Here is a 57,671-nt window from a genome sequence, read left to right as displayed (position 1 = left end):
ACACAGCTTTTTAATTACAGAAAATTTGCTGTTAGTAAACCAGGATTTATTGATGCCGAAAAATATTATAACTACTTTAAAAAACAGTTTCCTGAAGATAATTTTAGGGCATTAAACAAAAAACTTTTTATAACTGCTACTAATATTTTAAGTGGCGATTCAGAGGTGTTTACAGATGGAGAGTTAATTAAACCAGTACTAGCATCTGCCTCTTTCCCAGGATTGTTTTCGCCAATAAAAATGAAACAAGGATTATATGTAGATGGTGGTGTGTTAAATAACTTTCCTGTAGAGCTATTACAAAAAGACTGCGATCAAGTCATTGGTGTTTATTTAAACTTATACAAAACCAAAACACAAGCGCAATTAAAACATTTTCATAATATTATTGAACGCTCCATTACTATTGGTGCAGTACAAGCTGATATACAAAAGTTTTCCGATTGTGATATTTTAGTGGCACCTCATGCCTTAAGTCAGTTTGCGCTTTTTGATAAAAGAAATATCGATGCTATTTATAAAATTGGTTACGACAGCATGAAAGCAGCCTTAAAAGAGAATCAGACTAATACTTAATTATGTAATTAGTAAACATTCCCCAAGATGCAAGACTCTTATTATGACAAGCAATTACGTATCTTTGTTATATAAAGGCTTTACATGAAACTGAACATAAAAAATACATTTACCTCACAACTTCCCGCAGATCCAATAACAGACAATAGTAGACGTCAAGTCACTAAAGCCTGCTATAGTTTTGTAATACCAAAACCAACTGCTAATCCTAAAATAGTACACGTTTCTCCAGAGATGTTGGACACCTTAGGTTTGTCAGAAAACGATGCTAAAACAAAACAGTTTTTAAACGTGTTTTCAGGTAATACTGTATTGGAAGGCACCACGCCATACGCCATGTGTTATGGTGGTCATCAATTTGGACATTGGGCTGGACAATTAGGTGATGGACGTGCTATTAATTTATTTGAAGCCCAACACAATAATCAAAATTGGAAATTACAATTAAAAGGCGCTGGAGAAACCCCTTATTCTAGAACAGCAGATGGTTTAGCAGTTTTAAGAAGTTCTGTTAGAGAGTATTTATGTAGCGAAGCTATGTATCATTTAGGTGTACCAACCACTCGTGCTTTAAGCTTAGCGTTATCCGGAGACCAAGTCTTACGTGATGTGATGTATAATGGCAATCCGGCTTACGAAAAAGGTGCTATCGTCACCAGAGTATCTCCTAGTTTTTTACGCTTTGGTAGTTATGAGATACATGCCTCTCGTAACGATTTATCAACTTTAAAAACACTTGTAGATTACACTATAAACTCTCATTTTTCTCATCTTGTTACTGCTAACACAAAAGCAGAAATAAACAAACAAACCTACGTTCAGTTTTTTAACGATGTTGCTACACGTAGTTTAGACATGGTTATTCATTGGCAACGTGTTGGTTTTGTGCATGGTGTAATGAATACTGATAATTTATCCATTTTAGGATTAACCATAGATTATGGACCTTATGGCTGGTTAGAAGGTTATGAGCCTGGTTGGACACCAAATACGACAGACAGACAAAACAAGCGTTATCAATTTGGTACACAACCTGACATTGTACTTTGGAATTTGTACCAATTAGCAAACGCATTATACCCATTAATTGAAGAAGCAGAAGGTTTAGAAGCTGTTTTGGCTAATTATGCCGAACAAAAAGACATCAAACACTTAAAAATGATGCGTAGTAAAATTGGATTGTCATCCAAAGAACAACTAGATGCCAACCTTATTCAGGAACTAGAAGATTGTTTACAGTTAGCAGAAACAGATATGACTATCTTTTTCCGTAACCTATCAGATTTCAATAGCACTACTCCTACTAACGGATTACAAATTATTCGTGAGTCTTTTTACGACATAAAATCTGTAACCGAAGCTATAAAAGACAGATGGAACTTATGGTTTAATAGTTATGCAGACCGTTTACAACGCGAGTCAATTTCCGCGAAAGCGAAAAAAGAAAACATGAACAAAGTAAACCCAAAATATGTGTTACGTAATTACATGGCACAATTAGCAATAGACGATGCTAACAAAGGAGATTACAAATTAATTGACGAGCTATATAACCTTTTAAAACAACCTTATGCAGAGCAACCTAAACATCAAAAATGGTTTGCAAAACGACCAGAATGGGCTAGACATAAAGTAGGCTGTTCTATGCTATCTTGTAGCTCTTAAAATTAGGTTAAAAAGAAGACCTACTGGTTTAAATCACAAATAACTATCTAGTATTTTGTATCTTTACATAAAAAGAAAAAGAATGTCAGACACTAAAAAACCTGATAATATTGTCTTTAACCAAGAGACACAAAAATACGATGCATCATTAAAACCGTATGCTACAAATGTTGGTGCTCCTGCTATAAAAGTAACAGAAAACGTCACCTGGAAAAACAAAAACGTACACAAAGCTAACCAACAAATTAAAGCTAAGTATTTAGAGCTAAAAGCTGAATACGAAAAAATGATGGATGAGCTAGAATACAACAATCTAGTCTATAACGCTAAGTTTAGTTTTCAGCCAATAATTGGAGATACCTATCATTTGTACAGAGACAAAAATGGACAACCCTTTTTATCTATTATCTCTCCAGACCAATGCAATTTTGATTTTGTTGGTAGTTTTTATTTAAATTCAGAGCATATCTGGAAAAGGACAGATCAAGAAGACGACAAAACACAACAATTACAATAACAAAAAAATCCCAAGTAAATATCTTGGGATTTTTTTTATAATATATATTAAAAACAGTATTTGTTAATTTACTAATTACTACTGTTACTAATAACTAGTTTCCTTTTTTGTAATCTTCTAAAAACTTAGCTAAACCGCTGTCTGTTAAAGGATGTCTTAATAAACCTTCAATAGAGCTTAAAGGACCAGTCATAACATCTGCACCTAATTTAGCACAATCAATAACGTGCATTGTGTGACGTACAGATGCAGCTAAAATTTCAGTTTCAAAAGCATAGTTATCAAAAATATGTCTGATTTCTGCAATCAGGTTTAAACCATCCGTAGAGATATCATCCAAACGTCCAATAAAAGGTGACACATAAGTTGCACCAGCCTTAGCAGCTAATAATGCTTGACCAGGAGAAAATACTAACGTTACATTAGTTTTAATACCTTTATCACTAAAGTATTTACAAGCCTTAACACCATCTTTAATCATTGGTAATTTAACCACGATTTGATCATGTAATTCAGCAAGCGCCTCACCTTCTCTTACCATGCCTTCAAAGTCAGTAGATATTACTTCTGCACTCACATCACCATCCACAATATTGCAAATGTCAACATAATGTTTCATAATATTATCGTGACCTGTAATACCTTCTTTAGCCATTAAAGATGGATTAGTAGTCACACCATCTAAAATACCCATATCCTGAGCGTCTCTAATTTGGTCTAAATTGGCAGTATCAATAAAAAATTTCATTCTAAAAAAATATTTAAGTTGTGTATATAATTATTTTGGGCGTTACCACAAGGGTCAGGCTGTCCGTTATATCTTTTTTTGCCATTTGTGGCAGCAAAAAAAGGATGCCACTTCCATCCTTAACGCAACGCAAAGTTACAATTTAACTTTTGCAAGTAAAATAATGATATCAAATGATATTAACATTTTAATTAAAGTCAAACGTTTTTACGAGGTTAAAAATAATTCCAATGGATTGTATTAATATAAGAACTTGGAATTTTTAATTTGTTACTTGGAATTTCCTATAACTTATAATGGTTTAAAAGCAACTTTTCGTACATCGTATCAGGTAATAAAAACTTTAATACTATCGAAAATTTTTGCATTGGTGCTCCAACCTTGTAATGTATTCTTGGTTTTTTAGTATTAATAACCTGATGTACTTTTTTAGCCACTGCAATTGGTGAGCTACTATTATCTACATGATCATCAATATCCTTTAAAACATTTGGATATTTAGTGTACGGAGAATCTTTTAAAACTGGAGCATGATAACGTCCAGCTGCTATATTTGTAGCAAAATCACCTGGAGCAATGTTAGTAAATTGTACACCAAAATCTTTGGTCTCCATACGTAATGCTTCTGTTACAATCTCTAAAGCTCCTTTACTAGCACTATAAATGCCTCTATAAGGTAAACCCATATATCCAGCAATAGATGTAATGTTTATAACCAAACCTGACTGTTGTGATCTCATTTGTGGTAACACTGCCTTGATAACATTTATAGGTCCAAAAAAGTTAGTATTAAAATTATGTTGGATTTGCTCTTGCGGAATTTCTTCAATAGCACCATTAATTCCCACACCTGCATTGTTAACTAATACATCCAGCTTACCTTCTGCTTCAATCACTGTACTAACAGCTGCTGCAATAGTTACCGTATCATTTACATCCAAAGCAACCAACTTAAACTTATTATTAGTATAGTTTAAAGGATTACGACTGGTACCATAAACGATAAACCCTTTATCGGTTAAAAACTCTCCAATAGATTTTCCAATTCCAGAAGAACCTCCTGTAATTAATACGACTTTAGACATGTAAATAATTTTAAAAGTTAAAAGTAAAAAAGTTGAAAGCACAAAACGACTGTAACCAAAAAAGATTTGCTAGAATTAACTAACAAATCTTTATTTTATGTTTTTAAATCTCTTTTAAAAAAAGGATTTATAATAATCAAAAAAAGGCAAGCTACCTACATCACACCGCTACGACCATCTACCTTTGCTTCGTTCCCGACCTGGAGGATTCAACAGGAGCTGGTTGTGTAGGACTTGCCAGGTGCAAAGATACACACATTTTATTTTCTTGCAATCATTTTTTATAATGAATTTTAATAAATAACTTGCTCTCAAATAAGTTTACAAAATGAAAGCATTTAAATACCTTACAATCATATTTTTAGCCACTACTCTTTTTTCTTGTGGTGAAGACATTGAAGCTCAAAAAAAGAGCTTTTCAGTAACAACTAACGCTAAAAATGGTACAATTAGCATTGATAAAACGCTAGAATTGTCTTTAAAAAACCCTAAAAACATCCAAGTGTCTTCTGTCAGTTATCAATTAGACGGAAAAACTATTGAGGATAAACAAACACTTTCCGATTTTAAATTAGGAGAGCATACTTTAAAAGCAATTATTAATTTTGATGGCGAAACAACAGAAGTCAATCAAACTATTGCATTATTAAGTGATGTAGCTCCAAAATTTTTAACGGTAGAAATTATTAATACTTTTCCGCATGATAATACTTCTTTTACTCAAGGTTTAGAGTTTAATAATGGTGTGTTATTTGAAAGTACTGGACAACGTGGCGAATCTAAGATCAGGAAAATAGATTACAAAACTGGTGACGTTATCATTGAAACAGCGATTCCTGATGCTTTTTTTGGAGAAGGAATTACAGTTTTAAACAATACCGTTTACCATTTAACTTGGCAAGGTCGTAAAGGATTTACTTATGATGCCACTACCTTAGAAAAGAAAAGCAGCTTTAACTATGGACAAAGTCAAGAAGGTTGGGGTTTTGCAAACGACGGAACTAAACTATATAAAAGTGATGGTACTAGTTTAATTTGGAGTCTAAATCCAGATACGCTAATTGAAGAAGATCACATACAAGTGTGCACTACAAAAGGAAAAATTGGAAGATTAAACGAAATTGAATTTGCTAACAACAAGTTATACGCTAACATTTGGGAGAAAAACGGAATTGCTATAATCAACCCTAAAAATGGTGCTGTAGAAGCGGTTATTGACTGTACAATCTTAACAAAACAAATTCCTAATTTTTCAATTAACGAAAACTGTTTAAATGGTATTGCTTACAACCCAGAAACACAAACGTTTTTCTTAACCGGAAAACGTTGGGATAAATTATTTGAGGTAAAAATTGTAGAAAACTAATACAATAACCTAAAAGTTAAAAGATTATAAATTAGGTGTTAAAGTCTCTTAATTAAATTTTTCATGTCTTTGATAAATCTAAATTTGAAACGAATCAACCAACCAACTCTTGAAAAATCTTACGCTTTTAATTGTATTTTTAACAAGCTGTTTTGTGTCTGCACAAACAGTAAATGGTATTGTTTACGACTCCATTACTACCATTGAAAATATTAAAATAACTAACTTGTCTTCCAATAAAATGGCAGCTTCCGATACTAACGGAACGTTTTCAATAGCAGCAAAAATTGGAGATACGCTTCATGTTAGTTCGGTATTTTATAACGAGCAAAAGTTAGTCTTAAAAGATTATCATTTCCACGAAAGTGTAGTTATTGAGCTTAAACAAGTACTTAATACTTTAGACGAAGTACAACTTATTGAGCCATACAAGGAGACTTTAGCAAATATTAATGTTGTTGAAACTGAGCTTAAAAACCAGATTTTGGCAGATATAAAAAATAATCCTCACCTCTACTCTAAACAACGAACAGCAGGCGGAATTGATATTATACAAGTTATTGGTCTGATTGCTAAATTGTTTGAAAATAAAGATAAATATATCGAACCACCTTTTATTGAAATGACTTTTGAGGATTTAGAATCGCTTTTTGAAAATTCTAGCATATTTAACAGACGATTTTTAACTCAGGATCTAGCAATTGAAGAAGAATATATTCCACTTTTTTTTGAATTTATTATAAAAAACAAACTGGACAGCAAGCTTTTAGAAAAAGATAAAGAAGTCGATTTAATAGAACTTTTTGTACAAAAAGGCAAAGCTTTTAATAAAATTATTGCAGACTTTAAAAACCGACAATAAGTGGTAATTTAGACCTTTACTTTAGTCATGAAAACACATAGTCAAACCTTAATAGTTACTAAAAAAGACCTTGATGATCTTAATCATGTTAACAATGTCAGGTATATAGATTGGGTAAATCAAATAGCCAAATCACATTGGCATACTCAAGCTACATCACACATGCTAAGTAATTATTATTGGGTATTATTATCTCATCATATTGATTACAAACATCAAATAATTCTTAAAGATACAGTAACTTTAAAAACCTATGTAAAAGCGTGTGAGGGTGTAACCTCAATTAGGGTTGTAGAAATTTTAGTTGGCAATAAAATTTGTGCTTATTCCGAAACAAAATGGTGTTTTATTAACGTGACTACAAATAAACCTTCTAGAATTACACTTGAAATCATTGACCTTTTTCAATAATTTTGGAAACACATACTAATTACCCTTTAAAAAAGTTATATTTTAGTCAACCAAAGTTACAATTACATTTTTATGAAGCGTACGCTATATTTTATCTGCTGTATTGGGTTTATCTTATTATGGAGTTCTTGTCGTAAGGATTTCGAATTTCAGGCTAGTTCAGGAAGTTTAGGCTTTTCTAAAGACACAGTATATTTAGATACTATTTTTGCAAACATAGGGTCAAGCACTTATAACTTAAAAGTTTATAATAATAGTGACGACGATATCTACATACCAAATGTCTCTTTACAAAATGGAATTAATTCTGGTTATCGTTTAAATGTAGATGGACAAGCAGGAAAAAGCTTTGAAAACGTACAAATATTAGCAAAAGATAGTCTTTTTGTTTTTATAGAAACTACTTTTAATACGGATAACACACCAATTACAGATAATCAATATTTATATACTGATAAAATAATCTTTGATTCTGGAGACAATCTTCAAGATGTAGATTTAGTGACCTTAGTTAAAGATGCTGTTTTTATTTATCCTGATAAAGACAATACAACAGGTGTTATTGAAACCTTAACTTTAACCATTGATGGTGAGTCTGTTGATACAGATATACAAGGTCGCGAGTTATTACCTGAAGAACTAAACTTTACCAATGATAAACCCTATGTTATTTATGGTTATGCAGCAGTACCAAATAACCAAACGTTAACAATAGATGCTGGAGCACGTGTGCATTTTCATGCTAATTCTGGATTATTAGTATCAGAAGGTGCAACTTTAAATGTTAATGGTGCTTTAAGTACTGATCCTGAAGTATTAGAAAACGAAGTGATTTTTGAAGGTGACCGTTTGGAGCCTATCTATAGTGATGTACCTGGACAATGGGGAACTATTTGGTTATTTGAAGGCAGTCAAAATAATACCATTAATCATGCAACTATAAAAAACGCAACGGTTGGTGTATTATCAGATGGTAATGCAGATGCTGTAATTGATAAATTAACCATTACTAATACTCAAATATATAATATTAGTACGTTTGGTATTTTAGGTAGAAACACCTCGATTCGTGCAGAAAATATAGTATTAAATAATGCTGGACAAGCTAGTTTTGGTGCGACTCTTGGAGGAAAATACAACGTCACACACTCAACAATTGCTAATTATTGGAATAGTAGTTTTAGACAATTTCCTGCCTTATTAATAAATAATTTTGTGGTGGATGCAGACAATACTGCTTTTATTTCGGATTTAACCGAAGCTAATTTTAACAACTGTATTATTTACGGAAATGATAATCCTGAATTATTAATTGACCAAATTGAAGATCCTTCGGTAGTTTTTAATTTTAAATTCACAAATTGCTTATTACGTTTTCAGGATAACAGCAACTTCTTTTCTAGTCCAAATTATGATTTTGATGATACCACACATTACGAAAACATGATTTTTAACGAAGCTCCTGATTTTGAAAATCCTTTGGAAAATAATTTAAAAATTGGAGAAGACTCAGCTGCTAATGGTCAAGGTAATACTACTTTTTCTAGTCAAGTACCAAATGATATTTTAGGAGTTAACAGAACCACTAGTCCAGACTTAGGTGCATTTCAACATATCATTTTCTAGATTGAACGAAAGAATAAAATAGCACTTGCTTTTTCTTTTAGTTTTGAACTAAATAACAACCCTCAATTATTTAGTCATGATAAAATTAAAAAGAAATATGAGCAATTTTGATAGATTAGTCCGTTTTATTGTGGTTTTGCTGCTTATATCAATATTATATGTTGGAGAATTTAAAGGTCTAATAGCTTTTATAATTATAGTAGTTTCAGCCATGTTTTTATTTGCTAGTGTTACAGCTTTTTGTCCATTTTACAAATCAACTAACCTCTCTTCTTATGACTCTGAAGACTATCTATAACCTCCTAATTAACTTCTAATTTTATAATTAAATTAAATTGGTCTGATTATTGAGAATAAACAAAAAGTTTAATCTCTTAAAAATAATCTTATGAAATCAAGTAAAATTACCCAACGTATTGCAGCTTTTGTTTTATTATTATTTATGATTACTGCAAATGGCCAAACTAAACACAAAAGTAACTCCAGCGTAATAGCTTTAGAGACCCTTAATTTAATTACTTTTCTTAGTACATTAAATGATTATCCAAATGACTTTTATCAAGGTGAAATGACTTTGAATGATGGATCAATTATTATTGGATATTTTAGCTTAAACAATTCTATTGCAGACAATTATGTAGTGCTGCATGACGATGGAGAAACTTACAATTATTATTGTAAAGATGAAATTAATGATGTTATGCTATACAATCCAAATTCTGATGCTAACACTATGTTTAATTTTATTAAAGATGATGGAAAGTTATACAGAAAAGTTTTTGATAATAATATAGACGTTATAGTTTATGATACTGCTAATTATCCTTTTGATAATAAATTAGTTAACGAAGTTATTATTGATGTAAATAATCAATTAATTGAAACTTGGAATTTTTGGACTTCTGGACCTAAACATGATTTAATCAAATATTTAAGAGAAAGAGACGATGTTAGATATAAGCGTAGCGATTTTAAAACCTTAAACGATATCTTTAGAAGATTATAAAACAAAAAAAGCCTGCTAAAATATAGCAGGCTTTTTTTCCGCGAAAGCGAAATTATCTATTTAATTAAGCTACAAATAATGGTAATTCACTCATCATTGCATTAACTTTTATTGCTATTTCATCTAATAACTCTTCGTTTTCATGATTCATGATTACTTGATCAATAAGCTCCACAATAGCTTCCATTTCATTTTCTTTTAAACCTCTTGTTGTAATTGCAGCTGTTCCAATTCTAATTCCAGAGGTTACAAATGGAGATTTATCATCAAAAGGAACCATGTTTTTGTTTACAGTAATGTCTGCTTTTACTAATGCTTTTTCAGCATCTTTACCTGTAATGTTTTTGTTACGTAAATCAATTAACATCATGTGGTTATCTGTACCTCCAGATATAATTTTGTAGCCACGTTTTACAAAAGCCTCAGCCATAGCAGATGCATTTTTCTTAACCTGTAACATATAATGCATAAATGGCTCTGTTAGCGCTTCACCAAAAGCTATTGCTTTAGCAGCAATAATATGCTCTAATGGTCCACCTTGATTTCCAGGAAATACACCTGAATCTAAAAGTGAGGACATCATTTTTAAATTTCCGTTTTTAAGTTTTAATCCAAATGGGTTTTCAAAATCTTTACCCATTAATATCATACCTCCTCTTGGTCCACGTAATGTTTTGTGTGTTGTTGTTGTTACAATATGACAGTGTGGTAATGGATCGTTTAAAATCCCTTTTGCAATTAATCCAGCAGGATGTGATATATCTGCTAATAATAAAGCGCCAACACTATCTGCAATTGCTCTAAAACGTTTAAAATCAATATCTCTAGAATACGCAGAAGCTCCAGCAATTATTAATTGTGGCTTTTCACGTGTTGCTATCTCTTGGATGGTATCGTAATTTAAAACGCCTGTAGCTTCCTCTACTCCGTAAAATACTGGATTATATAATTTTCCAGAAAAGTTAACAGGAGAGCCATGCGTTAAATGTCCACCATGCGACAAGTCAAATCCTAATATTTTATCTCCTGGTTTTAATACTGCATGATAAACTGCTGTGTTAGCCTGGCTACCAGAATGTGGTTGCACGTTAGCATATTCTGCTCCAAACAAAGTTTTTGCTCTGTCAATTGCGATTTGCTCGACTTCGTCAACCACTTCACAACCACCATAATAGCGCTTTCCTGGATACCCTTCGGCATATTTGTTAGTTAATACAGATCCAGCTGCTTCCATAACTTGGTCACTGACAAAGTTTTCGGATGCAATTAATTCTATACCATCTAGTTGGCGTTCTTTTTCTGCTTGAATTAGTTCAAAAATTTGTTCGTCGCGTTGCATAATTGTATGTTTTTAAATTTCCGCTTAAAGCGAAAATAGTTTTATCGTTAAATATTTATCAAAAATAAGAAATACTGCTTGTAAATAATTCAAAAAACATATATTTACTTAGAATTTATAAACAACAAATCAACAATTATATATATGCCATTATCCGCAAATAATCCAGACAGAAAATCATGGTTACACGTCGATAAAAACTCGGACTTTCCTGTTCAAAATATTCCATTTGGAGTTTTCTTAACTAGAGACGACATTATTACCATTGGAACACGAATTGGAGACACAGCAATTGATTTAGGCGCTTTACACCAACTAGGCTATTTTGAGGGTATCCCTTTAACAGATGATATTTTTCTTCAAGATACCTTAAACGATTTTATTGCAGATGGACGCAAAACTTGGCGTTTAGTAAGAAATAGAATTGCTGAAATTTTTGATGCAGAGAATGATTTGCTTAAAAACAACGTAAAACATAAAGAAATTGTTTTATTTAGACTAGATGAAATTGAAATGCAATTGCCAGTGCAAATTGGTGATTATACAGATTTTTACTCAAGCATAGAGCATGCAACTAATGTTGGAACGATGTTTAGAGATCCTGATAATGCTTTATTACCAAACTGGCTTCATATTCCTGTGGGTTACCATGGTAGAAGCAGCTCTATCATACCTTCTGGAATACCAGTACATAGACCACAAGGTCAAACCTTACCAGCAGGAGCTACAGAACCTGTTTTTGGACCAAGTAAATTAGTAGACTTTGAGTTAGAAATGGCTTTTATTACTACAGATGCTAACGACTTAGGAGAACCAATTCCGGTTAATGAAGCTGAAGAATATATTTTTGGTTTAGTATTATTTAATGACTGGTCTGCACGTGATATCCAAAAGTGGGAATATGTACCATTAGGACCATTTTTAGCTAAAAACTTTGCATCATCAATATCTCCATGGATTGTTACTTTGGATGCATTACAACCCTTTAAAGCTGAGAGCCCAAAACCACTTAAAAAACTTTTACCTTACTTACAACAAAGTGGTAAAAAAAGCTACGATATTAATTTAGAAGTTGCTATTCAACCTGAAAAAGCTAAAGAAACAGTTGTAAGCAAATCTAACTTTAAACACATGTATTGGAGCATGTCTCAACAATTAGCACATCACACTGTAAATGGTTGTCCTGTTAACTCTGGAGACATGATGGGAAGTGGTACTATTTCTGGACCAACACCTGATAGTTATGGATCGATGTTGGAATTATCTTGGAGAGGTGAAAAGCCTGTTAAACTTAATGATGGTACAGAGCGTAAATTTATTAATGATAATGATACTGTTATCATGAGAGGGTATTGCGAAAAAGAAGGAACTAGAATTGGTTTTGGAGAAGTAAAAACAAAATTACTACCAGTCTTTGAGCCTAAAAAGGCAAAATAACAACTTATTAAATATCAAATAGTTAACCCTTAAATTTTAAAATTTAAGGGTTTCTTTTTTGGGTTTGGCACGTAAATTGAAATTCTAAACATATAGAAACCAATTAAATCCAAAAAAGATGAGAAACTTCACACTTATTTTAGTAGTTCTTCTAGTACTTACATCTTGTGTTGGAAGAAAACAAATCGAGAAGCAATTACACTCTGGTAATTATGATTTGGCAATTAGTAATGCCTTAAAAAAATTAGAAAATAACAAAGATAAAAAGCGCAAGCAAGACTATGTTGCTTTATTACAAGATGCTTATTACAAAGTTGTTGAAGACGACCATAATACTCTTAACCATCTAACTAAAGATGGTAATCCGGAACTGTACGAAACAATATATAATACCTATTTGGATTTAGAAACGCGTCAAAACGCAATAAAACGTGTTTTACCTTTACAACTAAATGGTAAAACTTTAGAGCTAAGTTTTAACGATTATAGTGATGAAATTGTAAATTACAGAGCTAAAGTATCCGAATACAAACACGAACAAGCATTACAATTAATGCAAACGCATAACAAGTATGCTAATCGTGATGCTTATACTTTATTAAATGAAATAGAAAGTATAAATCCAAATTATAAAGATGTAAGACACCTATTACAGGAAGCTCATTTTTATGGTACTGACTTTGTTTTAGTATCTATTATAAATCAAACACATCAAATAATACCACAACGTTTAGAATCAGATTTATTAAACTTTGACACTTATGGTTTAAATCAGTTTTGGACAGTTTATCATGCCAATCAAGATAACACTATAGACTATGATTATAATATGGAGTTACAATTACAACGTATTAACATATCACCAGAACATATTACAGAAAGACAATTATTACGTCAAAAAAATATTATTGATGGTTGGGAATATGCTTTAGATGATAATGGTAATGTTGTAAAAGACAGTTTAGGAAACGATATTAAACAGGATAAAATAGTAAATATTAAAGCTAGATTTTTTGAAGTTAACCAACATAAATCTACACAAGTGATTGCTAAAGTTGTTTATACAGATGTAAAGCAAAACCAAATATTGGATAACTTTTCAATAGATAGTCAGTTTGTATTTGAAAACACTTTTGGAACTGTAAAAGGTGATCGTAGAGCTTTAAATAATGAAGATTTACTATTATTAAAAAACAGACAAGTACGTTTTCCTAGTAACGAACAAATGGTTTATGACACAGGAGAAGATTTAAAATATAAATTAAAAGACATAATAACTAGATATACTTTTAAAAGCTAAGTTTTAATCTCATCATTTAAAAAAACTCCCAAATAAATTTGGGAGTTTTTATATGTTAAGCAAAAAAGTCTTTTAATCCGCTTAAAATACTTTGCACAGCGTAGGATGCTAATATTAATCCCATAATTTTACTAATTACGGTAATACCATATTCTCCAATACGTTCTTGGACCTTATTAGCTGCCAATAATAACAAGCTAGTTAGGACAATAACTATAAGCACTAATATTGTAGTAAATAACTGTTGCTGTATGTTGTAAATATGATTATCCGTTAGCAATACAACAGCCATAATAGCACCTGGAGATGCTATAGACGGAATAGCTACCGGAAAAATAGTAACATGTTTATAATCTTTAATACCATGCTTTTCTGTTTCTGGTTTTCCTTCTCCAAAAATCATAGTTAATGCAAATAAAAACAATATCACTCCTCCAGAAATCTGAAACGCATCTAACGTAACATTCATTCCTTCTAAAATTAATTGTCCAATAACAATAAAAAATAATAGCACTAAAAAAGCAACAAAACTAGCTCTAACAGCAATGCGTTTTTTATATTTTTTATCAAAATTTTTGGTAGCTTCTAAATACACAGGTATGGATCCTAATGGATCAATTACTGCAACTAAAAATAAAAACGTCGTTAATATTTCTTTCATAAACATTAATTAATTTCAACACCTTTTGTTGTAAAAGACAAACCTTGCTGACCAGATGTAGATATCATTACTGCTTCAAAATATGGTGGTTTTACATCTTTAGACGCTAACCAATCAAAAACAAAATTAGCTCCAGTTCCTCCTTCAACATCTCTTTCATTAATCACAATTTCAATAGTTTGCATTGGATTAACATAAATCGTTTCAGTAAAATAAGTTTTAATTAAATCACCTTTTGTATTGTAAAAATCTGCTTCTTTTATAAAAATTGTATCCTTTTTATTAATATTTCTAATACTAATAGTTGCTGTCAAATCGTGACGCTTATGTTCTGTTACACTATAAATTTGTGAATAAACCGATAAATAAGACGATCCAGAAACTAACGAGTCACTAAGTGGTTTATTCCATTGCATTGCTTTCCAATTATTGGAAGCCACATAAACGTCTTCTGTTTTAGTTTCGCAACCAAAAGTTACTAACACAACAATAAAAAGTAATACATATCTCATAATTTAAACAAATTTAGTTAGGTCAATTTCATTAATCGCGCCATGACTAGCATGCGTTACCACTACTCCATTTTTTATTACCAATAGTTGTGGACTTTGGTGCATAACCTGAAACTTATAACCAGTTTCGTTTGATACCTCTCTGTAATTTAATAAATCTAAATAATATAGGTCCAAATTTGAATCTACATCAAAAGCATCTACAAACTGATTCATAACCATACTACTTATACCACAACGTGTAGAGTGTTTAAATATAACTTGTGTCTTTCCTTTAGATAATTTTTCTATTTCATCTAATTGAGCTACTTCAGTTAAGTTTTTCCAAGCAAGTATTTTCTTTGCTTTTGGCTCTTTAGAACCTCCAAATAATTTTCCAAACATAATAATTTCTTTTTAGCAATATAACTGCTATAAGTTAAACAAAAATATCATTTTTATGATACTAATCATAGATTATGTCGAAAGGTTTTAATTAACTTACATAGAAATATCAAACAACTACAAACTGACTAAAAGTCAGCTAAAACTAATGCGATAGCGACATTTTGTCTTGCAAATACAATTGGTAAGGTAATTGAAATATAGCTTTCGTAAAACAATAATAAACATAAGATTTTCGCTTACGCGGAAATAAAAACACACACAATATATGAACCCAGATAATTATACAATTAAATCGCAAGAAGCCATACAACGTGCGCAACAAATTGCGCAAAGTTATGGTCATCAGCAAATAGAAAATGAACACTTTTTTAAAGCCATTTTTGAGGTAGATGAAAACGTACTACCATTCATTTTAAAAAAATTAAATGTAAATCTTAATGTTTTAGAATTAGCATTAGATAAGCAACTAGAAAGTTTTCCTAAAGTTACAGGTGCAGATTTAATGCTGTCTCGTGAAGCTAGTAAAACACTTAACGAAGCGTCTATTATTGCAAAAGCAATGAATGACGACTACGTATCAATAGAGCACTTTATTTTAGCTGTTTTTAAATCAAACAGCAAAATAGCACAAATGCTTAAAGACCAAAGCGTAACAGAAAAAGGTTTAAAAGCTGCTATTGATGAATTAAGAAAAGGGGATCGTGTCACCTCTCAAAGTCAAGAGGAAACTTACAACTCCCTTAATAAATACGCTAAAAATTTAAATCAATTAGCAAGAGATGGAAAATTAGATCCTGTAATTGGTCGTGACGAAGAAATTAGAAGAATCCTTCAAATTTTATCTCGTCGTACTAAAAATAACCCAATCTTAGTAGGTGAGCCAGGAACTGGTAAGACTGCTATTGCAGAAGGTTTAGCGCATAGAATTGTAGATGGTGACGTCCCAGAAAACTTAGTTGACAAGCAAATTTTTGCACTAGACATGGGAGCACTAATTGCAGGTGCTAAATTTAAAGGAGAATTTGAAGAACGTCTTAAAGCAGTTATTAAAGAAGTAACAGAAAGCGAAGGAGATATTGTACTATTTATTGACGAAATCCATACGCTTGTTGGTGCAGGTGGCGGACAAGGTGCAATGGATGCTGCAAACATCTTAAAACCTGCTTTAGCGCGTGGAGAATTACGTGCTATTGGTGCAACGACCTTAGACGAGTACCAAAAGTATTTTGAAAAAGACAAAGCTTTAGAGCGTCGTTTCCAAAAAGTAATGGTGGACGAGCCTGATACAGAAAGTGCTATTTCAATTTTAAGAGGTATTAAAGAAAAATACGAAACACACCATAAAGTACGTATAAAAGATGATGCCATTATTGGTGCTGTAGAGTTGTCTCAACGCTACATTACCAACAGATTTTTGCCAGATAAAGCAATTGACTTAATGGATGAAGCTGCTGCTAAAATGCGTATGGAAATCAATTCTAAACCAGAAGAACTTGATGTTTTAGACAGAAAAGTGATGCAGTTAGAAATTGAAATAGAGGCTATTAAGCGAGAAAAAGATGATAACAAATTAAAAATATTACAATCAGATTTAGCTAACTTAAAAGAAGAACGTAATGAAATTAATGCAAAATGGATTAGCGAAAAAGAAGTAGTAGATAACATACAAAACAGAAAGCAAGACATTGAAAACTTTAAGCTTGAAGCTGAAAAAGCAGAACGTGATGGAGATTACGGTAAGGTTGCAGAGTTACGTTATGGTAAGATTAAAGAAGCTCAAGAGGCATTAGAAAAATTACAGAAAGACTTAGCAGATAACCAATCTGAAAATTCTTTAATCAAAGAAGAAGTTACTTATGAGGATATTGCAGAGGTTGTTGCAAAATGGACAGGTATTCCTGTTACCAAAATGCTACAAGGTGATCGCGAAAAACTATTAAATCTTGAAAAGGAATTACATAAACGTGTGGTTGGTCAAGAAGAAGCTATTGTTGCGGTTAGTGATGCTGTAAGACGTAGTCGTGCAGGTTTACAAAATCCAGAAAAACCAATTGGAACCTTTCTGTTTTTAGGAACAACTGGTGTTGGTAAAACGGAATTAGCAAAAGCATTGGCAGAATACCTTTTTGATGATGAAAGTGCAATGACTAGAATAGATATGAGCGAGTACCAAGAGCGTCATGCGGTAAGCAGATTAGTTGGTGCGCCTCCAGGATATGTTGGTTACGATGAAGGTGGACAATTAACCGAAGCGGTTAGACGTAAACCTTATTCTGTAGTGCTTTTAGACGAAATTGAAAAAGCACATCCAGACACATTTAATATCTTATTACAAGTATTAGACGAAGGACATTTAACAGACAACAAAGGTCGTATTGCAGATTTTAAAAACACTATTATTATCATGACTTCCAACATGGGAAGTCAAATAATACAAGAACGATTTGATGCTGTAAAAGACGTAGAAACTGCTATTGAAGGTGCAAAAGTGGATGTTTTAGCATTACTAAAACAAACGGTTAGACCAGAGTTTATAAACCGTATTGACGACATCATTATGTTTACACCTTTAACACAAGATAATATTACAGAAATTGTAGGATTACAATTAAAAGGTATTTCTAAAATGATAGCAAAACAAGGGATTACTTTTGATGCAACACCTGAAGCTGTAAAATATTTAGCAGACAAAGGATATAATCCAGAATATGGAGCAAGACCTGTAAAACGTGTCATACAAAAAGACGTGCTTAATCAGTTAAGTAAAGAAATTTTATCAGGAAAAGTAACTACAGATAGTATTATTTTACTTGATGCTTTTGATGGTGAATTAGTCTTTAGAAATCAAAGTGAATTAGTAACTAAAGAACTATAATCACAAAGTTCTGTTAACATAAAATAAAGCGTATAAACGTACGTTTTAATAATGGTTGGTTAGTTGAAAAGCAACACAATACTTTACAAAAGTGGCGTGTTGCTTTTTTTTATTATATATTGTATTACTCTAATAAAAAACCACTTAGCTTGATTACATCTCTAATTAAAAAACATCTCGTCGTTCTTTTTATATTAACCTCAACATTTGTTTTATCTCAGACTAAGTTTAAACGTGTATTAACTTCTAAAACCGATTTTAATGCCTTAAAAACATCTCCAAATACTAATAAATATGGAAATATTGATGCTTTAAAAGTCGTTTTTGATATTAAAGAACAACAGCTCTACTTTATCAATAGTAAAAATTACAAATACCATTACCATTTCTGTAAAGGCTTTTTAGAAATTCCTGAAACCTTAAAAGAATTTAATAATTCTAACTACAAAGCACAGCATAAAAACAAACGTTTTTTATTAGGAAACATCAATCATTATTTAGCAAACGACACCTATAACCTAGAGCTTTCTCCTATTGATGATATGCAAATTGCAGATATTAAAACCTTTTATGAAGCCATTAAAAAAGCTACCTTTTTTAAAAGCTTTAATTTCTTTTTAAATACTGCACGTTTAGAGCATTTAAATGCAGTTTTAGATATTCCCACAATATCTGCTTCAGATTTATATGGAGAACAAACGTATCAAGCGGTAAGTACTCAAAAAAGCTATGGATGCTTAAAATTTGTAGCTGTGGATTCGTTAAAACAATACAATATTGGTAAACATGATATAATTGTTATTAATCAACCTATCTTAGAATTACCTATTACTGCTGGTGTTATAACCACTATTTTGCAAACACCATTAAGTCACATTTCGGTATTAGGAAAAAATAGAAAAATCCCTATTGCAGCATACACTAAGGCTATGCAATCTGATATTTTAAAAAGCTTTGACAATCAATATGTTTCTTTTGAAGTAGCTTTAGACACCTTTTACATCAAACCAATCTCTAAAGAACAATTTGAAAGAAAAACTAAAAAACAGAAAAAAGCGACGTTATTTCTAGAAAAAAACACAACTATAAAAACCTTAATTAATGCAGACAATTTAAGTCAAAACTCAATAAACACTGTTGGTGGCAAAGCAGCTAATTTTGGTGTGTTATATGATTTAGCTAAAAAAGAAGCCTTTAACATTCCGGAATCTGCATTTGCTATTCCGTTTTACTATTATGAAGCACATCTAAAAACGTCTGGAGCAGACAGCTTAGTCAAGCAAATGATTTATGATTACAAAATCAATCAAGATGCTAATAAACTAACAGAGCAACTAAAAACAATTCAGAAATTAATAAAAAAGACACCTTTAGATCCTGAATTAATATCCAAAGTTGAAGCTAAAATTAAAAGTTTAGGTAACCATACTCAGTTACGTTTTAGAAGCTCGACAAATGCAGAAGATATTGTTGGATTTTCTGGAGCAGGATTATACGACTCTAAAACAGGTATTGTTGGTAGCAGGAAAAAATCTATTGAAAAAGCAATCAAAAAAGTATGGTCAAGTTTATGGTACGAGCGTGCCTTTTTAGAACGAGACTACTTTAATATTGACCAAAATAGCATTGCAATGGGAATTTTAGTGCATCGCTCCTTCCCTAACGAGAAAGCCAATGGTGTTGCTATTACCAAAAATTTGTATCGAAAAAACTATCTAGGCAATGTTATTAATGTCCAAGTTGGAGACGCAAGTGTTGTAAAACCTGAAGATGGTGTAACCTGCGACCAGGTTATTTGTTATTCTGGATCATCTTCTAAATTATATAACGACAAACGTATTGTCGAAATCATATCACACTCTAACCTTAACAATGGTAAACTAGTGATGACTGAAGCCGAAATAATTACACTCTCCGAACAATTAGAAAAAATCAAAAAACACTATTACTATAACGTGTATAAATCCAAACAGAAGTACTTAGAGTTTGGGTTGGATATCGAGTTTAAATTGGATGGAGACGATAGAGCATTATATATTAAGCAAGTACGCTATTTTAATGATTAAAACATTTACAAATTATCTTATTACTAATAATTTAAAATGTAACACAATAATTAGTGTATTACTATTTGATAGGTAATGTTAATTGTTTATAATTAAAATTAAATTAATTTTGCAGTAGGCATTGGTTTTTAAAAACTCTTTTTTATTACTATCTTGATGCTAAATCAACTTAATCACAAGTTTACTAAACAACATGGGAAAATTTCATTATTACGATATTGGTAATGCCGAAGTTTATGTCTTTGATGACTTTTTAATTAAACAAGTTAAAGAAGGTGCATTTATCAGTGATGATGAAACAGAACTTTTTGTTGAAATAATAGGTAAGTATTTCAAAAATAAAAATTTTGCATTTATATCCAATCGTGTAGTCTCTTACACAGTTAACCCTTTGGTTTACAATGCAGCAAAATCAATACCAAATTTAGTTGCTTTTGCAGTTATTAGTACTGACCATAAAATGCGTGAAACTTCTAAGTTTGAAAACAAGTTTCATAACAAACCTTTCAAGCTTTTCAAAAATTTAAGTGACACCATACTTTGGACCTCTGAAATTATAAAACAAGAAAATGAGAAAAATCTTGAAGCGTTATAGCCTTTAAAATAAGGTTTTTATCTCTCTTTAATTTACAATTTCAAAGCCAAAGCGCTTTGTTTTAGCTGCGCTTTAAACAAAGCTTCATCAACCTGAGCGTTATAAAAAGGAATCATTTTATCCATAATAGCTTTACCTTCTTCTGAATGTAAAATTTCTGGAAAAGCTTTTTCTAGCACTTGCAACATGACTGATGTTGCTGTAGATGCACCAGGAGACGCTCCTAACAAACAAGTAATACTTCCATCTTTACTACTTACCACTTCTGTCCCAAATTGTAAAACACCTCCTTCAAATTCGTCCTTTTTAATAATCTGAACACGTTGTCCTGCTACTAAAATTTCCCAATCGTCACTATTTGCATCTTTAACAAATTTGCGTAACTCCTTCATGCGGTCTTCATGTGACGAGGTCACTTGTTCTATTAAATATTTGGTTAACGGTAAATTATGCCAAAAAGCACCTAATAAAGGCGAAATATTATCAAATTTAACCGATTTTAATAAATCAAAATTAGACCCTTCTTTTAAAAATTTAGGACTAAAACCTGCAAAAGGTCCAAACAACAATTCACGTTTTCCGTTTATATAACGTGTATCTAAATGTGGTGTAGACATAGGTGGATCTCCAATACCTGCTTTACTATATACTTTTGCATTATGCTGGTTAATAATATCTTGATTTTTACAAACTAGCCATTCGCCACTTATAGGAAAACCACCATACCCTTCTTTTTCTTCAATTTCTACTTTTTGTAATAACAATAAACTTCCTCCTCCTGCTCCAATAAAAACATGTTTAGATTCTAGATTATATTTTTGGTTAGTTTTAAGATTTTCCATCTCTACCGTCCAATCAATATCTGGACTTGGATCAATATCTTTAACTTCCATATTACAATATACAGGTGTATCAAATTTGGTTTCTAGAATATTAAATAAGGTTTTTGTTAAAGCACCATAGTTAACCTCTGTACCTCTATCTATTCTAGAAGCAGCCATAACTTCGTTGTCATCTCTGTTATGCATAATTAACGGAAACCAGTCTTTCATTTTATTTTTATCCTTTGTAAATTGGATAGAATCAAACATAAAATGATGTTTCATTGTGTTAAAACGTTGTTCTAAATACGTTGCATTTTCTTCACCTAAAACCCAACTATGGTGTGGTACTGCTGCAATAAAACGGTCTGGATCTTTCAATAAACCTTGTTGTACTAAATAGCTCCAAAATTGTTTAGACTCCTCAAACTGCTGGCAAATTTTTATAGCTTTATCAATTATGACTTTACCGTCTTCTTCTGGGCAATAATTAAGTTCGCAAAGCGCAGAATGTCCTGTACCTGCGTTATTCCAAGCAGCAGAGCTCTCTTGAGCAACATCATCTAAACGTTCGACAATTAATACTTTTAAATCTGGTTTAAGTATTTTAGACATTAGTGCTAATGTAGCACTCATAATTCCGCCTCCAACACAAATTAAATCGTATTCCTTCTCTATTTTACTTTGATTCATCTAGATTTATTTTTTTTAAATATAAATAAGTCCAACGAGATAATAAATTTGAAACAAAAAAAAAGACTACAAATTGTAGTCTTTTTTAATAATATTTATTCAATCATTATAGCTTAACACCAATCCCTAGACCTATAATTAAAGGATTAATATCTACCTCTACAGGTATTACAGCTTCTCCTGCATTAACAGTTACATCTGTACTAAGCAATAGTTGCTTAATGTCTAAATTTAAAAACCATTTATCGTTTAAATTATAGTCAATTCCCGCTTGAAATGAAAAGCCTACCGAGTTTTCATAATCCATACCCACAACATCTCCAGCATCTTCTCCATAAAAAATAGTATAGTTTACACCTGCTCCAACGTAAGGTTTAAAATCACCTGAATAAAAATGATATTGCACATTTAAAGTTGGAGGTAATAACCATACATGACCTAAATCCAAACCTTCAACCTCAACCTCATGTTTAGTGGTTGCCAAAATAAGCTCTGCAGCCCAATGCTTGGTAAAAAAATAAGTAAAGTCAACCTCTGGAATTACGGTTGTAGAAATATCAACATCTGCACCTTCAAGATTATCTCCAGGAGATGGAATTACAGATGCTACTCTAAAACGAGCTTGCCAAGTATTAAAATCAGAATCGTTAGATGGTGCATCTTGTGCCTTTACACTAAAAGATAATAGTAATAGTAACACAAAGGGTATAATTATTTTTTTCATAATAAATTAAATTAGTTGTTTTTGTATACTACAAATTTAAGCGAGACTTAAAACACAAAAGCTGACTTATGTCATTGTTTAAGTAAGTTTTTTTATTGTTTTTGCTGCATGTAATTTGATAATAAAACCTATTCATTTTTTAATCAAAAAACCACTAACTTTATATCTTAATATTTTTAGATGAAACCATTAAGCAAATACATAGATCACACCATTTTAAAAGCAACTGCAACTAAAGCTGATATTGTAAAATTATGTCAAGAAGCTATAACTCATAACTTTTTTTCGGTATGTGTAAATAGTTGCTATGTTGGTTTGGCTAAAGCCGAATTAAAAAATAGCGATGTTAAGGTGTGTAGTGTTATTGGATTTCCGTTAGGTGCTATGAGCACTAAAGCAAAAGTTGAAGAAACCAAACAAGCGTTACACGATGGTGCAGACGAGATTGATATGGTGTTAAATATTGGCCTTCTTAAAAGTCATGATTTTGATGCTGCTTTTAAAGACATAGAAGCTGTAAAAAAAGTGATGCCTAACAACACATTAAAAGTAATATTAGAAACATGTTATCTAGACAACCAAGAGATAAACGAAGCTAGTAAATTAGCTATTAAGGCTAAAGCCGAATTTATTAAAACCTCAACAGGATTTGGTAAATCAGGTGCTACTATTGAAGCTATAACTATAATGAAAGAAGCCATTAATAATGGTACTACAAAAATAAAAGCCTCTGGAGGGATTAGAGACACAGACACTGCGTTACAATACATTAATTTAGGTGTTGATCGTATTGGAACCTCAAACGGAATTGCAATTGTGACAGGCAACGCATTAGGAGATAAAAGTTATTAAACACTAGGCTATTCATTTCAATTAAATAAATAAAATTATGAGCATACATATTGGAGCCCAAAAAGGCGACGTTGCAGAAACTATATTATTACCTGGTGACCCCTTACGTGCCAAGTGGATTGCCACAACTTTTTTTGAAAATCCTGTATGCTTTAACGAAGTTAGAGGTATGTTAGGATATACTGGCATGTATCAAGGTAAACGTGTCTCTGTAATGGGAACAGGAATGGGTGTACCAAGCATATCTATTTATGCACATGAATTAATTACACAATTTGGTGTAAAAAACCTGATTCGTGTTGGTAGCGCTGGATCGTACCAAAAACACATTAAAATTAGAGATGTAGTATTGGCTATGGCTGCCTCATCCAACTCTGGTGTAAACGAGCTTAGATTTGGTGGTGCAGATTATGCACCTACAGCTAGTTTTGAATTGTTTCAAAAAGCTGTTGAAGCTGCTAAAAGTAAAAATATTGCCATTAAAGCTGGTAACGTTTTTACGTCAGACGAGTTTTATGCAGACGATTTTGAGTCCTATAAAAAATGGAGTAAATTTGGTGTGCTTTGCGTAGAGATGGAAACTGCTGGATTATACACTGTTGCTGCTAAACACAATGTTAACGCTTTAACTATTTGTACCATTTCAGACTCATTAGTCACTGGAGAAAAAACAACTAGTAAAGAACGCGAAACTACTTTTAAAGACATGATAGATATTGCTTTAGAGTTAGCTTAAAACTGATCGTTTGAAATTACATTTACAACCCATTACATTAGCCAAACACGATGCATTATTGCAATTAATGCAACGTATTTATCCTCCTGCTTACCAACACTTATGGATAAACAATGATTGTAATTGGTACATAAACTCGCAATATAATTTAAAACAGCTCACTACAGAGTTACAAGACAAAAACGCCAATTATTATTTTGTAGAATACAATAACAAAACCATTGGCATTTTAAGATTGGTCCATCAAAAGTCATTAGCAACCACAAAACTACATCGCTTATATTTAGACCAAGATTATCAAGGTTTAGGTTTAGGTAAACAATTAATGCAACTAAGCTATGATTTTGCTAGAGCAAACCAATCCAAATCCATTTGGTTAGAAGCAATGGACACACAATTACAAGCTTTACAGTTTTACAAACAATGTGGTTTTAAAATCGTGGACTCATACGCATTAGATTTTGATTTAATTTTAGGTCAATTTAATGGGATGTATAAAATGAGTAAACAATTATAATTACTTTAACTTCTATTTTATTAGCTTTGCACTAATGCAAAAAAAGATAAACATACTTAACAAAAAGGCTAAATTTCAATATGAAATTTTAGACAAATACACTGCTGGAATTGTTTTAACCGGAACAGAGATTAAATCTATTAGAAATAGTCAAGCGTCTATTGCCGAATCTTTTTGCGAATTTAATGAGCAAGGCGAATTGTTTGTTATTAACATGAATATCCAGGAATATGCATTTGGAAACTATTATAACCACAGACCAAAAGCAGAACGCAAATTGTTACTTAACAAACGTGAGCTTAAAAAATTATTAAAAGAGGTAAACACCTCTGGTTTAACCATTATTCCGTTACGCTTATTTTTAAATGAAAAAGGTTTAGCTAAATTAGATATTGCTTTAGCTAAAGGAAAAAAACTATACGATAAACGCGAAACACTTAAGGATAGAGATAATAAACGAAACTTAGATAGAATTAAAAAAATCTATAATTAAGTCGTTTTAAAATTTTATAATTTCTATAACAATATTCAATTTCAATAAGTTATATGTTTGAGGCTAGGCAACCATTTTATAAAAATGTGCGTCTATACTATTAAACAACCAACTTATCATGAAATACTCTTTACTTACTCTATTTACCCTATTTAGCAGCTTTGCCTTTTCTCAAATTACAGGAACCGTTACATCAAACCAAAACGAACCTCTTCCTGTAGTCAATATTTTTATTGAAAATACGTACACTGGTACCACAACCAATAATGATGGTAATTACATATTGGACATCAATAAAACAGGTGATTACACCATTACGTTTCAATACTTAGGTTATAAAACTATAAAAAAGAAGGTCGTTATAACAAAGCTTCCGTTTGTACTAGATGTTGTTTTAATTGAAGAAGATATCAATTTAGACGAGGTTGTTATTAATTCGGATGAAAATCCAGCAAATGCAATTATCAGGCAGACCATTGCTAAACGAAAAGAGAATTTAAATAAACTTAAATCGTTTAAAGCCGAGTTTTACTCCAGAGGGTTACTAAAAATGGTCAATGTCCCAGAAAAAATTATGGGTCAAGAGGTTGGCGATTTAGATGGTGCATTAGACTCTACTAGAACAGGTATTGTCTATTTATCAGAGACAATATCCAAACTAGAATATCAATCTCCTAAACCTATTAAAGAAACCATTGTGGCCTCTAAAATTAGTGGAGACAGTAATGGTTTTAGCTTTAATAATGCGACTGACGTCGAATTTAATTTTTATCAAAACACCTTTGAGTTGGGTAGCGAAATTGTATCTCCTATTGCTGACTTTGCCTTTAACTACTACAAATACAAACTTGTTGGTACCTTTTATGACGATTTAGGTAACCTTATTAATAAGATTGAATTACTTCCAAAACGAAAAAATGATAAAGCATTTGGAGGATTTATTTATATTGTTGAAGACCAATGGAGTTTATTTGGAACAGACGTCACTTTAACTGGACAACAAGCACAAATACCTGCTGTGGATCTATTTAAAATTAAACAAACGTTTACCTATTACGACCAAGAAAAACAATGGGTTAAAACCACACAACTATTTGATTTTGAGTTTGGAATTTTTGGATTTAATGGTGATGGACGTTTTACAGCAGCTTACAGTGATTATGACTTTAACCCAAATTTTGATAAAAAGAATTTTACCAGAGAAGTCCTATCTTTTCAAGATAATGCAAATAAAAAGGACTCGTTATATTGGGATGCCAAAAGACCAGTTCCATTAACTACTGTAGAGGCTAATGATTATGTTAGAAGAGATAGTATACAATTAATCAGAGAATCCAAAACCTATTTAGACTCCGTTGACCAAGTAGATAACAAGTTTAAAATTGGTGATATTTTAGGTGGTTACAGTTATCGTGACTCGTATAACAAAACGTATTTTAATATCTCCTCTCCTATTCGCAAACTAGGATTTAACACTGTTCAAGGTTGGAATGGATCATTAACTGCAAGTTTTACTAAGCGATTTAAGGACGATAGTCCAGAGTATTTTAATATGTCATCTACAATTAACTATGGGGAGTCAGAGGATAGATTAAGAGCTACAGGAATTATAAATTACAGATTTGATAAAAAAAACAGAGCATTTGTGTCCTTATCAGGAGGTAGTAAAGTGGAACAATTTAATCCTAACTTAACTAGTTTAGATGTATTAAACACCTCTTACTCTCTGTGGGCAGAAAAAAATTATCTAAAAATTTACGACCGTAATTTTGCTCAATTAAATTATAGTCAAGAAGTACTAAACGGTTTACATGTATACTCAGACCTAAGTTATAACGACCGTAAACCATTATTTAACACTACAGATCAAACTTGGCAACCACAAGATGACAGAGATTACACTAGCAATAATCCAATAGATCCTTCTGCAAATGGTGTTGCATCCTTTGATGCGCACAATATCATGAAGTTTAATCTTAATACGCGTATTAACTTTGGACAAAACTACATGAGTTATCCTTTTGGCAAATACAACCTTCCAAATAGTAAAATACCGACATTATATTTAGGATACGAAAAAGGTTTTGGAAGCAGTAACGCTGACTATAATTTTGATCAATTTAAAGCTCAAATTTACCAAAGCTTAAACCTAGGTAACAAAGGTGATTTAACCTACTTAGCCAAAGGAGGTGTATTTAACAATGCAGACAATATTGCTTTTGTAGACTACCACCATTTTAATGGTAATCAAACCAATACGGTTATAGACGGTAATTATATTAATGCTTTTAAAATATTACCATACTACGCATTAAGTACTAATAAGGCTTACGCCGAAATACATGCAGAACACAATTTTAAGGGTTATATATTAAATAAGATTCCGCTATTAAATAAGCTTAATTTTAATTTGGTTGCTGGATTTAATGCAGCAGCAACTAAAGAAAATAAACCTTATACTGAATACTCTCTTGGATTAAGTAATTTAGGTTGGGGAAAAATGCGTTTTTTACGTGTAGACTACGTTAGGGCTTACCAAGGAAGCGGATTGGTTAACGATACCTTTATGTTTGGGTTTAGTTTTTAATATAGGCCTACTACCTATACTACTTACTAAACAAATAGATCACATTACCAATACCAACAACACCAGTTAAACAACCTAAGATAAAATCCATTTTAGAAGCAATGTAAGTTAGTTTATGTTCAATATTTTTAGCAACAATCGCATAAATCGTATACAAAGTAAAAGAACCAATGGTAGAACCGATTGAAAAATAAAAGGCATTAAACACATTGTATTCAAAGTATTTAAAACCAATTAATAACGAAATAAATGTAAAGTAAAACGGAATAGCCATCATATTTAATGAGGACATTAAAATACCGTAAAAATAGGATTTAGATTTAGGAATTTCTTTCTCACTAACTTCCTTTTTAGGAGAAAAATAAAGTCTAAAAAAATTAATGGATAACAAAAAGAGAATACCTGTTCCTATTTTTTGTATTAAGGTGATGTATTCAGAATTTTTCATTAAAATATTAGCCAAATAAGCGCCTAAATTTGCTTGAAAAAACAAAACTGTTGCATAACCAGCTATTAAATAAAATGTAGATTTTTTACCGTTTTTTAAGCTATACTTTACAACTGTTAAATTTAAAAAACTAGGAGTAATACTACCTAAAGCAGCAATACAAAAACCTAAAAGTAAGCATATAAAAAAAGTCATAATTTATTTTTATTTATAAGCAAACAAAGAAACAACATGTAAGTCTTATTATTAGCAACCATTAACATTTTTTAAGACTTAACTTAAATTTAAAAAAATAAAAAGCTTTTGTATTTTACAGTATTCGCTTTAATCAAGTACAGTTTTTATGTAATTTTGATATTTCATTTTAATACTTTTAAATAATGAATCATTTTTTACGACGCATATCATACATTGTATTACTCTCATGTATTTTGTTAAGTTGCAATAAAAAAACTAACAGTAGTTTTGAGTTAAAAGAAGGGGATTTACTATTCCAAAACACAGGATCAGACGACATTGATAATGCTATAAAAGACGTTACAGCAACTGCTTCTGCCAAAAATTATTCTCATGTTGGTATGGCTATGCAAAAAGATAACAAATGGTTTGTTGTAGAAGCTATACCTAAACAAGGCGTTTGCATAACACCAATAGTTAAATTTTTAGAAAGGAATAAAAATAAATTTAATAAATCGCAAACCACAGTCGCAAGGCTAGACAACTACTACAAGCCTTATCTAAAAACAGCAATACAATATGGTATTAACAAAGTTAACACACCTTATGATGATATTTTTTTATGGGATGACACCTCCTATTATTGCTCAGAGTTAGTTTACAAAATGTTTTCAACTCAAGACTTACCTAAATATTCTATTCCGTTTTTGACACACCCAATGACTTTTAACGATAGTTCTGGTAAACCTTTATCTAGTTGGGTTAAATATTACAAAGCACGTAACCAATCAATTCCAGAAGGCATTGAAGGAACAAACCCTAATTTAATGGCAAGCAGTAATCATATTACTTTTGTTCATGATTACGAAAATGACTAGGACTTACAAGTTAATTTTTATCCTCTAAAAGCGGAACAAATCTAAACTCGCCAAACTCTGTTTTCTCAAAATCCTTTGGACCTTTTCTAACAAAAAGCGTCATTGTTTGTACTTTATCACCAACAGGTATTACTAAACGTCCACCAATTTCTAATTGTGCTAATAAAGGGTTTGGCACAAAAGGCGCACCTGCAGTAACAATAATACTAGTAAAAGGCGCTTCGGTTTTTAAACCTTTATAACCATCTCCAAAAATCAATTTTTTTGCTCTATATCCTAATTTAGGTAAAAAACGACTCGTAATTTTAAATAACTCTTGTTGTCTTTCAATACTATACACTTTAGCACCAAGTTCGCAAAGCACAGCAGTTTGGTAACCACTACCTGTACCAATCTCTAACACTTTATCACCTCGTTTAACTTGCATTAATTCGGTTTGAAAAGCAACAGTATATGGCTGAGAAATGGTTTGGTCTGCAGCAATAGGAAATGCCTTATCCTGATACGCATGATCCAAAAAACTAGAATCCATAAACAAATGTCTTGGTATTCTGCCAATTGCAGCTAAAACTGCTGTATTAGTAATTCCTTTGTCCTTCAAAACAGCTACTAGCTGCTGTCGTAAGCCTTGATGTTTAAAAGTGTCTTTCAATGGTAGTGGATAGTTTAGAGCATAAAATTACTTCAAAAATTTAAAGCTGAAAAGGTTTTTCATTCAATTTATAATTTTGTCTTAAATCGATTATATAATTATCAAATTCATATTAAATACTGTATAAAAAAACTTATTTTTGTTGAAAACAGAACAAACTATGCTAAAAGCTGGTGTATTAGGTGCTGGTCACCTTGGAAAAATTCATCTTAGATTATTAAATCAATCAGACAAATTTCAATTAGTAGGATTTTATGATGCTGATGAGGACAACGCTAAAAAAGTAGAAGCCGAATTTGGTTACAAATATTTTAATACCATTGAGGGTTTAATAGATGCTGTAGATGTTGTAGACATTGTCACACCTACCCTTTCTCATTACGATTGTGCTAAACAAGCTATATCTAAAGGTAAACATATATTTATTGAAAAACCAATAACCAATACTGTGCATGAAGCCGAAAGTATTAGAGCTTTAGTTGCAGAAAATGGTGTAAAAGGTCAAGTAGGTCATGTCGAGCGTTTTAATCCTGCATTTATCGCAGTTAAAGACCAATTAGATAGTCCAATGTTTATTGAAGCGCATCGTTTAGCCGAGTTTAATCCTCGTGGGACAGATGTACCTGTGGTTTTAGATTTAATGATTCATGACATTGATGTTATTTTAAGTGTAGTTAAATCTAAAGTTAAAAATGTATCTGCAAGCGGAGTTTCAGTGATAAGTGACACACCTGATATTGCTAATGCACGTATCGAGTTTGTTAATGGTTGTGTTGCTAATTTAACTGCTAGTAGAATCTCACTTAAAAATATGCGTAAAACACGTTTTTTTCAACGTGATGCTTATATCTCTGTTGACTTTTTAGAGAAAAAATGTGAAGTTGTAAAAATGAAAGATGCACCAGAAACTCCTGGAGATTTTGATATGGTTTTACAAAATGCAGAAGGTGTTAAAAAGCAAATTTACTTTGACAATCCTGAAATTGCTGCCAATAATGCCATTTTAGATGAATTAGAATCTTTTGCTGATGCTATAAACAACAATACAACACCAATAGTAACATTACATGATGGTACGGAAGCTTTACGAGTGGCAACCATGATTATAGATCAGTTTTAAAACCTTTTAAGTTATGACCAATCAAAAAAATAAAAACAAGAAAACACTATGGAATTACATTGTAGATTTTTTTGTCAATGTATTATTTGGTGGTAAGAAAAAACAGTAAAAACAATAATAAAAGCCCAGAATAAAGGGATTAAAAAATAATATATTTTAAATGAAAAACATAGCAGTTATAGGTGCAGGAACAATGGGTAATGGTATTGCACATACGTTTGCACAATCTGGATTTAAAGTACAATTAATAGATATTAGCGAAGCGTCATTAAAACGCGGAATGGATACCATCTCTAAAAACTTAGATCGTATGGTAGCTAAAGAAAAAATATCTGAAGCTGACAAAGCTGAAACTTTAAGTAATATTAGCACTTTTACTAGTATTGAAGAAGGTGTTGAATATGCAAGTTTAGTTGTTGAAGCTGCAACAGAAAATTTAGATTTAAAACTAAAAATATTTAAGCAATTAGACCAAGCTTGTGGTGATGACACGATTTTAGCGACTAACACCTCTTCTATCTCTATCACACAAATTGCTGCAGTAACGTCTAGACCTGATATGGTTATTGGAATGCATTTTATGAATCCTGTGCCAATCATGAAATTAGTCGAAATTATTCGTGGTTATAACACTAGCGACGAAGTGACTAATACCATCATGGAATTATCTAAACAATTAGGTAAAATACCAACTGAGGTTAATGATTATCCTGGTTTTGTTGCCAACCGTATTTTAATGCCAATGATTAACGAGTCTATTGAGACCCTTTACAATGGTGTTGCTGGAGTACAAGAAATTGACACAGTAATGAAGTTAGGTATGGCGCATCCAATGGGTCCTTTACAACTAGCAGATTTTATTGGCTTAGATGTATGTCTATCAATTTTAAACGTTATGTACGACGGATTTAAAAACCCTAAATACGCACCATGTCCTTTATTAGTAAATATGGTTAACGCAGGAAAATTAGGTGTTAAATCTGGTGAAGGATTTTATGATTATTCTGAAAGCAGAAAGGCTGAAAATGTATCTAAGCAATTTACCCTATAAATAAAAAAAAGGCATATTAGATCAATGGTTTTAACCAGCAATCTTATGCCTTTTATATTTTCCTAACTGTCTAATCATTCTAGATTTTTTTGCAATTACAATGACTAAAATACTACCATTTAAAGCGGTTAGACCTACTAGAGATAAGGTTAGTTTAGTAGCCTCACGCTCCTATCAAAGTTATACGCAACCCGAAAGAGAAGCACGTTTGGACCATAATCCTTTTTCGTTTTTACATATTGTAAATCCTGGATACAAATACGATAAAGAAATCTCTGGTGAGGCTCGCTATAAATTGGTAAGAAATAGATATTCTGAGTTTAAAGAAGATGGTGTATTTAAACAAGACCAAAAACCATGCTTTTACATTTACAAAATAGTAGATCGTGATTCTCAGGTTTTTAATGGGATTGTAGCTGCTGCTAGTGTTGAAGATTACAATAATAATATTATTAAAAAGCACGAGGACACCATTGCTTCTCGCGAAACCGTGTTTAAAGACTACCTAAAAACTGTAGGTTTTAACGCAGAACCTGTACTACTAACCTATCCTGATAACGATGCTATTTCCAACATAATAGCAAAAAAACAAAAAGAACGTGCTGAGTTTGAGTTTACAACAACATACAGAGACACACACTATTTATGGTTAATAGAGGACGATGTAGACGTGCAAGCTATTACTAATAATTTTAGCAAAATGCCAACGTTGTACATTGCAGATGGACATCATAGATCAGCATCATCTCAATTACTTTGTGAGGATTTAAAAAACGAAAACAAAAATCATTCTGGTGAAGAAAGCTATAACTTTTTTATGAGTTATTTAATTTCAGAATCCGAATTACGTATACACGAGTTTAACCGTTTAGTTAAAGACTTAAATGGTTTAACTAAAGAAGAATTTTTGATTCAACTAGATACGGTTTATCGTATTGAAAACAGAGGATTAACGCCATATCAACCCTCAAAACCACATCATTTTAGTATGTATTTGGATGGTGAGTTTTATTCGTTATATCTAAGAAAAACAGAATATACATTTAATACGTCTTTGGACCAATTAGATGCACAAGTACTTTATAAAACCATATTAGAACCAATTCTAGGAATTACAGATTTACGTAACGATAATCGCATCCATTACCTTAGTGGTAAAAAGGATATTGTAAATTTAAAAAGCAAGGTTGATAGCAAAGCGTTTACGGTTGGTTTTGGTATGATTCCTGCTACGATTTCTCAAATGAAGCAAATTGCAGACGACGGATTAACAATGCCACCTAAAAGCACTTATATAGAACCTAAAATTAGAAGTGGTGTTACTATATATGAGTTTTAACAAAAACAAAACAAATGTCAATTAAACAAAACCTAAATCAAATACAAGCTACACTTCCTAAACACGTTACTTTAGTTGCTGTTTCAAAAACAAAACCTGTTAGTGATTTAATGGAAGCTTATAATGCTGGTCAACGTATTTTTGGAGAAAACAAAATCCAAGAAATGGCTGACAAGTTTCAAGAGATGCCAAAGGACATTAAATGGCATATGATAGGTCACGTACAAACTAACAAAGTAAAGTATATGGCTGAGTTTGTAGATTTAATACATGGTGTAGAAAGCTTTAAATTACTTAAAGAAATTAATAAACAAGCCAAAAAACACGATAGAGTAATTGATTGTTTACTTCAAATTAAAATAGCGTCTGAGGATTCAAAATTTGGAATGTCAATACCTGACGCTACAACTTTATTAGCGTCCAAAGATTTTTCAGCTTTAAAAAACATTAATGTAATTGGCGTCATGGGAATGGCTACTTTTACTGAAGACCAAAATCAAATTAAACAAGAATTTGATTTACTAAAATCAACATTTGATTCACTTCAAAAAACACATCCTAATTTAAAAACTATTAGTATGGGAATGAGTGGTGATTATCAATTAGCAATAGATTGTGGTAGCACAATGGTTCGTGTTGGAAGTAGTATATTTGGTGCAAGAAATTATAATTAAAAACATATTTTATTTACACAATAGTCGACATAGAAACCACTGGTGGTAAGTTTAATGAAGAAGGAATAACCGAAATTGCTATCTATAAATTTGATGGACATGAGGTTGTAGACCAGTTTATAAGTTTAGTAAATCCAGAACGAGAGATTCAACCCTTTGTGGTTAATCTTACAGGTATAAATAGCAAAATGCTAAAAAATGCGCCTAAATTTTACGAGATAGCTAAACGTATTGTTGAAATTACAGAAGACACAATTTTAGTGGCTCACAACGCACAGTTTGACTATCGTATTTTAAAAACCGAGTTTAAACGTCTTGGATTTCCTTTTAAAAGGCAAACCCTTTGTACGGTTGAGTTGTGTAAGGATTTAATTCCGGATCAAAAATCATACAGTTTAGGCAAACTAGTTAGATCTTTAGGTATACCTGTAACAGATAGGCATCGTGCATCTGGAGATGCTTTAGCAACCGTTAAACTGTTTAAATTACTACTTACCAAGGATACAAACAAAACAATTATTAAGGAGTCTATTAAAAAAGAACCAAAATTCCAGATGGAACCAAGGTTAATAGATATTATTGATAATTTAACCTCTGTAACAGGTGTTTATTATATGTATAAAGCAGATGGTGAGTTAATCTACATTGGCAAAAGTAAAAACATAAAAAATCGCGTTAACCAACATTTTACAGGCACAACACCTAAATCCAAAAAAATGCAAGCTCAAGTCGCTGCTGTAAAATATGAAGCTACCGGAAGCGAGTTAGTAGCACTTTTAAAAGAAAGTGAAGAGATTAAGCGTAATAAACCAATATTAAACAGAGCCTTACGTAGAAGTATTTTTACGCATGCATTATACAGTTTTATAGACCATAACGGTTATATCAACCTTACAATTGACAAAGCAGATGGTAGAAAACCATGCATAACAACCTTTAGCACCAGACAAAGTGGACGTCATTTTTTAGAAAAAATGGTAGAACAGTTTAACTTATGTCAAAAACTAGCAGGTATTTATAAAACCAAAACAAGTTGCTTCCATTACGAAGTAAAAAAATGTGAAGGTGCATGCATACAAAAAGAGTCTCCAGAAGATTATAATAAACGCGTACAGCAATTATTAGATAAGTACAGCTACAAAAACAAAAACATGGTTATTATTGATCGTGGTCGAGAGGTTGATGAGCGTAGTGCTATTTTAATTGAAAACGGAATATTTAAAGGTTTTGGCTTTTATAATTTAAATTACCAAATTAATAATTTAGAAATCCTGCAAACTATTATTACTCCTATGGAGAATAATAGAGACCAACAACACATCATACAAAGTTACCTAAGAAAAAATAAGCGCTTAAAAATCATCAATTTATAATGAAAAAATTATTACTAATCACACTACTCTTTTCAAAATTTTTAGTGTCTCAAAACCAATTTAATGCTGAAAATTTAACAACCACAAGAGCAGATTTAGAGTTAAATGAATTTAAACAAGATACTACTGCTAATGCTGTTGTCCTTTATGAATATGGAAATGCCGAAATTCATAAAAAAACGTTCAACTTAGTTTTAGATTATAAGAAAAAAATTAAAATATTAAACCGAAACGGATTTGACCAAGCCAATATTGAGGTTTATTTATATAATTCTGATAGAAAATCAGAAAAAATCACAAACTTAGTAGCTACAACAACCAATATTGAAGATGGCAAAGTAACTAGAATTAACGTAGATCCTTCTCAGGTTTTTGAAGAAAAGGTTAACGACAATTACACCATATTTAAATTTATTTTACCAAACATAAAAGAAGGCTCTGTAATAACATATAGCTATACTTTTGAAAGTCCATTTTTATTCAATTTTAACTCATGGCATTTTCAAGAAGACATCCCAAAGTTGTACAGCGAGTATAATACTAGCATACCTGGTAATTATGATTATAATATAAAACTTGTTGGAGAGCTAAAGTTAAGCACTAACCAAAGTGACATAAAAAAATATTGCATCCAATTAGAAAATGGAGCAAGTGCAGACTGTACTATTGGTAAATATGTAATGAAAGATATACCTGCTTTTATAGAAGAAGATTACACTACAGCTTCTAAAAATTATATATCCAGAATGGAATATGAGTTAAAGGTTATTAAAGGCTTTGATGGTTCTGTACAAAACATTACTAAAACATGGGACACTGCGGATGATGAACTTAAGCAAAATGAAGATTTTGGTAAGCAATTAAAAAAAGAAAGCTTAGTAAAAAAGTTAATTGATCCTACTTTATTAGATCAAAAAAACGAACTTGATAAAGCCAAATACATTTTTAACTATGTTAAAAATAACTACACCTGGAATGGATATAATCGTATTTTTAAAGATGTATCTATTAAAGATATAATTGAAGAAAAGACTGGTAATGTAGCCGAAATCAATCTTTTACTATACAACCTTTTAAAAAAACATGATATTGTAACCTTTCCTGTTTTAATTTCTACAAGAGAAAATGGATTTGTAACAACACTTTATCCTGTAATCTCAGAGTTTAATTATATTATTTTAAGAACAGAAATTAATGGTAAATCTTATTTTTTAGATGCCACAAATCCTGCTTTAGTTTTTGGGCAAATTCCGTTTAAATGTTTAAACGAATATGGTCGCGAAATGGATTTTGATAATGGTAGTCGTTGGATAGACTTAAAGACCAATACCAACTCTACAACACAACATAAAATTAATCTAATAATTAATGAGGACGACACCTTTTCTGGTACATTAACTACAACAAAATTAGGATATGATGCTTTAGATGCACGTCAGTTGTACAAGAAAAACAACCAAAATAACTTAAAATATTACAGAGATAAATATCCTGATTTAACTTTTGAAAATAGTCAAGTAGACACCAATAAAAATAATAAATCTATTTTTACAGAAACGCTATCAATATCAGGTCCTTTAACTGTAATTGACAATAAAATATACTTAGATCCTTTTATATTTAAGTTTTTTACAAAAAATCCTTTACAACTTAATACTAGGACTTATCCTATAGATTTTGGTTATAAAAACAACCTTGTATATTACCTACAAATTGATACCAATAACAAGTATAAAATTGTAGACAAACCATTAGATAAAACTATTGAGTTATCTAATAACTCTGGCTTACTTAATTTTTTAACCAAGCCAAAAGATGGTAATATTGATTTATCATTTAGGATTAATTTTTATAATACAATTTACCCAACCAATTATTATTCTGAGTTAAAATCATTTTTTAGTAACATCGTAAATATTCAAAATAACTCGGTTATAGTTTTAGAAAAAAATATCTAATGTTTATTTAGTATTTTTACCACATGAGCCCAACAAAAAATAAAACTTATTGGAAAGATAAACTTCATGAAATTATTTATGAAGCAGACACTCCTGCAGGTAAGTTATTTGATGTTGTGTTACTTGTATTAATTCTAGCAAGTATTATTTTAGTAATGCTTGAAAGTGTTAGAAACATTGATGCTAAATACCACAATGCACTTTATGTTGGAGAATGGATAATTACTATCTTTTTTAGTATTGAATATATTTTACGCATAATTACTGTAAAAAAACCTTTTAAATACATCTTTAGTTTTTATGGTATTTTGGATTTACTGTCCACAATACCAATGTATATCTCTTTTGTTTTTGCAGGTTCACACGCTTTAGTTACTCTTAGAGCGTTGCGTTTATTACGTGTTTTTAGGATATTAAAATTAGCAAGATATCTTGGAGCCTCAAACCAATTAAGAGACTCTATTATTGCTAGTCGTGTAAAGATATTTGTGTTTTTATTTGCAGTCCTAATATCTTCTGTAATTTTTGGTACCATCATGTATTTGGTCGAAGGAGAAGACAATGGATTTACAAACATTCCAAAAAGTGTCTATTGGTGTATTGTAACCTTAACTACAGTTGGTTTTGGTGATATAGCACCACAAACAGCACTAGGACAATTTATTACAACTATTATCATGATTTTAGGTTATGGTATAATCGCTGTACCAACAGGAATTGTATCTGCAGAATATTCTAAAAGCTTAAAAAAATCTGAAAATGATACTCCAAATCCGCCAAGTAAAAAACTAAATTTAAATACTCAAAGATGCTCCAATTGTCATGAAAGCTATCATGACGATGATGCTAATTTTTGTAAAGTCTGCGGAAACAACTTACATTAAACCTTAATTAAATTATTATTAATTTGAAACACGCTAACAAATATCTAATCTCAATTGTTGGACCAACTGCTATTGGTAAAACTGCACTTAGTATTAAATTAGCCAATCATTTTAATACCCAAATAATATCTGCAGATTCTAGACAGTTTTTTAAAGAAATGAGTATTGGTACTGCTGCTCCAACTAAAGAAGAACTAGCAGCTGCTAAACATCATTTTATTCATAATAAATCTATAACAGAAGACTATAATGTTGGTGCTTTTGAAAAAGAAGCTATTAACCAAATTGCTTTGCTTCATAAAACGAATGACGTTGTAATTATGGTTGGTGGTTCTGGTTTATATGTAGATGCTGTTACTAACGGTTTAGATTATTTTCCGGAAGTTGATAAAAGTATTAGAACGCAATTAAACACGCAATTAGAAACGGAAGGGTTAAAAACACTTCAGCTTAAGCTGAAAACATTAGATGAGCAATCCTATAACACCATAAAAATAGATAATCCGCAACGTGTCATTCGTGCTTTAGAGATTTGTATAGGTAGTGGGCAACCCTATTCTTCTTTTTTAAATAAAGACAAAAATAAAAGACCATTTAAAACAATTACCGTAGGTCTTGAGGCTGATCGTGACGTTATTTACGACAGAATTAACAAACGAGTAGATATAATGGTTGCTAATGGTTTGATTAAAGAAGTTGAGTCCTTACTACCCTTTAAAAATTTAAACAGCCTTAATACTGTTGGGTATAAAGAGCTATTTAATTACTTGGATAAGACTTGGACATTAGAGTTTGCAATTTCTGAAATTAAGAAAAACTCTAGACGTTTTGCAAAACGCCAATTAACTTGGTTTAGAAGAAAACCAGAAACTTTATGGTTTGACTATCAAACACCATTGAGCGCTATAATTACTAAAATAGAATCTGAGATAGAATGAAGATTTTTTTAAAAAAATTAGCATTCTTTTTTATTCCTATTATACTTTATGTAATAATAGTTTTATCCTTAGATATTTTTAAAATTTTTAAAGACTATGATACCTATTATAATCAAGACATCACTACTTTAAATAGGACATACGTATCTACAAAGATTTTTTTAAAAAATAAAGACAGTGTAAATTATGATAGCTTTATTTTTGGTAGCTCAAGATCTCAAGCCTTTAAAACTCCAATCTGGAAGCACTATTTACCAGAAAAATCGGTTCCGTTTCATTATGATGCACATAGCGAGGATTTATATGGTATTTATAAAAAATTAGAATTTTTAGATCATTTAAATTCGCCAATAAACCATGCTTTAATTATTATTGATCGAGAGGTGTTGGCTGGAACAAAAAAAAGATTAAATCATTTATACATCAACCCATTAGAGTTTAACGATGTTTCTAAATACCAATTTTATAGTAGTTATATTTTAGCGAATCTAAATCCACGATTTATGATAGCTTATACCGATTTTTACTTTTTTAAAACGTATAGAAATTATATGAAAAATTATGTACGTATGGACAAATATCCAGATACGTTTACACCCATTTTTAACGACTCCTATTACGGATTAACTAAAGAAATTAAAGAGGATAGTTTAGTATATTATAATAAAATGAAGCAACAAGGTGTTTTTTATCAAAGACCAAAAGCATCAGCACTTATTTTAAAAGTGACAAATAATGAGATAGAATTATTAAATAAAATACAATCACTTTTTGATAAACATCATACTAATTACAAAATAGTTATTTCGCCTTTATATGATCAAATACCAATGGAAGAAGAACAATTACAACTACTCTACTCTATATTTGGTAAGAAAAACATCTTTGATTTTTCAGGAAAAAACAACTTAACAGAACCTATTAGTAATTATTTTGAAAGCAGCCATTATAAACCTAATGTTGCTAAAATTATTTTAGACTCGATTTATTAAACAAAAAAAGCCAGCATAAAAGCTAGCTTTTTTAATATATATTTGATAATTAATCGTTTTGATTAACTACTAATCTAAATCCTTCTCCGTGAATATTTAAAATTTCCACATTTGGATCTAATTTTAAATACTTTCTAAGTTTAGCAATATACACGTCCATACTTCTAGATGTAAAGTAATTATCATCTCTCCATATTTTAGTTAATGCTAACTCACGTGGCATTAAATCGTTTTCATGTAATGCTAACATACGCAGTAATTCGTTTTCTTTAGGTGACAATTTAACTTGCTCTCCACCATTGTATGTTAAAAATCTAAGTTTAGAGTTTAAATCAAAACCTCCAATTTTAAATTCAAATTGTTTACTATCTGCAACCGTATCGTTTGCTTTACGTTGCATAATAGCTTTTATTTTCATTAATAAGACTTCACTATCAAAAGGTTTATTTAAATAGTCATCTGCACCAACTTTATAACCTTTAAGCACGTCTTCTTTCATGGCTTTAGCAGTTAAAAACACGATTGGCACTTCTGCATTTTTCTCTCTAATTTCTTTAGCTAAAGTAAATCCATCTTTATATGGCATCATGACATCTAAAATACATAAATCAAAATCACCACGTTTAAATTTTTCAAAGCCTTCCATACCATTTTTTGCATGGGTAACTTCGTAATCATTCATTGATAAATAATCTTTTAAGACTGTTCCAAAATTTGGATCGTCTTCTACTAATAATATTCTTTTTAATTGTTCATCCATAATACTAAGAGATTAATGGAAGCTTTATTGTAAAAGTACTTCCTTTTTCTTTTTCACTTTCTACTGATATATGACCTTGATGGTCTTCTACTATTCGTTTTACATATGCTAAGCCCAATCCATGACCTTTTACATTATGTATATTACCTGTATGTTCTCTATAAAATTTTTCGAACACACGTTTTTGAGCTGCTTTACTCATACCACTTCCGTGGTCTTTTATATGCACTAAAATATTGTTTCCTGCCAGCTCTGTTGTGACAATTATTTTAGGTGCTTCTGGAGAATACTTTATAGCATTATCCAATACATTTACTAAAACATTAGTAAAGTGCGTTTCATTAGCTAATACAGATGACTTTTGGGCATCTAAATGGGTTTCAATATGACCACCTCTGTCTTCAATAATTAACTCTACGTGTGATATAGCATCTTCTACTAAGTCGTTAAGTTCCACACGTTCCTTACTAATATTTAGTTCGTTTTTTTCAAGTTTAGATATTCTTAACACATTTTCTACTTGTGCATGCATACGCTTATTTTCTTCTTTTATCATACCTAAATAACGCAGGACTTTTTCTTTGTCATCAATTATTTTAGGATTTCTAATAGAGTCTAACGCTAAATTTATAGTCGCAATTGGTGTTTTAAACTCATGCGTCATATTATTGATAAAATCTGTTTTTATTTCAGAAATTTGACGTTGTTTAATTAACTGGTATAATGCACTAGAGTAAGCTATTACTATAATTAAAGTAAAAACTATAGATAAAATTAGCATCGTTAATATTGATGATAATATAAACTTTTTTCGTTCCGGAAAATTAACTAATAGTCTGTAATTACTTTTATCATTTTCGTTATAAAAAAATGGTACACTAAAGGTAGACGCTGGATTTAACTGAAAATCTTGAGTTTTAATTTTTGTTGCTAAATCGTTACTATAAATTGCAAACTCGTAACCAATATTAATATCATTTTCTAACAACTTTAAAGCTAACAACCTATTAATCTTATCCACATTTACACGCTTATGTATAGGTTTTAAGTAGGCTTTATCCTTATAAACAGTCTCTAAAGCAATGCGTGTACTTTCGTTTAGCTTGCTTAGTCTTGCTAACATTGATGATAGGTTTTTACTACCATCAATAGAGTTGTTTTCAATAATTTCGGTTTCTCTTTTCTGTAAAATACGTTTTACGTTTAAACTATCTAAACCTATGTCAAAGAGCGCTGATGATACTTTATAATTTTCTTCTAATATACCGTTTCGATAAATTACTGTTTCATTTGTATCAGGATTATCTTCTTTAATGTAAATATTTATAATTGCAGTTGTATCGTTTACATTGATTGATCCATTGCTTAATAAATCATTAAATTTTCTTAAATAATCCTCTTTTTCTTCATTTTCTACAATGTTAGACACATAGCTTAATGCTTTTCTTACATTGAAGTTAAACTGTTTTTCAGTGTTTTGAAGCGAATTATTTATATAATACGCCTGAACTAGTATGATTCCTATTAGGGAACAGCTCATTAAAACGACTAATACAAAAAAAATCCTTTTGTTCATCATCCAAAATTAAGATTTTAACATTTAGCAATCTTACCATTTAACCTTACATTAACAAAAACGTTAAATTTTAAGCCTTTGTTATAGATTTTAAGAGTTTACTATGGATATTTTCAACCTGAAGTTTTGTGTCTTTTAAGTCGGTATTGTTAATTACAAAATCTGAGTGTTCTGTCTTTTGTTGGTCTGTCCATTGGTTATTCATGATTGCTTTAACCTTAGCTTCAGACGAGTTATCACGTTTAATTACGCGATTTAACCTAGTTTGTTCTGGTGCAACAACAGTAATAATATAGTCGTATTTGCCTTGACTTCCGTTTTCAAAAATAATAGCGACTTCGCTAATAACGTATGGTACGTTTTGCTTTTTTACCCAATTTGAAAAATGTTTAGCTACTTTTGGGTGGACTATCGCGTTCATTTTTTTAAGTAAATCTTGATTGCTAAAAATCTGACTTGCAATAAATGGTTTATTTAACGTATTGTCTACATAAGCCTCATCCCCAAAAAGTTTAATTAATTTACGCTTAATAACTTTAGAACGATTCATTAATGCTTTTGCCTGGAAATCAGCTATATAAACAGGCACATTTAATGCTTTAAAATAATTAGCCACAGTAGTTTTACCACTACCAATACCTCCTGTTAAACCTACGATTGTTGGTGTCATTCTGTAATTATAAATTCAATTTTTTGTTGTAAAACCCTAATATTTTTAACGTTTTTAGGTTGTTTAGCTAATTTAGGAACTAATGCAGAACTTCCTGAAGCTTCATTATAATCACAAATAATCTTAAAGTCTTCGGCTTTTATTGCATTAAAGTTTTCTAAGCTTGTAGTAAAACTTAAAGATACTTGCTTAGGAAAATAGTTTACCTTAACTCCTTCCGGAATGTTAATAATATTAATTGGTATGTCTAAAATACCTTCTGAAAATTTAGACACATTAACCGATAAGTTAACGTGTTTTAAATTGGTTTTGATATTATTATTTAAACTATCCAATTGCAGTAACAACGTTTTATTTACATTGGATTTCACCTCCTTTAATTCTAAATACTGAGTCTTTACTTTACTAATTGTTTTTAAAACAGAACTTGGCCCAATTAACTTAACACTATCAGGTACAGTTTTTAAAGTATCTAAAGTGTTATACCCTTTAGCATATTGAATTTTTGAGTCTAAGATTATTGGTACATATTTTACATCATTGACATCAAATCTAAAAAGTAGTGTGTCGGGATTAATACTGATAATCTTTTCTTCTTTATCAAACTGTTTATTAATATTTGAAAACCCTTTGGAAACACTCCAAATTAATGTCGAGTCCTTTTTTGAAACGTCTGTTTTAAAATTAATATCTAATTGTGGTCTTTTAATAGCATACCTAAGCCAATTAAAACCTGTAGTTTGTATAGTTATATCAAGTTCAGGATTGTTTGCTTTAACAATTACATGCGTATCACTAACCTCCTTAGGTTTTACTTTAAAAGCTAGCGTAGCTGTATAAACTTTAGATAGTTTTGTTAAAACCAAAATTGAAAAAGCTAACACAAAAAACAATAAAAAAATATTGATTTTTTTACTTTTAAATAATCCTAATATTTTTAATTTAAGTTTTTGCATGCCTTAATTTTTAAAAAATAAATGAGGAAAAATAGTTTCTGGTTTTTCTGACTTTAAAAATAATAGTAATGTAGATTTTAAAAATCCGTAACCATATCCAAAAAACTGTATTGATACCGCTAATATTGACTGAAAAGCAATTACAATATTTTTAGTTTTTATAAATGCTAAAACAAAAACCAAACTATAATAAAATAGCACTAAGTATAAAGGTAAAATTAAATTAAAAATTGCTAAAATTATAGCTACTATTACACCAAGAGTAAACAATGTTGGAAACCAATAGGTGACTTTTTTAGTTTGTGGATGCCATGTATTTAAAATAGGCCTGACTGACCCAAACTTATTAACTTGTTTGTAAAATTTGCTCCAAGATATACGCCTTTTATGGTAAACATAAGCTTCAGGTATTAACATTGTATTAAAACCTAAATCCCATAATCTAATGGATAAATCGGGATCTTCTCCAGGATGAATATTTCCAAACCCTTTTGTAGCATTAAAAGCCTTTTTTGATAATCCCATATTAAAGCTTCTAGGCTGAAACTTATCTAAACTAGTTTTATTGCCTCTAATGCCTCCTGTTGTAATTACAGACGTCATACTAAAATCTATCGCTTTTTGAAGATTTGAAAACGAATGATGTGCTTTATCTGGTCCGCCAAAACAGTCTACATAATTAAGTTTTAAGCTAGCTTCTACTTCTTGCAAGTAATGACTTGGCAATAAACAATCACTATCCAAAATAATAAAGTAATTACCTTTAGCATGTTGCATTCCGTAATTTCTGGAATCTCCAGGACCTGAATTTTGCTTAAAATAATATGAAATATCTAACCATTCGATATAATTATCCACTATACTTTTAGATGTAATTGTTGAGCCATCTTCAACGATTACAATTTCAAACGCAGTTTGTCCTTTTATCTTTAAAAAGCTTTCTAAAAGCTCCTCAATTTCAATAGGACGATTATAAACAGGTATGATAAAAGAAAAACTTAATTCCATATAACAAATGTAAGTTAATCGTATAAAAAAAGCCACCTAAAAAGGTGGCTTTTAATTGTATTAAAGTTTAAGATTATTTCTTAATTACTTTTATTGTTTCCGTCACATTATCAATAGTAACTTTAACGAAGTAAGCTCCTGACTGTAAGTCAGACATGTTTACTAGGTTGTCTACACTATTAGGTGCATTTCTATACACTTCTTGTCCTAACATGTTATAAACTGATACATTAGAAATCTCTTTTTGAGCTTTTAATGTTAAGTTGTCATTAACTGGGTTTGGATAGTAAGCGAATAATGATTCTGAGTTAAACTCAGCTGTACTTAAAGAAGTAGATTCTGAAACCATTAAAGTAAATGCTCCTGGAGCCTGTGCTCTTGCAGTACCATCATCACTAACTCTTACATAATAAGTCGTTCCATTAGTTAAATCTCCAACAACTGATGTATTACAAGCACCAACTAATGTACCAGCACAATCTGTATAAACACCGTATTGAGCAGCACTAGTTGTAATAGTAACTTCTCCTGAAACAGGCGCAACAAATGAGTACCATAAATCAGCAACTGCACCTGTAAAACAATCTCCAGTAACACCAGAATCTGTTGCTCCAGTATTATCTGCAGAAATTTCTGTTCCCAAAGTTAATGCTTCTGCAGTTGCACATTCATCGTTAGCCGGAGTAAGTGACCAAGCTAATGTAAAGGTACCACTTGCAGTTGAATATGCAGATTGAATCCAATAAGCAGTTTCATCTGCTCCTGTATCATTGGTCCATGATTCTGTAGTTGTATCTGAATCATCAGTACAAGCTACAGATGTATCTCCCGGACAAGCACCACCATAACCTAATCTATGTTCAGAGTCATAGTCGTTAGATGTTTGACCAATTGTTAACGTATAACCATTTGGAACTAAAATTGAATATACAATATCAGGAGACTGATTATTTGTGTTAAAACAATCAAAAGAACCAAAATCATTAGTAGCACCTACAGTGCTTGCAGTTAGAGGACTAGTTAAAGTACCAAGATCTATTACACCAGCACAAGTATCATTTGATGGTGGCTCAGGTAAAGTAAACTCTGCTAAACAAAAAGAAACTGGGTTTGTACCTGTCGTACCAAAATCATAAACTTGAATAATTAAATTATCTCCAATACTCCATCCACTTAATTCCGCATTTGTCGCAGCAAAAGCTCCTAAACAATCTATTTGATTTCCTAAGGTATCGTAAACAGCAACTCCTGGGTTAGATCCACCGTCATTCCACAATAAAGCATCAGTTGTAGCTGTCCAAGAAAAGAACATATCAAATGTAGAGGTAGAACCACAAGTGCTGCTTGTACCACTATCAGAAACACCTGTAGAGAAATCATAAGAAAAAGTATACGCAGCAGTATCACAAGCAATTCCCTCAGCAGAAGGTGTGATAGGTAAAGGATCATTAAATGTATCTCCTTGAACAGGATTAAAAGCAACAAAAGTTTGCTCTGTACATCCCGTAGCATTTCCGTTACCGTTATATGGTGTTATAGTAGCATAATAAGTTGTTCCTGCCATTAATGTACCTACATTATAAGTTGTAACGTTACCTACATCTGTATTAACCACATCATCAAGACCTGTTCCTGTACCTACCACTAAAAAATAACCAGTGTGACCTCCAGTTGCTTCAGACCAAGATATATCTCCCGATAATGGGACATCTACTGTTTGGTTTAATAAAGAATCACAATTTGGTGGTGTAACAGGTGTATATGTTACATCTAAATCTATATCAAAATAAACAGTATCAGTGACATTATCAATATCATCACTTGTTATTGTTATAGTAGTAAACCCTGTAATATCCAAACCGTTGAAGTCTGTATCACAACCTGCTAAAATAGATGTTCCATCTGCTACTCCACCAGTAACAGCCAAATCAAAAGCATACCAATTATTACAATAAGTAGTCCCTCCAGTTGGAGAACTATAATGTGTAGTGAAAGTTCCTAAAGAAATGGCATCAATTGGAGCTGATCCATTAACAGTAATATCACCAGAATTAATAGTAAGAACCGTTGGTGCAGAGTCAGGTCCATTTGCACCAAAATTTTGTGGTGTTGTAACTTGCGCGTTACTATGCCAAATTAAGGCAATCATTGCAAAAAATAATAAAGTAATTTTTTTCATCATAAAATTAGTATAAGTTAGTAATTAATTAATCATTTTCTAAAAATATTGATTTATTCTTAAGCTAGTACTATCAAACACATCAAATCGACAAAAACACTTAAAAAGCAGTTAAAATACCATTAACTTTATGTTAAATACATTTTACTGTTTGTAAGTTTTTACACATATTTGGTTGTCAGTGGTTTGATTACATAAAAAAAGCCTTACATTTCTGTAAGGCTTTTTTTATATTATATTGCTCGTGTCTATTTATCAACACCATCTACAAATGCACTCATAACTGCATCACTAACTCCCATGTTACTAAAACCACCATCATGAAACAGGTTTTGTAAAGTTACACGCTTAGTTAAGTCACTAAATAACGATACTGTGTAATTGGCACAATCTAAAGCTGTAGCATTACCTAAAGGCGACATTTTTTCCGCGTAAGCGATAAATCCATCAAATCCTTTAACTCCACTACCTGCTGTAGTTGGTGTTGGAGACTGTGATATTGTGTTAACTCTAACCTTTTTATCTCTTCCAAAAAAGTAACCAAAACTACGTGCTATACTTTCTAAATAAGCTTTATTATCTGCCATATCGTTATAATCAGGAAAAACACGTTGTGCTGCCATATAAGTTAAAGCCACGATACTTCCCCATTCATTCATTGCATCTTGCTTGTATAACGTTTGCATTGTTTTATGAAAAGACATTGCAGAAACATCAGTTCCTTTTTGTGTCCAATCGTAATTTTGATCTGTATAATGTCTTCCTTTTCTAACATTTATAGACATTCCAATAGAATGTAATACAAAATCTAATTTACCTCCTAAAATTTCTGTAGCTTGGGATACCAAGTTTTCTAAATCTTCTAAAGACGTTGCATCTGCAGGAATTATTTGAGAGCCTGTTTTTTCTGCTAAAACATTAATTTGACCCATACGCATTGCCACTGGTGCATTAGTAAGTACAAAAGTACCTCCTTCTTCATGGACACGTTCTGCTGTTTTCCATGCTATAGAGTTTTCGTCTAATGCTCCAAATATGATTCCTCTTTTTCCTTTTAATAAATTGTATGACATAACTTATAGTTTATCAGTTGATATGTTAGTTTATTATATTATCTGTCAAAGATAGTATTTAAAATTTTTTTAATTCGCTTTCGCGGAAATTTAGCCACTAATTTAATAGTTGTTTAGCATGTGCTATTGCCGAATCTGATAATTGGGTACCTCCTAACATTTGAGCCAATTCTACAACACGCTCGTCATAATTTAATTTAACCAAATTGGTTGTGGTCACCTCATTAACATCTTCTTTATAGACTTTATAATGTGTATTTCCTTTTGCTGCTATTTGTGGTAAATGCGTAATACTAAAGACTTGCATTTTAGTACTCATTTGCGACATAATATCTGCCATTTTGTTAGAAATTTCTCCTGAAACTCCTGTATCAATCTCGTCAAACATAATACTTGGTAGCTTAACGTATTTTGATAAAATAGATTTTATAGCTAGCATTATTCTTGATAACTCTCCACCAGAAGCTGCTTTTTTAAGGACATTAAATTGGCCTCCTTTGTTTGCTGAAAATAAGAAGTTTAAATTATCCTTTCCGTTATATAAAAACGTATTTGATGCTTCTAGACTTATATTAAATTGTGCATTAGGCATACCTAATTGCGTCAATAAAGCTTCTAATTGTTTTTTCAATTCTGGTATGGCTTTATTACGCTTATCTGTTATGTTTTTAGCTTCAGTATTTAATAATTTTTCTAAAGCTTTAATTTCTTCTTGCTTATCAACAATGTCTTGGTCAGCATTTTCAGTTGCTTCCACTTTTTTGGATAAAGCCTCTCTGATTTCAATTAACTCTTCAATAGACTTAACTAAATGCTTTTGCATTAGGTTATTTAAAGTCATAAGCTGAGCATTAACTACCTCTAGCCTATTTGGATCAGCATCTAGTTTGTCTTCAAAACGTTCTATATCTACAAGTACGTCGTCTAAATCAATTAAACTGCTAGTTACCCTATCTAATAAGTCTTGATAGGTATTAGATATTGATGCTAGTTTTTGAAAGGCTACTTTAACCTCTCTTAGTGATGTTAAAACACCTGCTTGCTCTTCGCTTAATAAGGCATTAGCTTGTTCTAATTTAAGTTGTATAGCTTCAACGTTATTTAAAAGTTCATATTCTTCCTCTAGAACTTCTAACTCACCTTCTTTTAGATTAGCTGCAACCAATTCATTTAATAAAAACGAATTATAATCATGTTCCTTTATTGCTTCTGCCTGAAACTGTTGTAACTGTTTTAATTGTTTTTGTAATACTTTGTGTTCTTTTAGATGAAGATTATATGCTTCTAGATTAGCTTCTGTATTTGCTAAAGCGTCAATCACCTGAAACTGAAACGCATCATCAACTAACTGTAAGGTTTCGTGTTGCGAATGTATATCAATTAAATGTTCTCCTAAGACTTGCAAATTAGACAAGTTAACAGGCGAGTCGTTTACAAACGCTCTTGATTTTCCGGATGGTAAAATCTCTCGTCTAATTATAGTTTGCGTATCATAATCTAAATCTTGATCCTTAAAAAGGTTTTTAAGTTTGTATTTAGAAATATCAAAAGAGGCTTCTATTATACATTTTTTTTCGGGATTACGTAAACTAGATAAGTCTGCACGTTTACCTAATATTAATGATAAGCCTCCTAAAAGTATAGATTTACCTGCTCCAGTTTCTCCTGTAATAATGGTAAATCCATCATTAAAATTAACTTGGAGTTGATCTATTAACGCGTAATTTTTTATGGTTAATCCAGTAAGCATTCTTAAAGTGAAAGGTTAAAATTTAAAAAGTGAAAAGTTTTGGTTTTTCGCTTTTTAAGAATGAAAATATTAGTGACTAAAATTTTATATTTCTCCATTTAGAAGAGTGCATTGGAGCTACTTTGTTTAAAGTATCGACCAGATTAGCGATGTCAACACTTGGTCCTTCACTAAAAATCTGTTCTATCTCCTCTGCTTTTGCATCAAAAAACACACGAAGCAAATACGAGTTTGGACGTCTTCTGTTCATGTCATTAAATAAGCTTAAAGCTATAGCTATTTCATTTTTTGCATCCTTTTGATTAACACTCATAGTGTCTAAACCACGTCTGTGATAATTGTATAATACAGTTCTAAACTCTTTAAATGTTGGTGACAGTAAATTATCTATTAATGCAAAACGACTTTGTAAACCGTCTTCTAACTTCCAACCTGAGTAGTTTTCTTGCTGAGAGAAATTTACAATATTTTGAGCTTGTCTAAAATAATCATCTCCTCCTTCTTTTTTAAATGACTCTGCATCCATACCTAAAATCATGTGGATATGAAATGCTAAAACAGAGATTAAATTTGATGCGTACTGTGTTGGATTATAAATTAGATTTTGAAACTCGACATACTCAAAAGAAAAATCTTTATCATTTACATTATAAATTGGTGTTGTATAACTTGATCCAAAAACAGGTCTAGAAGATTGTACTTGTAGTGTTGCTTTGTAACTATTACCAGAATACTCTCCAATATTTATAACAAAATTGCAGTCGATACGCTCTTGTGGTTTTACTTTTTTGTTAGTCCATTTTGTACTAGAAATAAACTCTTTTAATTGTTTTTCTAGTGTTTTAAATTGCTGTAAGTTTTCGTCACCAGTTAACTGTGCGTTAACAACTACGGTAGCGTTAAGCTCCTGAGCTTGTAATGAAATACTAAAACAAATTAAAAATAGAAATAAAAGATTACGCATTTAGTGTATTTATTATAGTATTAAAAAGGTCCTTAGCAACTTCTGTTTTAGATTTTAATTGGTAAACAGTAGCTTCCTCTTCCTTGTTAATTAAAGTTACTTTATTGGTGTCTGATTTAAAACCTGCACCTTTGTCGTTTAACGAATTTAAAACAATTAAATCTAAATTCTTCTTTTTTAGCTTCAATTTTGCGTGATCTAATTCGTTATTAGTTTCTAAAGCAAAACCAACTAAAAATTGGGTTGTTTTGATTTGACCTAAAGACGCTAAAATATCTTTAGTTTTTTCTAGCTCTAAAGTTAACGTGGAATCTTTCTTTTTTATTTTTTGAGTAGCCACATTTTTTGGTTTATAATCTGCTACAGCTGCAGATAAAATGGCTATGTCGACATTATTAAAATGCAAATGTGCTGCATCATACATTTGTTGTGCGCTAACTACAGGTAGTACTGTTATCAAGTTATGATTAACTGTTTGATTTGTTGGACCAGAAATTAAAATAACTTTAGCACCAAGATTAGCTGCTGCTTTAGCAATTTCAAATCCCATTTTACCTGAGGAATGATTACCAATAAAACGTACAGGATCTATAGCCTCATAAGTTGGTCCAGCAGTTATTAAAACCGTTTTATCTTTTAATGGTAAACCACTAATTATATCCTTTTCTATAAAAGCAACAATATCTTCTGGCTCTGCCATACGACCTTGACCTACTAACCCACTTGCCAATTCTCCTGATGTTGCAGGAATCATGACGTTACCAAAACTTTGTAATGTGTTAAATGAGTTAACTGAAGATGGATGCATGTACATATCCAAATCCATTGCAGGAGCAAAATAAACTTTACACTTAGCAGAAAGATATGTTGCTAAAAGTAAATTATCGCAAGTACCATTTGCCATTTTTGACAATGTATTGGCTGTTGCAGGAGCAATAACCATATAATCTGCCCAAAGCCCTAACTCTACATGGTTATTCCACATAGCGTTATCGTCTTGATCGTTGGTAAACGTTGAGTGTACTTGATTTTTAGAAAGCGTAGATAATGTGAGTGGTGTCACAAAGTCTTTAGAAGCAGGTGTCATAACGACTTGTACGTTTGCACCTGCTTTTATAAATACTCTGACTAAGGAGGCTGTCTTATAAGCAGCAATACCAGCACTGATGCCTAATAGTATGTTTTTGCCACTTAATATAGACATAGCTTTAGTCTTGGTTATCTTGCTCTGTATTTCTGTGGTAGATTTTACCATCTAACCATTCTTGTACTGCTAAAGCGTGAGGTTTAGGTAATTTTTCGTAAAACTTAGATACTTCTATTTGTTCTTTGTTTTCAAAAATTTCTTCTAAGCTATCATTATATGTAGCAAACTCTTCAAGCTTTTCTATTAATTCTTTTTTAATTTCAGAATTAATTTGCTCTGCTCTTCTTGCAATAACAGAAATTGCTTCGTAGATGTTGTTTGTTGGTGCATCTATAGCATTTCTATTGTAAGTCGTCGTTGTTAACGGAGCGTCGATTTTTTTTAAATCCATAATATATTAGCTTTTAGTACTATATTTTTCTAATTGTTCTTTTAAATCTTCTGCCTTTTTATCTGCATCTTTAATAAACTCCGACTCTGGATTAGTTTTCTTAAAGTTGTTATAATAAGTAATAGCAGTATTTAATCTTTGTTCTTTTTTATATTCTACACTTTTCATTGCTAATTGATAAGCAGAATCAAATCTGTAATACAACGCTTTTTCACGTAGGGTTGTCCCAGGAAAATCTGCTATAAAATTATCAAAAGAGCTAATAGAAGCTTTAAAATCTGAAATATGATTGTATTGTTTTGCAATACTGTAAGCTTTTAATTCTAATTTATATTGCAACTCTTTAACCAACTCGTTAATTTTTGGCATGTATTGCGAGTCTGGATATAAATTGGCAAACAATTGTAATTGCTCTAGTGCATGATCTGTATCGTGTTGATCTTTAGAATACACTGGAGATAACTGCGCATAACTTAATGCGCTTTTATAATATGCTTCTTCAACTTTTTCACTTCTAGGGTAAGCTGATGCAAAACGCTCAAATCTGTAACCTGCTAGATAGTGGTCTTCCATTTGAAAATAACAATCTGCATCTAAAAACATTAATTTTTCTGCTTGAGGCTTGCCTCTGTAAGCTGGAACGATTTGAGTAAATAAGCGACTTGCCTTGTTATACTTCCCGTCGTTATATAGTTTTTCTCCCATTGTAAACTTAACAGCAACATCTTCAGACTTTAATGCCTTTTGATATTCGCTACAAGAAGTGAAAACTAAAAATGTAATTAAGATGTAAAGTAAATTCTTCATAAAATTTTAACGAAGCGCAAAAATACGCTATTTAAATGGATTTTAAAAATATAATTTGATTGCTAAATTAATTGAAGAAATCAAGTTGGACTTAGGTTTAAGTATAATTTAACTTTTACTAAAATTAGCCATAAAAGTATTTATACGACTTTGCAATTGTGCTGTTGCAGGTACTAACGGTAATCTAACTGTTGTATTACATAACTCCAAGTTATTTAACACTGCTTTGATACCTGCTGGATTATTTTCTTCAAAAATCATGTTAACAACATCCATCATTTTAAAATGAAGTTTATAAGCCTCCTTGTTTTTTCCTTCTAATCCTAAATTAATCATAGTAGAGAATGCCTTTGGCAACCCTTGTCCAATAACAGATATTACTCCTGCTCCACCTGCTAAAACAATACCTAAAGCTAAGTCGTCGTCTCCTGATATAACAGAGAAGTTGTCTGGTTTGTCTCTTAATAATTCTAAATATTGGGCTACGTTATTACCAGCTTCTTTAACTGCAACAATATTATCAAAATCTTTAGCTAAACGTAAAGTAGTCTCTGGTGTCATATTTTTTGATGTTCTACCAGGTACATTGTATAATATGACATCTATTGGGCATGCTTCTGCTATGGCTTTAAAGTGTTGATACATCCCTTCTTGAGTTGGCTTACTATAATAAGGTGATACTGATAGTATACCAGCAATACCAGAAAAATCTGTAGACTTAATTTCTTCTACAACTTGTGCAGTATTACTACCTCCAATACCTAAAACTAATGGCACACGTCCTTTGTTAAACTTAATTATTGCAGCAACAATATCTTGTTTTTCTTGCTTGGTAATTGTAACGCTTTCTCCTGTTGTACCATTTATAACTATATAATTAATACCATTGGTAATATTATATTCTACAATATTTTCTAGCGCTTTGTAATCTACTGACAAATCATCATTAAACGGAGTTACAATTGCTATTCCTGTGCCTAAAAAAGGGTTACTCATTACTTAGTTTATTTAAAATGTTTAGGTATTTTATTAATTCGGTTTTAAAGATGTTTTTATCTTTTATTGTAATATCTATGGTTAAATCGTTTATATCTGGATTTGCATTATGCAAACCTACCTTTAATGGTGCTTGGGTAGCTGCACTAATGGTTTGCAAAGCTAAGGAATCGGTTTCATAAAAATTAATCAACAAATCAAATTTATTAGCTACAAAATCTTTAACTGATTGTGATTTAAATTGTCCTTTCCAACCTAATTCTTTTTCAGAAAAAGTTTCAGTATATACAGACGTTTCATTTTTTTTTCCATTAAAAAGTGTTAAAATTTTTAAGTCGTTAGCTTTTATTTTTAATAGACTTGTAAGGCTTTTAATCCATTCTGGATCAGAAAACTCATGACTATTTACTAAAACACCAACACGTTGTAGTTTATCTGCGTTTGGCAAAATCACACGACTTTGGGCACATTTAGCAATGTACTTTTTATTAGATTTTTCTTTAAAACCTTTTAAAATCATTTATCTTTATTCCTTTGTTACAAATGTAGTAATTGTAACTATATTAGCTTTAAATTATTCAACATTAAATATGAATTACAAACATCTTTTATTCTTACTTTTAATTACTATTTTAAACTCTTGTAAGCAAGAGACTTACTCGTTGAGTAAGATTGAAGGTAAGCAGATTTCAATAACTGACACCATTGCTACAGACAAAAGTATTGATGACTTTGTTAAGCCTTTTCGCGAAAGTATTAATAAAGATATGGACGCTGTCCTATCTTACGCACCAGAAACTTATAGTAAAAGTGATGGAGATTTAAATACTGCTATTGGTAATTTAATGGCTGATGCTGTTATGCACGAAAGCAATCCGATTTTTAATAAACGCACAGGAAAAAATATTGATGCGGTAATTTTAAACCATGGTGGAATACGTTCTATAATTTCTAAAGGAAATATTACCACCAGAACTGCTTTTGAAATTATGCCTTTTGAAAACAGTATTGTTGTTGTTGCACTAAAAGGTCAACAAATAGATAGTATGACGCATTATTTAAGCCAAGCTAAACGTGCACATCCTATTAGTGGAATACAACTTACACTTGATAAAGATTACAATATTACACAGGCTTTAGTTAACAAAAAACCAATTGACAAAGACAAGATTTACTATGTAGCGACTAATGACTACTTATATAATGGTGGTGACCGAATGCGCTTTTTTAAGGAAAATGACAGTCTTTATACACTAGATTATAAAATAAGAAATGCTATGATAGACTACTTTAAAAAGACTGATACTATCAACCCTGTAATTGACAATAGATTTATCCAAACTAAATAACCACATAATGAAACGTAGAGATTTTATACAACAAGCAACAGCAGCTACAGCTTTAATTACAGTTGGTGGTTATGGATTACAATCGTTTGCAACATCTTCAAAGTCTAAAAAAATAACAATTTTACATACCAATGATGTGCATAGCCACATTGATGCTTTTGGACCTGAGGATGGTAGAAATGCAAATAAAGGAGGTGTAGCTAGACGTGCCACTTTAATTGAAAACATCAGAAAAGATAACCCAAATACATTGCTTTTAGACGCTGGAGATATTTTTCAAGGGACTCCGTATTTTAATTATTATGGTGGCGAATTAGAATTTAAATTAATGAGTAAACTTAAATACGATCTAGCAACTATTGGAAATCATGATTTTGACAATGGTATTGATGGTTTATATGCGCAATTACCACATGCTAGTTTTGGTTTTGTATCTGCTAACTATGATTTTAAAAACACAGTCATGGATACACATGTAAAACCGTATCAAATCTTTAAAAAAGAAGGTATTAAAATTGGAGTATTTGGATTAGGAATTCAATTAGACGGTCTAGTGGACAAGAAAATGTACAAGGAAACAGAATATTTAGATCCTATCGAAGCTGCACAAGAAATGACACGTATTTTAAAAACTAATGAAAAATGCGACTTAATTATCTGCTTATCTCATTTAGGTTATAATTACAGTAAATCACCAGACAAAATAAGTGATTTAAATTTAGCTAAAGCAACCAAAGATATAGACTTAATAATTGGAGGACATACTCATACTTTTTTACCAAAACCGACTGTAGCACAAAATATAGAAGGAAAAAATGTACTAGTTAATCAAGTGGGTTGTTATGGTATTAACTTAGGAAAAATAGATTTTTACTTTGATGCAGATAGCACAAAAAAGGCAGAAGGAACATCTATTATAGTTTAAATTTTAGGCTATTTTAGTAGTCTTTAGAGTCGCTTTATATTTTATTTTTATGTACTCATACAGAAAGTAAAAACCTACACCTATTAATGCAGAATATACTATTTGTAGTAAATACTCTGAGGATATAAATAAGTAGGCAACTTGTACCATTTCAGAAAAAACAATACACACACTAGCTA

General features: G+C 31.1%; 56 protein-coding genes and 1 other RNA gene (2 of these 57 only partly in view). 31 read left to right on the top strand and 26 right to left on the bottom strand.

Going from position 1 to position 57,671, the window contains the following annotated elements; translation table 11 throughout:
- The 3 genes from M890_RS0102000 to M890_RS0101990 all read left to right on the top strand — a co-directional run.
- Nucleotides 1-576 carry the 3' portion of a patatin-like phospholipase family protein gene (locus M890_RS0102000; protein ID WP_028281916.1) on the top strand. 186 nt of this gene lie to the left of the window's left edge, so the window shows 576 of its 762 coding nt (coding positions 187-762); its start codon lies beyond the left edge, outside the window; it ends in the stop codon at nt 574-576.
- Between the two features lie 84 nt (nt 577-660).
- Nucleotides 661-2,241: a protein adenylyltransferase SelO gene (locus M890_RS0101995; protein WP_028281915.1), complete on the top strand. Its 1,581-nt coding sequence runs from the start codon at nt 661-663 to the stop codon at nt 2,239-2,241.
- Nucleotides 2,242-2,323: 82 nt separating this feature from the next.
- Nucleotides 2,324-2,758, top strand: a complete 435-nt coding sequence (locus M890_RS0101990; protein ID WP_028281914.1) for a DUF2452 domain-containing protein — start codon at nt 2,324-2,326, stop codon at nt 2,756-2,758.
- A 94-nt stretch (nt 2,759-2,852) separates the two neighbouring features.
- Here the strand turns inward: M890_RS0101990 and fsa are convergent, their stop codons facing one another.
- From fsa to ffs, 3 genes are all read right to left on the bottom strand, one after another.
- Nucleotides 2,853-3,506, bottom strand: coding sequence for a fructose-6-phosphate aldolase (gene fsa / locus M890_RS0101985; protein WP_028281913.1), 654 nt, complete (start codon nt 3,504-3,506; stop codon nt 2,853-2,855).
- Nucleotides 3,507-3,790: 284 nt separating this feature from the next.
- Nucleotides 3,791-4,591 (bottom strand): SDR family oxidoreductase, encoded by an 801-nt coding sequence (locus M890_RS0101975; RefSeq protein WP_028281912.1) that lies wholly within the window; start codon nt 4,589-4,591, stop codon nt 3,791-3,793.
- Between the two features lie 141 nt (nt 4,592-4,732).
- Nucleotides 4,733-4,831: signal recognition particle sRNA small type (ffs, locus tag M890_RS16595), an RNA gene on the bottom strand.
- 88 nt (nt 4,832-4,919) lie between these two features.
- Here ffs and M890_RS0101970 point away from each other — a divergent pair.
- The 6 genes from M890_RS0101970 to M890_RS0101945 all read left to right on the top strand — a co-directional run bounded on the left by M890_RS0101970 (nt 4,920) and on the right by M890_RS0101945 (nt 9,862).
- A complete protein-coding gene (locus tag M890_RS0101970) occupies nt 4,920-5,957 on the top strand; it encodes a glutaminyl-peptide cyclotransferase (protein ID WP_028281911.1) in 1,038 nt (345 codons plus the stop codon).
- Between the two features lie 109 nt (nt 5,958-6,066).
- Complete coding sequence (locus M890_RS0101965; protein WP_028281910.1) at nt 6,067-6,819, top strand: BamP family beta-assembly machine protein; 753 nt, start codon at nt 6,067-6,069, stop codon at nt 6,817-6,819.
- 27 nt (nt 6,820-6,846) lie between these two features.
- A complete protein-coding gene (locus M890_RS0101960; protein WP_028281909.1) occupies nt 6,847-7,230 on the top strand; it encodes an acyl-CoA thioesterase in 384 nt (127 codons plus the stop codon).
- Between the two features lie 72 nt (nt 7,231-7,302).
- Nucleotides 7,303-8,856, top strand: coding sequence for a hypothetical protein (locus M890_RS0101955; RefSeq protein ID WP_028281908.1), 1,554 nt, complete (start codon nt 7,303-7,305; stop codon nt 8,854-8,856).
- Between the two features lie 97 nt (nt 8,857-8,953).
- Nucleotides 8,954-9,154, top strand: coding sequence for a YgaP family membrane protein (locus M890_RS0101950; RefSeq protein ID WP_198018188.1), 201 nt, complete (start codon nt 8,954-8,956; stop codon nt 9,152-9,154).
- 90 nt (nt 9,155-9,244) lie between these two features.
- Complete coding sequence (locus M890_RS0101945) at nt 9,245-9,862, top strand: hypothetical protein (RefSeq protein WP_028281906.1); 618 nt, start codon at nt 9,245-9,247, stop codon at nt 9,860-9,862.
- 64 nt (nt 9,863-9,926) lie between these two features.
- Here M890_RS0101945 and glyA read toward each other — a convergent pair whose 3' ends face one another.
- Nucleotides 9,927-11,201: a serine hydroxymethyltransferase gene (gene glyA, locus M890_RS0101940; protein WP_028281905.1), complete on the bottom strand. Its 1,275-nt coding sequence runs from the start codon at nt 11,199-11,201 to the stop codon at nt 9,927-9,929.
- Between the two features lie 144 nt (nt 11,202-11,345).
- On the opposite strand from glyA, the gene fahA reads away from it, so the two are divergent.
- Both fahA and M890_RS0101930 read left to right on the top strand, forming a co-directional pair.
- Nucleotides 11,346-12,638, top strand: a complete 1,293-nt coding sequence (gene fahA, locus M890_RS0101935; protein WP_028281904.1) for a fumarylacetoacetase — start codon at nt 11,346-11,348, stop codon at nt 12,636-12,638.
- Between the two features lie 118 nt (nt 12,639-12,756).
- Nucleotides 12,757-13,938, top strand: a complete 1,182-nt coding sequence (locus tag M890_RS0101930; protein WP_028281903.1) for a hypothetical protein — start codon at nt 12,757-12,759, stop codon at nt 13,936-13,938.
- A gap of 55 nt (nt 13,939-13,993) precedes the next feature.
- On the opposite strand, the gene M890_RS0101925 is transcribed toward M890_RS0101930, so the two are convergent.
- Genes M890_RS0101925 through ytxJ form a run of 3 tightly spaced genes read right to left on the bottom strand, consistent with a single transcriptional unit; the run spans nt 13,994 to nt 15,495 of the window.
- Complete coding sequence (locus tag M890_RS0101925; RefSeq protein ID WP_028281902.1) at nt 13,994-14,599, bottom strand: MarC family protein; 606 nt, start codon at nt 14,597-14,599, stop codon at nt 13,994-13,996.
- 5 nt (nt 14,600-14,604) lie between these two features.
- A complete protein-coding gene (locus M890_RS0101920) occupies nt 14,605-15,111 on the bottom strand; it encodes a DUF3124 domain-containing protein (RefSeq protein WP_036597025.1) in 507 nt (168 codons plus the stop codon).
- 3 nt (nt 15,112-15,114) lie between these two features.
- The gene (gene ytxJ / locus M890_RS0101915; RefSeq protein ID WP_394331856.1) at nt 15,115-15,495 is read right to left on the bottom strand and encodes a bacillithiol system redox-active protein YtxJ; all 381 of its coding nucleotides are present in this window, start codon (nt 15,493-15,495) and stop codon (nt 15,115-15,117) included.
- Nucleotides 15,496-15,763: 268 nt separating this feature from the next.
- Here ytxJ and clpB point away from each other — a divergent pair, with 268 nt between their 5' ends.
- From clpB to M890_RS0101900, 3 genes are all read left to right on the top strand, one after another.
- The gene (gene clpB / locus M890_RS0101910) at nt 15,764-18,373 is read left to right on the top strand and encodes an ATP-dependent chaperone ClpB (protein WP_028281899.1); all 2,610 of its coding nucleotides are present in this window, start codon (nt 15,764-15,766) and stop codon (nt 18,371-18,373) included.
- A gap of 149 nt (nt 18,374-18,522) precedes the next feature.
- Complete coding sequence (locus M890_RS0101905; protein WP_157243245.1) at nt 18,523-20,439, top strand: PEP/pyruvate-binding domain-containing protein; 1,917 nt, start codon at nt 18,523-18,525, stop codon at nt 20,437-20,439.
- Between the two features lie 193 nt (nt 20,440-20,632).
- Nucleotides 20,633-21,034 (top strand): hypothetical protein, encoded by a 402-nt coding sequence (locus M890_RS0101900; RefSeq protein WP_028281897.1) that lies wholly within the window; start codon nt 20,633-20,635, stop codon nt 21,032-21,034.
- A gap of 32 nt (nt 21,035-21,066) precedes the next feature.
- Here M890_RS0101900 and mqo read toward each other — a convergent pair whose 3' ends face one another.
- Nucleotides 21,067-22,548, bottom strand: coding sequence for a malate dehydrogenase (quinone) (mqo, locus tag M890_RS0101895; RefSeq protein WP_028281896.1), 1,482 nt, complete (start codon nt 22,546-22,548; stop codon nt 21,067-21,069).
- Nucleotides 22,549-22,654: 106 nt separating this feature from the next.
- Nucleotides 22,655-23,272: an OmpW/AlkL family protein gene (locus M890_RS0101890; RefSeq protein WP_028281895.1), complete on the bottom strand. Its 618-nt coding sequence runs from the start codon at nt 23,270-23,272 to the stop codon at nt 22,655-22,657.
- Between the two features lie 180 nt (nt 23,273-23,452).
- On the opposite strand from M890_RS0101890, the gene deoC reads away from it, so the two are divergent.
- From deoC to M890_RS0101865, 5 genes are all read left to right on the top strand, one after another.
- Nucleotides 23,453-24,124 carry a deoxyribose-phosphate aldolase gene (deoC, locus tag M890_RS0101885; RefSeq protein ID WP_028281894.1) on the top strand — a complete coding sequence of 224 codons (672 nt, stop codon included), beginning with the start codon at nt 23,453-23,455 and terminating at the stop codon, nt 24,122-24,124.
- Nucleotides 24,125-24,161: 37 nt separating this feature from the next.
- Nucleotides 24,162-24,860: a purine-nucleoside phosphorylase gene (gene deoD / locus M890_RS0101880; RefSeq protein ID WP_028281893.1), complete on the top strand. Its 699-nt coding sequence runs from the start codon at nt 24,162-24,164 to the stop codon at nt 24,858-24,860.
- 10 nt (nt 24,861-24,870) lie between these two features.
- Entirely contained in the window at nt 24,871-25,377 is a 507-nt protein-coding gene (locus M890_RS0101875) for a GNAT family N-acetyltransferase (protein WP_028281892.1), read from the top strand.
- A gap of 34 nt (nt 25,378-25,411) precedes the next feature.
- The gene (smpB, locus tag M890_RS0101870) at nt 25,412-25,870 is read left to right on the top strand and encodes an SsrA-binding protein SmpB (protein ID WP_028281891.1); all 459 of its coding nucleotides are present in this window, start codon (nt 25,412-25,414) and stop codon (nt 25,868-25,870) included.
- A gap of 118 nt (nt 25,871-25,988) precedes the next feature.
- The gene (locus M890_RS0101865; RefSeq protein WP_036597024.1) at nt 25,989-28,457 is read left to right on the top strand and encodes a DUF5686 and carboxypeptidase regulatory-like domain-containing protein; all 2,469 of its coding nucleotides are present in this window, start codon (nt 25,989-25,991) and stop codon (nt 28,455-28,457) included.
- 19 nt (nt 28,458-28,476) lie between these two features.
- Here M890_RS0101865 and M890_RS0101860 read toward each other — a convergent pair whose 3' ends face one another.
- Entirely contained in the window at nt 28,477-29,100 is a 624-nt protein-coding gene (locus M890_RS0101860) for a LysE family translocator (RefSeq protein ID WP_028281889.1), read from the bottom strand.
- Between the two features lie 185 nt (nt 29,101-29,285).
- Here M890_RS0101860 and M890_RS0101855 point away from each other — a divergent pair, with 185 nt between their 5' ends.
- Nucleotides 29,286-29,960 (top strand): YiiX/YebB-like N1pC/P60 family cysteine hydrolase, encoded by a 675-nt coding sequence (locus M890_RS0101855; RefSeq protein ID WP_036597022.1) that lies wholly within the window; start codon nt 29,286-29,288, stop codon nt 29,958-29,960.
- 10 nt (nt 29,961-29,970) lie between these two features.
- Here M890_RS0101855 and M890_RS0101850 read toward each other — a convergent pair whose 3' ends face one another.
- The gene (locus M890_RS0101850) at nt 29,971-30,612 is read right to left on the bottom strand and encodes a protein-L-isoaspartate(D-aspartate) O-methyltransferase (RefSeq protein ID WP_028281887.1); all 642 of its coding nucleotides are present in this window, start codon (nt 30,610-30,612) and stop codon (nt 29,971-29,973) included.
- A 160-nt stretch (nt 30,613-30,772) separates the two neighbouring features.
- Here M890_RS0101850 and M890_RS0101845 point away from each other — a divergent pair, with 160 nt between their 5' ends.
- The 9 genes from M890_RS0101845 to M890_RS0101805 all read left to right on the top strand — a co-directional run bounded on the left by M890_RS0101845 (nt 30,773) and on the right by M890_RS0101805 (nt 40,941).
- Nucleotides 30,773-31,732 (top strand): Gfo/Idh/MocA family protein, encoded by a 960-nt coding sequence (locus tag M890_RS0101845; RefSeq protein ID WP_028281886.1) that lies wholly within the window; start codon nt 30,773-30,775, stop codon nt 31,730-31,732.
- A gap of 160 nt (nt 31,733-31,892) precedes the next feature.
- Nucleotides 31,893-32,783 (top strand): 3-hydroxyacyl-CoA dehydrogenase family protein, encoded by an 891-nt coding sequence (locus tag M890_RS0101840; protein WP_028281885.1) that lies wholly within the window; start codon nt 31,893-31,895, stop codon nt 32,781-32,783.
- 100 nt (nt 32,784-32,883) lie between these two features.
- Entirely contained in the window at nt 32,884-34,122 is a 1,239-nt protein-coding gene (locus M890_RS0101835; protein ID WP_028281884.1) for a DUF1015 domain-containing protein, read from the top strand.
- Nucleotides 34,123-34,136: 14 nt separating this feature from the next.
- A complete protein-coding gene (locus tag M890_RS0101830) occupies nt 34,137-34,796 on the top strand; it encodes a YggS family pyridoxal phosphate-dependent enzyme (protein ID WP_028281883.1) in 660 nt (219 codons plus the stop codon).
- An 11-nt stretch (nt 34,797-34,807) separates the two neighbouring features.
- Entirely contained in the window at nt 34,808-36,169 is a 1,362-nt protein-coding gene (locus tag M890_RS0101825; RefSeq protein WP_028281882.1) for an exonuclease domain-containing protein, read from the top strand.
- Nucleotides 36,169-38,127 (top strand): DUF3858 domain-containing protein, encoded by a 1,959-nt coding sequence (locus tag M890_RS0101820; RefSeq protein ID WP_028281881.1) that lies wholly within the window; start codon nt 36,169-36,171, stop codon nt 38,125-38,127. The genes M890_RS0101825 and M890_RS0101820 overlap by 1 nt, the downstream gene beginning before the upstream one ends.
- A gap of 23 nt (nt 38,128-38,150) precedes the next feature.
- Entirely contained in the window at nt 38,151-39,011 is an 861-nt protein-coding gene (locus tag M890_RS0101815; RefSeq protein ID WP_028281880.1) for an ion transporter, read from the top strand.
- A 23-nt stretch (nt 39,012-39,034) separates the two neighbouring features.
- Entirely contained in the window at nt 39,035-39,949 is a 915-nt protein-coding gene (gene miaA / locus M890_RS0101810; protein WP_157243244.1) for a tRNA (adenosine(37)-N6)-dimethylallyltransferase MiaA, read from the top strand.
- Nucleotides 39,946-40,941 (top strand): hypothetical protein, encoded by a 996-nt coding sequence (locus tag M890_RS0101805; RefSeq protein ID WP_028281878.1) that lies wholly within the window; start codon nt 39,946-39,948, stop codon nt 40,939-40,941. The genes miaA and M890_RS0101805 overlap by 4 nt, the downstream gene beginning before the upstream one ends.
- Nucleotides 40,942-40,990: 49 nt before the next feature.
- Here M890_RS0101805 and M890_RS0101800 read toward each other — a convergent pair whose 3' ends face one another.
- The 14 genes from M890_RS0101800 to M890_RS0101735 form a co-directional block, all read right to left on the bottom strand.
- Nucleotides 40,991-41,701, bottom strand: a complete 711-nt coding sequence (locus tag M890_RS0101800) for a response regulator transcription factor (RefSeq protein WP_028281877.1) — start codon at nt 41,699-41,701, stop codon at nt 40,991-40,993.
- A gap of 4 nt (nt 41,702-41,705) precedes the next feature.
- The gene (locus M890_RS0101795; protein ID WP_232219115.1) at nt 41,706-43,241 is read right to left on the bottom strand and encodes a sensor histidine kinase; all 1,536 of its coding nucleotides are present in this window, start codon (nt 43,239-43,241) and stop codon (nt 41,706-41,708) included.
- Between the two features lie 106 nt (nt 43,242-43,347).
- Nucleotides 43,348-43,947 (bottom strand): dephospho-CoA kinase, encoded by a 600-nt coding sequence (gene coaE, locus M890_RS0101790; protein WP_036597021.1) that lies wholly within the window; start codon nt 43,945-43,947, stop codon nt 43,348-43,350.
- Nucleotides 43,944-44,903 carry a CdaR family protein gene (locus tag M890_RS0101785; protein ID WP_051437423.1) on the bottom strand — a complete coding sequence of 320 codons (960 nt, stop codon included), beginning with the start codon at nt 44,901-44,903 and terminating at the stop codon, nt 43,944-43,946. Before M890_RS0101785 ends, coaE begins: the two co-directional genes overlap by 4 nt.
- 3 nt (nt 44,904-44,906) lie before the next feature.
- Nucleotides 44,907-45,911, bottom strand: a complete 1,005-nt coding sequence (locus M890_RS0101780) for a glycosyltransferase family 2 protein (RefSeq protein WP_028281873.1) — start codon at nt 45,909-45,911, stop codon at nt 44,907-44,909.
- Between the two features lie 73 nt (nt 45,912-45,984).
- The gene (locus M890_RS0101775) at nt 45,985-48,090 is read right to left on the bottom strand and encodes a T9SS type A sorting domain-containing protein (protein ID WP_028281872.1); all 2,106 of its coding nucleotides are present in this window, start codon (nt 48,088-48,090) and stop codon (nt 45,985-45,987) included.
- A gap of 248 nt (nt 48,091-48,338) precedes the next feature.
- Nucleotides 48,339-49,163 carry an enoyl-ACP reductase FabI gene (locus tag M890_RS0101770; protein WP_028281871.1) on the bottom strand — a complete coding sequence of 275 codons (825 nt, stop codon included), beginning with the start codon at nt 49,161-49,163 and terminating at the stop codon, nt 48,339-48,341.
- Nucleotides 49,164-49,260: 97 nt separating this feature from the next.
- Nucleotides 49,261-50,913 (bottom strand): DNA repair protein RecN, encoded by a 1,653-nt coding sequence (recN, locus tag M890_RS0101765; RefSeq protein WP_028281870.1) that lies wholly within the window; start codon nt 50,911-50,913, stop codon nt 49,261-49,263.
- Between the two features lie 76 nt (nt 50,914-50,989).
- Complete coding sequence (porD, locus tag M890_RS0101760) at nt 50,990-51,877, bottom strand: type IX secretion system protein PorD (RefSeq protein ID WP_028281869.1); 888 nt, start codon at nt 51,875-51,877, stop codon at nt 50,990-50,992.
- Nucleotides 51,870-53,081, bottom strand: a complete 1,212-nt coding sequence (gene coaBC / locus M890_RS0101755) for a bifunctional phosphopantothenoylcysteine decarboxylase/phosphopantothenate--cysteine ligase CoaBC (RefSeq protein ID WP_028281868.1) — start codon at nt 53,079-53,081, stop codon at nt 51,870-51,872. Before coaBC ends, porD begins: the two co-directional genes overlap by 8 nt.
- A gap of 4 nt (nt 53,082-53,085) precedes the next feature.
- Nucleotides 53,086-53,415, bottom strand: a complete 330-nt coding sequence (locus tag M890_RS0101750) for a DNA-directed RNA polymerase subunit omega (RefSeq protein ID WP_028281867.1) — start codon at nt 53,413-53,415, stop codon at nt 53,086-53,088.
- 6 nt (nt 53,416-53,421) lie between these two features.
- Nucleotides 53,422-54,222: an outer membrane protein assembly factor BamD gene (locus M890_RS0101745; RefSeq protein ID WP_028281866.1), complete on the bottom strand. Its 801-nt coding sequence runs from the start codon at nt 54,220-54,222 to the stop codon at nt 53,422-53,424.
- 108 nt (nt 54,223-54,330) lie between these two features.
- Nucleotides 54,331-55,218, bottom strand: a complete 888-nt coding sequence (gene dapA, locus M890_RS0101740) for a 4-hydroxy-tetrahydrodipicolinate synthase (protein ID WP_028281865.1) — start codon at nt 55,216-55,218, stop codon at nt 54,331-54,333.
- Entirely contained in the window at nt 55,211-55,738 is a 528-nt protein-coding gene (locus tag M890_RS0101735) for a DUF6913 domain-containing protein (protein WP_028281864.1), read from the bottom strand. Before M890_RS0101735 ends, dapA begins: the two co-directional genes overlap by 8 nt.
- 70 nt (nt 55,739-55,808) lie before the next feature.
- Here M890_RS0101735 and M890_RS0101730 point away from each other — a divergent pair, with 70 nt between their 5' ends.
- Both M890_RS0101730 and M890_RS0101725 read left to right on the top strand, forming a co-directional pair.
- Nucleotides 55,809-56,567 (top strand): 5'-nucleotidase C-terminal domain-containing protein, encoded by a 759-nt coding sequence (locus M890_RS0101730; RefSeq protein ID WP_028281863.1) that lies wholly within the window; start codon nt 55,809-55,811, stop codon nt 56,565-56,567.
- Nucleotides 56,568-56,574: 7 nt separating this feature from the next.
- Entirely contained in the window at nt 56,575-57,492 is a 918-nt protein-coding gene (locus tag M890_RS0101725; RefSeq protein ID WP_028281862.1) for a bifunctional metallophosphatase/5'-nucleotidase, read from the top strand.
- Nucleotides 57,493-57,495: 3 nt separating this feature from the next.
- Here M890_RS0101725 and M890_RS0101720 read toward each other — a convergent pair whose 3' ends face one another.
- Nucleotides 57,496-57,671, bottom strand: the end of a protein-coding gene (locus tag M890_RS0101720; protein ID WP_028281861.1) for a hypothetical protein. 547 nt of this gene lie beyond the right edge of the window; only the last 176 of its 723 coding nucleotides appear in the window; the start codon falls outside the window, past its right edge; it ends in the stop codon at nt 57,496-57,498.

The sequence above is a fragment of the Olleya marilimosa CAM030 genome (genome assembly GCF_000518485.1).
GTDB classification, from domain to species: Bacteria; Bacteroidota; Bacteroidia; order Flavobacteriales; family Flavobacteriaceae; genus Olleya; species Olleya marilimosa.
This window is presented reverse-complemented; position numbering and strand designations above follow the sequence as displayed.

What these genes read in the sequence shown, in the direction of transcription:
- M890_RS0101995 (WP_028281915.1), top strand. Translation starts at nt 661, where the DNA reads ATGAAACTGAACATAAAAAATACATTTACCTCACAACTTCCCGCAGAT.
- M890_RS0101990 (WP_028281914.1), top strand. Translation starts at nt 2,324, where the DNA reads ATGTCAGACACTAAAAAACCTGATAATATTGTCTTTAACCAAGAGACA.
- fsa (WP_028281913.1), bottom strand. Translation starts at nt 3,506, where the DNA reads ATGAAATTTTTTATTGATACTGCCAATTTAGACCAAATTAGAGACGCT.
- M890_RS0101975 (WP_028281912.1), bottom strand. Translation starts at nt 4,591, where the DNA reads ATGTCTAAAGTCGTATTAATTACAGGAGGTTCTTCTGGAATTGGAAAA.
- M890_RS0101970 (WP_028281911.1), top strand. Translation starts at nt 4,920, where the DNA reads ATGAAAGCATTTAAATACCTTACAATCATATTTTTAGCCACTACTCTT.
- M890_RS0101960 (WP_028281909.1), top strand. Translation starts at nt 6,847, where the DNA reads ATGAAAACACATAGTCAAACCTTAATAGTTACTAAAAAAGACCTTGAT.
- M890_RS0101955 (WP_028281908.1), top strand. Translation starts at nt 7,303, where the DNA reads ATGAAGCGTACGCTATATTTTATCTGCTGTATTGGGTTTATCTTATTA.
- M890_RS0101950 (WP_198018188.1), top strand. Translation starts at nt 8,954, where the DNA reads ATGAGCAATTTTGATAGATTAGTCCGTTTTATTGTGGTTTTGCTGCTT.
- M890_RS0101945 (WP_028281906.1), top strand. Translation starts at nt 9,245, where the DNA reads ATGAAATCAAGTAAAATTACCCAACGTATTGCAGCTTTTGTTTTATTA.
- glyA (WP_028281905.1), bottom strand. Translation starts at nt 11,201, where the DNA reads ATGCAACGCGACGAACAAATTTTTGAACTAATTCAAGCAGAAAAAGAA.
- fahA (WP_028281904.1), top strand. Translation starts at nt 11,346, where the DNA reads ATGCCATTATCCGCAAATAATCCAGACAGAAAATCATGGTTACACGTC.
- M890_RS0101930 (WP_028281903.1), top strand. Translation starts at nt 12,757, where the DNA reads ATGAGAAACTTCACACTTATTTTAGTAGTTCTTCTAGTACTTACATCT.
- M890_RS0101925 (WP_028281902.1), bottom strand. Translation starts at nt 14,599, where the DNA reads ATGAAAGAAATATTAACGACGTTTTTATTTTTAGTTGCAGTAATTGAT.
- M890_RS0101920 (WP_036597025.1), bottom strand. Translation starts at nt 15,111, where the DNA reads ATGAGATATGTATTACTTTTTATTGTTGTGTTAGTAACTTTTGGTTGC.
- ytxJ (WP_394331856.1), bottom strand. Translation starts at nt 15,495, where the DNA reads ATGTTTGGAAAATTATTTGGAGGTTCTAAAGAGCCAAAAGCAAAGAAA.
- clpB (WP_028281899.1), top strand. Translation starts at nt 15,764, where the DNA reads ATGAACCCAGATAATTATACAATTAAATCGCAAGAAGCCATACAACGT.
- M890_RS0101900 (WP_028281897.1), top strand. Translation starts at nt 20,633, where the DNA reads ATGGGAAAATTTCATTATTACGATATTGGTAATGCCGAAGTTTATGTC.
- mqo (WP_028281896.1), bottom strand. Translation starts at nt 22,548, where the DNA reads ATGAATCAAAGTAAAATAGAGAAGGAATACGATTTAATTTGTGTTGGA.
- M890_RS0101890 (WP_028281895.1), bottom strand. Translation starts at nt 23,272, where the DNA reads ATGAAAAAAATAATTATACCCTTTGTGTTACTATTACTATTATCTTTT.
- deoC (WP_028281894.1), top strand. Translation starts at nt 23,453, where the DNA reads ATGAAACCATTAAGCAAATACATAGATCACACCATTTTAAAAGCAACT.
- deoD (WP_028281893.1), top strand. Translation starts at nt 24,162, where the DNA reads ATGAGCATACATATTGGAGCCCAAAAAGGCGACGTTGCAGAAACTATA.
- smpB (WP_028281891.1), top strand. Translation starts at nt 25,412, where the DNA reads ATGCAAAAAAAGATAAACATACTTAACAAAAAGGCTAAATTTCAATAT.
- M890_RS0101865 (WP_036597024.1), top strand. Translation starts at nt 25,989, where the DNA reads ATGAAATACTCTTTACTTACTCTATTTACCCTATTTAGCAGCTTTGCC.
- M890_RS0101860 (WP_028281889.1), bottom strand. Translation starts at nt 29,100, where the DNA reads ATGACTTTTTTTATATGCTTACTTTTAGGTTTTTGTATTGCTGCTTTA.
- M890_RS0101855 (WP_036597022.1), top strand. Translation starts at nt 29,286, where the DNA reads ATGAATCATTTTTTACGACGCATATCATACATTGTATTACTCTCATGT.
- M890_RS0101845 (WP_028281886.1), top strand. Translation starts at nt 30,773, where the DNA reads ATGCTAAAAGCTGGTGTATTAGGTGCTGGTCACCTTGGAAAAATTCAT.
- M890_RS0101840 (WP_028281885.1), top strand. Translation starts at nt 31,893, where the DNA reads ATGAAAAACATAGCAGTTATAGGTGCAGGAACAATGGGTAATGGTATT.
- M890_RS0101835 (WP_028281884.1), top strand. Translation starts at nt 32,884, where the DNA reads ATGACTAAAATACTACCATTTAAAGCGGTTAGACCTACTAGAGATAAG.
- M890_RS0101830 (WP_028281883.1), top strand. Translation starts at nt 34,137, where the DNA reads ATGTCAATTAAACAAAACCTAAATCAAATACAAGCTACACTTCCTAAA.
- M890_RS0101820 (WP_028281881.1), top strand. Translation starts at nt 36,169, where the DNA reads ATGAAAAAATTATTACTAATCACACTACTCTTTTCAAAATTTTTAGTG.
- M890_RS0101815 (WP_028281880.1), top strand. Translation starts at nt 38,151, where the DNA reads ATGAGCCCAACAAAAAATAAAACTTATTGGAAAGATAAACTTCATGAA.
- M890_RS0101805 (WP_028281878.1), top strand. Translation starts at nt 39,946, where the DNA reads ATGAAGATTTTTTTAAAAAAATTAGCATTCTTTTTTATTCCTATTATA.
- M890_RS0101800 (WP_028281877.1), bottom strand. Translation starts at nt 41,701, where the DNA reads ATGGATGAACAATTAAAAAGAATATTATTAGTAGAAGACGATCCAAAT.
- M890_RS0101795 (WP_232219115.1), bottom strand. Translation starts at nt 43,241, where the DNA reads ATGAGCTGTTCCCTAATAGGAATCATACTAGTTCAGGCGTATTATATA.
- coaE (WP_036597021.1), bottom strand. Translation starts at nt 43,947, where the DNA reads ATGACACCAACAATCGTAGGTTTAACAGGAGGTATTGGTAGTGGTAAA.
- M890_RS0101785 (WP_051437423.1), bottom strand. Translation starts at nt 44,903, where the DNA reads ATGCAAAAACTTAAATTAAAAATATTAGGATTATTTAAAAGTAAAAAA.
- M890_RS0101780 (WP_028281873.1), bottom strand. Translation starts at nt 45,911, where the DNA reads ATGGAATTAAGTTTTTCTTTTATCATACCTGTTTATAATCGTCCTATT.
- M890_RS0101775 (WP_028281872.1), bottom strand. Translation starts at nt 48,090, where the DNA reads ATGAAAAAAATTACTTTATTATTTTTTGCAATGATTGCCTTAATTTGG.
- M890_RS0101770 (WP_028281871.1), bottom strand. Translation starts at nt 49,163, where the DNA reads ATGTCATACAATTTATTAAAAGGAAAAAGAGGAATCATATTTGGAGCA.
- recN (WP_028281870.1), bottom strand. Translation starts at nt 50,913, where the DNA reads ATGCTTACTGGATTAACCATAAAAAATTACGCGTTAATAGATCAACTC.
- porD (WP_028281869.1), bottom strand. Translation starts at nt 51,877, where the DNA reads ATGCGTAATCTTTTATTTCTATTTTTAATTTGTTTTAGTATTTCATTA.
- coaBC (WP_028281868.1), bottom strand. Translation starts at nt 53,081, where the DNA reads ATGTCTATATTAAGTGGCAAAAACATACTATTAGGCATCAGTGCTGGT.
- M890_RS0101750 (WP_028281867.1), bottom strand. Translation starts at nt 53,415, where the DNA reads ATGGATTTAAAAAAAATCGACGCTCCGTTAACAACGACGACTTACAAT.
- M890_RS0101745 (WP_028281866.1), bottom strand. Translation starts at nt 54,222, where the DNA reads ATGAAGAATTTACTTTACATCTTAATTACATTTTTAGTTTTCACTTCT.
- dapA (WP_028281865.1), bottom strand. Translation starts at nt 55,218, where the DNA reads ATGAGTAACCCTTTTTTAGGCACAGGAATAGCAATTGTAACTCCGTTT.
- M890_RS0101735 (WP_028281864.1), bottom strand. Translation starts at nt 55,738, where the DNA reads ATGATTTTAAAAGGTTTTAAAGAAAAATCTAATAAAAAGTACATTGCT.
- M890_RS0101730 (WP_028281863.1), top strand. Translation starts at nt 55,809, where the DNA reads ATGAATTACAAACATCTTTTATTCTTACTTTTAATTACTATTTTAAAC.
- M890_RS0101725 (WP_028281862.1), top strand. Translation starts at nt 56,575, where the DNA reads ATGAAACGTAGAGATTTTATACAACAAGCAACAGCAGCTACAGCTTTA.